Source organism: Pseudomonas sp. BP11-1-1, assembly GCF_052112105.1.
Lineage (GTDB): Bacteria > Pseudomonadota > Gammaproteobacteria > Pseudomonadales > Pseudomonadaceae > Aquipseudomonas > Aquipseudomonas alvandae.
On record NZ_JAUTYU010000001.1, the window covers coordinates 458,615 to 516,285 of the forward strand.

At 61.9% G+C, this 57,671-nt stretch carries 43 protein-coding genes and 1 other RNA gene (2 of these 44 running past the window's edge); 19 read left to right on the top strand and 25 right to left on the bottom strand.

Going from position 1 to position 57,671, the window contains the following annotated elements:
* The 8 genes from Q7C33_RS02040 to Q7C33_RS02075 form a co-directional block, all read left to right on the top strand.
* On the top strand, nucleotides 1-1,150 hold the 3' portion of the coding sequence (locus Q7C33_RS02040; protein ID WP_407682850.1) for an alginate export family protein. 335 nt of this gene lie to the left of the window's left edge; 1,150 of the gene's 1,485 nt are visible here — the last part of the coding sequence; its start codon lies off the left edge, out of view; the stop codon is at nucleotides 1,148-1,150.
* Nucleotides 1,151-1,176: 26 nt separating this feature from the next.
* Nucleotides 1,177-2,766, top strand: coding sequence for a mannuronan 5-epimerase AlgG (gene algG, locus Q7C33_RS02045; protein ID WP_198796592.1), 1,590 nt, complete (start codon nucleotides 1,177-1,179; stop codon nucleotides 2,764-2,766).
* 12 nt (nucleotides 2,767-2,778) lie between these two features.
* Nucleotides 2,779-4,230, top strand: coding sequence for an alginate O-acetyltransferase (locus Q7C33_RS02050; protein WP_030139653.1), 1,452 nt, complete (start codon nucleotides 2,779-2,781; stop codon nucleotides 4,228-4,230).
* An 11-nt stretch (nucleotides 4,231-4,241) separates the two neighbouring features.
* Nucleotides 4,242-5,378 (top strand): mannuronate-specific alginate lyase, encoded by a 1,137-nt coding sequence (locus Q7C33_RS02055; RefSeq protein WP_217861307.1) that lies wholly within the window; start codon nucleotides 4,242-4,244, stop codon nucleotides 5,376-5,378.
* 220 nt (nucleotides 5,379-5,598) lie between these two features.
* Nucleotides 5,599-7,164 (top strand): MBOAT family O-acyltransferase, encoded by a 1,566-nt coding sequence (locus Q7C33_RS02060; RefSeq protein ID WP_407682754.1) that lies wholly within the window; start codon nucleotides 5,599-5,601, stop codon nucleotides 7,162-7,164.
* Between the two features lie 11 nt (nucleotides 7,165-7,175).
* Entirely contained in the window at nucleotides 7,176-8,351 is a 1,176-nt protein-coding gene (locus tag Q7C33_RS02065; protein ID WP_030139656.1) for an alginate O-acetyltransferase, read from the top strand.
* A 14-nt stretch (nucleotides 8,352-8,365) separates the two neighbouring features.
* Complete coding sequence (locus tag Q7C33_RS02070; protein ID WP_030139657.1) at nucleotides 8,366-9,031, top strand: alginate O-acetyltransferase AlgF; 666 nt, start codon at nucleotides 8,366-8,368, stop codon at nucleotides 9,029-9,031.
* Between the two features lie 218 nt (nucleotides 9,032-9,249).
* Nucleotides 9,250-10,701 carry a mannose-1-phosphate guanylyltransferase/mannose-6-phosphate isomerase gene (locus tag Q7C33_RS02075; RefSeq protein ID WP_198796593.1) on the top strand — a complete coding sequence of 484 codons (1,452 nt, stop codon included), beginning with the start codon at nucleotides 9,250-9,252 and terminating at the stop codon, nucleotides 10,699-10,701.
* A 143-nt stretch (nucleotides 10,702-10,844) separates the two neighbouring features.
* Here Q7C33_RS02075 and Q7C33_RS02080 read toward each other — a convergent pair whose 3' ends face one another.
* The gene (locus Q7C33_RS02080; RefSeq protein WP_407682755.1) at nucleotides 10,845-13,667 is read right to left on the bottom strand and encodes an RHS repeat-associated core domain-containing protein; all 2,823 of its coding nucleotides are present in this window, start codon (nucleotides 13,665-13,667) and stop codon (nucleotides 10,845-10,847) included.
* Between the two features lie 161 nt (nucleotides 13,668-13,828).
* Here Q7C33_RS02080 and Q7C33_RS02085 point away from each other — a divergent pair, with 161 nt between their 5' ends.
* Both Q7C33_RS02085 and Q7C33_RS02090 read left to right on the top strand, forming a co-directional pair.
* Nucleotides 13,829-14,293, top strand: a complete 465-nt coding sequence (locus Q7C33_RS02085; protein WP_407682756.1) for a multidrug transporter — start codon at nucleotides 13,829-13,831, stop codon at nucleotides 14,291-14,293.
* A 34-nt stretch (nucleotides 14,294-14,327) separates the two neighbouring features.
* On the top strand, nucleotides 14,328-15,152 hold the full coding sequence (locus tag Q7C33_RS02090; RefSeq protein WP_407682757.1) for an SDR family oxidoreductase: 825 nt from the start codon (nucleotides 14,328-14,330) through the stop codon (nucleotides 15,150-15,152).
* Nucleotides 15,153-15,179: 27 nt separating this feature from the next.
* Here Q7C33_RS02090 and Q7C33_RS02095 read toward each other — a convergent pair whose 3' ends face one another.
* The 5 genes from Q7C33_RS02095 to Q7C33_RS02115 all read right to left on the bottom strand — a co-directional run bounded on the left by Q7C33_RS02095 (nucleotide 15,180) and on the right by Q7C33_RS02115 (nucleotide 25,048).
* The gene (locus Q7C33_RS02095; protein WP_407682758.1) at nucleotides 15,180-20,144 is read right to left on the bottom strand and encodes a dermonecrotic toxin domain-containing protein; all 4,965 of its coding nucleotides are present in this window, start codon (nucleotides 20,142-20,144) and stop codon (nucleotides 15,180-15,182) included.
* Nucleotides 20,145-20,227: 83 nt separating this feature from the next.
* Complete coding sequence (locus Q7C33_RS02100; RefSeq protein WP_407682759.1) at nucleotides 20,228-21,091, bottom strand: efflux RND transporter periplasmic adaptor subunit; 864 nt, start codon at nucleotides 21,089-21,091, stop codon at nucleotides 20,228-20,230.
* Nucleotides 21,092-21,101: 10 nt separating this feature from the next.
* The gene (locus tag Q7C33_RS02105) at nucleotides 21,102-21,302 is read right to left on the bottom strand and encodes a DUF1656 domain-containing protein (RefSeq protein WP_003205331.1); all 201 of its coding nucleotides are present in this window, start codon (nucleotides 21,300-21,302) and stop codon (nucleotides 21,102-21,104) included.
* Complete coding sequence (locus Q7C33_RS02110) at nucleotides 21,292-23,472, bottom strand: FUSC family protein (protein ID WP_442095321.1); 2,181 nt, start codon at nucleotides 23,470-23,472, stop codon at nucleotides 21,292-21,294. Before Q7C33_RS02110 ends, Q7C33_RS02105 begins: the two co-directional genes overlap by 11 nt.
* 10 nt (nucleotides 23,473-23,482) lie before the next feature.
* Nucleotides 23,483-25,048: an efflux transporter outer membrane subunit gene (locus tag Q7C33_RS02115; RefSeq protein WP_407682760.1), complete on the bottom strand. Its 1,566-nt coding sequence runs from the start codon at nucleotides 25,046-25,048 to the stop codon at nucleotides 23,483-23,485.
* Between the two features lie 325 nt (nucleotides 25,049-25,373).
* On the opposite strand from Q7C33_RS02115, the gene Q7C33_RS02120 reads away from it, so the two are divergent.
* Nucleotides 25,374-26,342 carry a LysR family transcriptional regulator gene (locus Q7C33_RS02120; RefSeq protein ID WP_030139667.1) on the top strand — a complete coding sequence of 323 codons (969 nt, stop codon included), beginning with the start codon at nucleotides 25,374-25,376 and terminating at the stop codon, nucleotides 26,340-26,342.
* A gap of 27 nt (nucleotides 26,343-26,369) precedes the next feature.
* Here the strand turns inward: Q7C33_RS02120 and Q7C33_RS02125 are convergent, their stop codons facing one another.
* On the bottom strand, nucleotides 26,370-26,627 hold the full coding sequence (locus tag Q7C33_RS02125) for a hypothetical protein (protein ID WP_030139668.1): 258 nt from the start codon (nucleotides 26,625-26,627) through the stop codon (nucleotides 26,370-26,372).
* 342 nt (nucleotides 26,628-26,969) lie between these two features.
* Between Q7C33_RS02125 and Q7C33_RS02130 the strand changes: the two genes are divergently transcribed.
* The 5 genes from Q7C33_RS02130 to Q7C33_RS02150 all read left to right on the top strand — a co-directional run bounded on the left by Q7C33_RS02130 (nucleotide 26,970) and on the right by Q7C33_RS02150 (nucleotide 34,914).
* On the top strand, nucleotides 26,970-28,127 hold the full coding sequence (locus tag Q7C33_RS02130; protein ID WP_407682761.1) for an efflux RND transporter periplasmic adaptor subunit: 1,158 nt from the start codon (nucleotides 26,970-26,972) through the stop codon (nucleotides 28,125-28,127).
* Entirely contained in the window at nucleotides 28,124-31,234 is a 3,111-nt protein-coding gene (locus Q7C33_RS02135; RefSeq protein WP_198796601.1) for a multidrug efflux RND transporter permease subunit, read from the top strand. Before Q7C33_RS02130 ends, Q7C33_RS02135 begins: the two co-directional genes overlap by 4 nt.
* 9 nt (nucleotides 31,235-31,243) lie before the next feature.
* Nucleotides 31,244-31,918: a heavy metal response regulator transcription factor gene (locus Q7C33_RS02140; RefSeq protein WP_030139690.1), complete on the top strand. Its 675-nt coding sequence runs from the start codon at nucleotides 31,244-31,246 to the stop codon at nucleotides 31,916-31,918.
* Nucleotides 31,905-33,272 (top strand): heavy metal sensor histidine kinase, encoded by a 1,368-nt coding sequence (locus Q7C33_RS02145; RefSeq protein WP_407682852.1) that lies wholly within the window; start codon nucleotides 31,905-31,907, stop codon nucleotides 33,270-33,272. Before Q7C33_RS02140 ends, Q7C33_RS02145 begins: the two co-directional genes overlap by 14 nt.
* 145 nt (nucleotides 33,273-33,417) lie before the next feature.
* Nucleotides 33,418-34,914 (top strand): diguanylate cyclase, encoded by a 1,497-nt coding sequence (locus Q7C33_RS02150; RefSeq protein WP_407682853.1) that lies wholly within the window; start codon nucleotides 33,418-33,420, stop codon nucleotides 34,912-34,914.
* 314 nt (nucleotides 34,915-35,228) lie between these two features.
* Here the strand turns inward: Q7C33_RS02150 and lpxC are convergent, their stop codons facing one another.
* The 18 genes from lpxC to rsmI all read right to left on the bottom strand — a co-directional run bounded on the left by lpxC (nucleotide 35,229) and on the right by rsmI (nucleotide 54,706).
* Nucleotides 35,229-36,140, bottom strand: a complete 912-nt coding sequence (gene lpxC / locus Q7C33_RS02155; RefSeq protein ID WP_030139673.1) for a UDP-3-O-acyl-N-acetylglucosamine deacetylase — start codon at nucleotides 36,138-36,140, stop codon at nucleotides 35,229-35,231.
* Between the two features lie 112 nt (nucleotides 36,141-36,252).
* Complete coding sequence (ftsZ, locus tag Q7C33_RS02160; RefSeq protein ID WP_030139674.1) at nucleotides 36,253-37,446, bottom strand: cell division protein FtsZ; 1,194 nt, start codon at nucleotides 37,444-37,446, stop codon at nucleotides 36,253-36,255.
* Nucleotides 37,447-37,543: 97 nt separating this feature from the next.
* Nucleotides 37,544-38,803 (bottom strand): cell division protein FtsA, encoded by a 1,260-nt coding sequence (gene ftsA / locus Q7C33_RS02165; protein ID WP_003205342.1) that lies wholly within the window; start codon nucleotides 38,801-38,803, stop codon nucleotides 37,544-37,546.
* Between the two features lie 15 nt (nucleotides 38,804-38,818).
* Entirely contained in the window at nucleotides 38,819-39,685 is an 867-nt protein-coding gene (locus Q7C33_RS02170; protein ID WP_030139675.1) for a cell division protein FtsQ/DivIB, read from the bottom strand.
* A gap of 3 nt (nucleotides 39,686-39,688) precedes the next feature.
* Nucleotides 39,689-40,654, bottom strand: coding sequence for a D-alanine--D-alanine ligase (locus tag Q7C33_RS02175; protein ID WP_407682762.1), 966 nt, complete (start codon nucleotides 40,652-40,654; stop codon nucleotides 39,689-39,691).
* Entirely contained in the window at nucleotides 40,651-42,111 is a 1,461-nt protein-coding gene (gene murC, locus Q7C33_RS02180) for a UDP-N-acetylmuramate--L-alanine ligase (protein ID WP_030139677.1), read from the bottom strand. Before murC ends, Q7C33_RS02175 begins: the two co-directional genes overlap by 4 nt.
* Nucleotides 42,104-43,174 (bottom strand): undecaprenyldiphospho-muramoylpentapeptide beta-N-acetylglucosaminyltransferase, encoded by a 1,071-nt coding sequence (murG, locus tag Q7C33_RS02185; RefSeq protein WP_407682763.1) that lies wholly within the window; start codon nucleotides 43,172-43,174, stop codon nucleotides 42,104-42,106. The genes murC and murG overlap by 8 nt, the downstream gene beginning before the upstream one ends.
* Nucleotides 43,164-44,381: a putative lipid II flippase FtsW gene (gene ftsW, locus Q7C33_RS02190; RefSeq protein ID WP_030139679.1), complete on the bottom strand. Its 1,218-nt coding sequence runs from the start codon at nucleotides 44,379-44,381 to the stop codon at nucleotides 43,164-43,166. The genes murG and ftsW overlap by 11 nt, the downstream gene beginning before the upstream one ends.
* A complete protein-coding gene (murD, locus tag Q7C33_RS02195) occupies nucleotides 44,378-45,724 on the bottom strand; it encodes a UDP-N-acetylmuramoyl-L-alanine--D-glutamate ligase (RefSeq protein ID WP_030139680.1) in 1,347 nt (448 codons plus the stop codon). The genes ftsW and murD overlap by 4 nt, the downstream gene beginning before the upstream one ends.
* 5 nt (nucleotides 45,725-45,729) lie before the next feature.
* Nucleotides 45,730-46,812, bottom strand: coding sequence for a phospho-N-acetylmuramoyl-pentapeptide-transferase (gene mraY, locus Q7C33_RS02200; protein ID WP_030139681.1), 1,083 nt, complete (start codon nucleotides 46,810-46,812; stop codon nucleotides 45,730-45,732).
* Nucleotides 46,812-48,179, bottom strand: a complete 1,368-nt coding sequence (locus Q7C33_RS02205) for a UDP-N-acetylmuramoyl-tripeptide--D-alanyl-D-alanine ligase (protein WP_323154176.1) — start codon at nucleotides 48,177-48,179, stop codon at nucleotides 46,812-46,814. Before Q7C33_RS02205 ends, mraY begins: the two co-directional genes overlap by 1 nt.
* A complete protein-coding gene (locus Q7C33_RS02210; protein ID WP_217861299.1) occupies nucleotides 48,172-49,635 on the bottom strand; it encodes a UDP-N-acetylmuramoyl-L-alanyl-D-glutamate--2,6-diaminopimelate ligase in 1,464 nt (487 codons plus the stop codon). The genes Q7C33_RS02205 and Q7C33_RS02210 overlap by 8 nt, the downstream gene beginning before the upstream one ends.
* On the bottom strand, nucleotides 49,635-51,374 hold the full coding sequence (locus Q7C33_RS02215) for a peptidoglycan D,D-transpeptidase FtsI family protein (RefSeq protein ID WP_181287711.1): 1,740 nt from the start codon (nucleotides 51,372-51,374) through the stop codon (nucleotides 49,635-49,637). The genes Q7C33_RS02210 and Q7C33_RS02215 overlap by 1 nt, the downstream gene beginning before the upstream one ends.
* Nucleotides 51,374-51,667: a cell division protein FtsL gene (gene ftsL, locus Q7C33_RS02220; protein WP_003178214.1), complete on the bottom strand. Its 294-nt coding sequence runs from the start codon at nucleotides 51,665-51,667 to the stop codon at nucleotides 51,374-51,376. Before ftsL ends, Q7C33_RS02215 begins: the two co-directional genes overlap by 1 nt.
* Nucleotides 51,664-52,611 carry a 16S rRNA (cytosine(1402)-N(4))-methyltransferase RsmH gene (gene rsmH / locus Q7C33_RS02225; protein ID WP_030139685.1) on the bottom strand — a complete coding sequence of 316 codons (948 nt, stop codon included), beginning with the start codon at nucleotides 52,609-52,611 and terminating at the stop codon, nucleotides 51,664-51,666. Before rsmH ends, ftsL begins: the two co-directional genes overlap by 4 nt.
* Nucleotides 52,608-53,063, bottom strand: coding sequence for a division/cell wall cluster transcriptional repressor MraZ (mraZ, locus tag Q7C33_RS02230; RefSeq protein ID WP_003205355.1), 456 nt, complete (start codon nucleotides 53,061-53,063; stop codon nucleotides 52,608-52,610). Before mraZ ends, rsmH begins: the two co-directional genes overlap by 4 nt.
* A gap of 309 nt (nucleotides 53,064-53,372) precedes the next feature.
* Nucleotides 53,373-53,726: RNase P RNA component class A (gene rnpB / locus Q7C33_RS02235), an RNA gene on the bottom strand.
* 74 nt (nucleotides 53,727-53,800) lie between these two features.
* On the bottom strand, nucleotides 53,801-54,706 hold the full coding sequence (gene rsmI / locus Q7C33_RS02240; RefSeq protein WP_407682764.1) for a 16S rRNA (cytidine(1402)-2'-O)-methyltransferase: 906 nt from the start codon (nucleotides 54,704-54,706) through the stop codon (nucleotides 53,801-53,803).
* A gap of 355 nt (nucleotides 54,707-55,061) precedes the next feature.
* Between rsmI and Q7C33_RS02245 the strand changes: the two genes are divergently transcribed.
* The 3 genes from Q7C33_RS02245 to Q7C33_RS02255 form a co-directional block, all read left to right on the top strand.
* Nucleotides 55,062-56,873 (top strand): penicillin-binding protein activator, encoded by a 1,812-nt coding sequence (locus Q7C33_RS02245; protein ID WP_198796606.1) that lies wholly within the window; start codon nucleotides 55,062-55,064, stop codon nucleotides 56,871-56,873.
* Complete coding sequence (locus tag Q7C33_RS02250) at nucleotides 56,873-57,235, top strand: YraN family protein (protein ID WP_030139688.1); 363 nt, start codon at nucleotides 56,873-56,875, stop codon at nucleotides 57,233-57,235. The genes Q7C33_RS02245 and Q7C33_RS02250 overlap by 1 nt, the downstream gene beginning before the upstream one ends.
* A gap of 99 nt (nucleotides 57,236-57,334) precedes the next feature.
* Nucleotides 57,335-57,671, top strand: the 5' portion of a protein-coding gene (locus tag Q7C33_RS02255) for a phosphoheptose isomerase (protein WP_007928463.1). The gene runs 257 nt beyond the window's last position; 337 of the gene's 594 nt are visible here — the first part of the coding sequence; the start codon lies at nucleotides 57,335-57,337; its stop codon lies beyond the right edge, outside the window.

The window sequence follows — 57,671 nt, forward strand, 5'->3', positions numbered from 1 at the left end:
CAAGAAAAGCTACCTGGCCATGCGCGAATTCTGGATTGGCTACAGCGGGCTGACCCCTTATCCGGGCGAACTCTTGAAGTTCGGCCGCCAGCGCCTGCGCAACGACGACGGCCAATGGCGCGACACCAACATCGAAGCCCTGAACTGGACCTTCGACACCACCTTGCTGCGGGCCAACCTCGGCGTGGCCGAGCGTTTCAGCGAATACCGTACCGACCTCAAGGAATTGTCTCCAAAAGACAAGGACCGCATGCACGTCTATGGCGACGTCGGCTATCAGTGGATGCCAGGCCAGTGGGCCAGTATCCGTGCCCACCACAGCCACGACAGCGGCAGCCTCGACTACCCGACCCCGGGCGAGCCCACCGACACCCTGGACAAGACCCAGAACGGTGACTTGACCTGGCTGGGCCTGGAGGCCACCAGCGACGCCTACAACTGGCGCAACACCAACACCGTCAACTATTGGGCAAGCCTCACCGGCATGACCGGCGACCGCGACACCGTCAACGCGCTGAACGCCGACGGCACGCGCCCGGCGCAAGCCAAGCGCAGTGACGACGTCGACGGCTGGGCCACCGACCTGGGTGTCCGCCTGCGCCTCGATCCGCAATGGCAAGTCGGTGCAGCGTATGCCCGGGCCAGCGAGGACTACGAACAGAACGGCTTGCAAAGCAACCGCTCGAACTTCACCGGCACCCGCTCGCGGGTCCACCGTTTCGGCGAGGCTTTCCGCGGCGAAATGGCCAACACCCAGAGCGCCAGCCTGTTCGGTTCCTGGCAATTGCGCGACGAATACGACGCCAGCCTGGTGTACCACAAGTTCTGGCGCGTGGACGGCAACAAGCCGGTGGGCAGCAACGGCATCAATGCGGTGGAAAACAACACCGACGACGTGACCGGCGCCATCCTGTCGACCTCGTCGTTGCCGCTGCGCGACGGTGACAAGGACCTGGGCCAGGAAGTCGACCTGGTCGTCACCAAATACTTCAAGCAAGGCCTGCTGCCGGCTGCGCTGAGTCAGTCCATCGATGAGCCGTCGGCGCTGGTGCGCTTTCGTGGCGGCGTGTTCAAGCCAGGCGACGCCTACGGCAAAGAGGTCGATTCGTACATGCATCGGGCCTTTGTCGACGTGATCTGGCGCTTCTGATGCAAACGACCATGGGAGTGCCCGATATGAACCGCTACCTCAGGAACAGCCAGGCGATGAAAGGTTCGATCAGCCTGTTGGCCGCAGCGATGCTGCTGGCCGGCTCGTCGGCGTTCGCCAACGTTGAACCGGTGGCCAAGCCGGGCAACGTGGTCAAGGAACTGCAACGCGCCAAGACCTACACCGTCAGCAGCGCGCCGACCGCGCCGCTGGAGCTGGCCACGCCTACCCTGCCCGACCTCAAGGGCTACACCGCCGAAGCGGCTGCAGCCAAGATCGTACGGACCAAGGCAGGCAAGGTCAGCGTTCGACGGATGATGCAAGAAGACGCCTTGAAGGACTTCATCGGCGGCGACAACAAGATGGCCGAGTGGGTGGTGCGCCAGCACGGTATCCCACAGGCCATCTTTCTTGACGACGGCTACATGAACCTCAAGGACCTGGTCAAGAAAGTGCCCAAGTACGTCATCGAGACTTCGCCAGGCGTATACCTGGCGAAGATCCCGATCGTCGTCGGTCGCAAGGGCATCCTCGAGATCGACAAACAGACCCAGGAACTGCGCCTGTCCCAGGAGGGCGGGTCGTTCCTGGTCAACGATGGCCAGATGTTCATCCGCGACACCAAGGTCACCGGCTGGCGCGAAAAGGACAATGGCCCCGCCACGTTCCGCTCGCCCAAGGAGTTCCGTCCGTTCCTGCTGTCCTGGGGCGGCACCGAGACCTACATCGTCAACACCAAGATGGCCAGCTTCGGCTATGCCAACAGTAAGTCGTACGGGGTGAGTATCTCCCAATACACGCCGAACATGGCCAAGGTCCTCAAGCGCCCGGAACCGACCGGCTGGATCATCGGTTCCGAGTTCTCGGACATGTGGTACGGCTTCTACTGCTACGAGACCCGCGACTTTGTCATCAAGGGCAACACCTACAAAGACAACATCGTCTACGGCATCGACCCCCACGACCGTTCGCACCGGCTGATCATCGCCGACAACACCGTCTACGGGACCAAGAAGAAGCACGGGATCATCGTTTCCCGTGAGGTCAACGACAGCTTCATCATCAACAACCGAAGCTACGACAACAAACTCTCGGGCCTGGTGATCGACCGTAACAGCGTGAACAACCTGATCGCCTACAACGAGATCTACAAGAACCACACCGACGGCATCACGCTCTACGAGAGTGCCGACAACCTGTTGTGGGGCAACAAGGTGATCAGCAACCAGCGCCACGGCATCCGGATTCGTAACAGCGTGAACATTCGCCTCTACGAAAACCTGTCCATGGCCAACGGCCTGACCGGTCTGTACGGCCACATCAAGGACCTGTCGGACACCGACCGGGACATCAAGCTCGACCCGTTCGACGCCGAAGTGTCGCTGATCGTGGTCGGTGGCGAACTGGCCGGCAACGGCAGTGGCCCGCTGTCCATCGACTCGCCGTTGAGCGTCGAGCTGTACCGCGTGTCCATGCTCGCGCCGACCAAATCCAGCGGCATCAGCTTCACGGGAATCCTTGGCGAACGCCAGGACGAAATTCTCGACCTGCTGGTGCGCCAGCAAAAAGCCGTGCTGATCGACCCCGTTGAACGCCAGACCGAAATGCGGGACTGAGGAATGACCTTTATGAACCCACAGATGATCAAACTTCTGGGCCTTTCCGCCCTGACTGCCGGCATTCTCGCCGCCGCAAGCGGCGCTCGCGCCGATGAAATCAAGGCACCAACGTTCACTGCCGAACCGTGCTGCAACCTGTGCCCGGCTGCCCACGACGCGAAGAACTACACCACGCGTTACCAACAAAACTTCACCACGCTGGTACAGGCCCAGGGCGACTGGCTGTTCCGTACCCAGGAAGACCTGCGCACGGAGTTCAACACCACGCCGGCCGGCTACAAGCGCATGCAGCAGCTGCACGATGCGTTCAAGAAAAAAGGCGTCGAGCTGGTGATCGTCTACCAGCCGACCCGTGGCCTGGTGAACCGCAACAAACTCAACCCCCAGGAAAAGGCTGCCTTCGACTACGAAAAGGCCCTGACCAACTACAAGTCCATGCTGGGTCGTTTCGCGCAGATGGGTTACGTCGTGCCGGACCTGTCACCGCTGACCAACGAAAACCTGCCCGACACCCTGCCGGCCCACGACTTCTACTTCCGTGGCGACCAGCACTGGACCCCGTACGGTGCCCAGCGCACGGCGAAGATCGTGGCCGAGAAGGTCAAGCAGATCCCGGCCTTCGCCGACATTCCCAAGCGTGAATTCGAAACCAAGAAGTCCGGCCGCATGGGCAAGACCGGCACCCTGCACAACATGGCCGGGCAACTGTGCGGCACCAGCTACGCGATCCAGTACATGGACCAGTTCACCACCGAGCCCAAGGGCGAGGCAGGCGATGGCGACCTGTTCGGCGATTCCGGCAACCCGCAGATCACGCTCGTGGGCACCAGTCACAGCGGCAAGAACTACAACTTCGCCGGTTTCCTGGAAGAAGCCATCGGCGCCGACATCCTCAACGTGGCCTTCCCGGGCGGCGGTTTCGAGGGCGCGATGATCCAATACCTGGGCAGCGAGGAATTCCAGAAGAATCCACCGAAGATTCTCATCTGGGAATTCTCGCCGCTGTATCGCCTGGACCAGGAAACCATCTACCGCCAGATGATGGCGCTGCTGGACAACAACGGTTGCGAAGGCAAGCCGGCATTGATGAGCAGCAAGGCCAAGCTCAAGCCGGGCAAGAACGAATTGATGGTCAACAGCAAGAACATGGATCTGCGTAACGGCAGCCACCAGGTCGACATCCAATTCGCCGACACGTCGGTGAAAACCTTGCAAGCCACCCTCTGGTACATGAATGGGCGCCACGAGGACATCAAGATCGAAAAACCGAACACCTCCGAAACCGACGGGCGTTTCGCCTTCCAATTGCGCACCGACGAGGACTGGGCTTCCCAGAACCTCTTGGCTCTAGAAGTCCAAGGGCCTGAAGCCGGCAAGGAGCCATTGCAAGTGGAAGCGAAAGTCTGCAAACGCAACGCATCTCCGCAAGCCGAGCAACAAACGGCTCAAATCGGACAATGAGGTCTCGTCTCATGACCAGAACCATGCGCACCCGAACGTTGAAAACGCTGTTGGCGCCGTCGCTGCTGACCCTGGCGATGTTCGCCGGGGCCACGCAGGCCGCGGCGCCACTGCGCCCGCCACAGGGCTACTTCGCACCGATTGAAAAGGTCAAGGAAGGCGACGGCGGCAAGGGCTGCGAAGCCGTGCCGACGCCGTACACCGGCTCGTTGCAGTTTCGCAGCAAGTACGAAGGCTCCGACAAGGCTCGCGCCACGCTGAACGTGCAATCGGAAAAAGCCTTCCGTGACAGCACCGCCGACATCACCAAGATCGAGCGCGGCATCAGCAAGCAAGTCATGCAGTTCATGCGCGACGGTCGCCCCGAGCAACTGGAATGCACCCTGAACTGGCTGACCGCCTGGGCCAAGGCCGATGCATTGATGTCCAAGGACTTCAACCACACCGGCAAGTCCATGCGCAAATGGGCGCTGGGCAGCATGGCTTCGGCCTATGTCCGCCTGAAGTTCTCCGAGTCGCGTCCGCTGGCCAATCATCAGGACCAGGCGCAACTGATCGAAGGCTGGTTCAGCAAGATGGCCGACCAGGTGGTCAGCGATTGGGACAACCTGCCGCTGGACAAGACCAACAACCACTCGTACTGGGCCGCCTGGTCGGTAATGGCCACGTCCGTGGCGACCAACCGTCGCGACCTGTTCGACTGGGCCGTCAAGGAATACAAGGTCGGCGTCAACCAGGTCGATGCCGAGGGCTACCTGCCCAACGAGCTCAAGCGCAAGCAACGCGCCCTGTCCTACCACAACTATGCCCTGCCGCCGCTGGCCATGATCGCCAGCTTCGCCCAGGTCAATGGCGTGGACCTGCGCCAGGAAAACAACGGCGCCCTCAAGCGACTGGGTGACCGGGTGCTGGCCGGGGTGAAAGACCCGGACATCTTCGAAGAGAAGAATGGCGAAGAACAGGACATGAAGGATCTGAAGATCGATTCGAAATTCGCCTGGCTCGAACCGTTCTGCAGCCTCTACACCTGCTCCGAAGACGTGCTTGAACGCAAACACGAAATGCAGCCGTTCAAGACTTTCCGCCTCGGCGGCGACTTGACCCGGGTGTACGACCCTTCGCGGGAGAAAGGCGAGAAAGGAAGCTGACACCGTTCTCCCTGCCTGAAAGGGAACCCTGTGGGAGCGAGCTTGCTCGCGATGACGGCGGCACATGCCACTGCGATGCAAGCTGATCCACTGCTATCGCGAGCAAGCTCGCTCCCACAAGGGAAAGTGGTCTGTTTCAAATGCAATGCCCCCCGGTTTTCATGGGGGGGTTTGGGGGGGCTCTGGCCCTTGACTGTTGATTCAACAAGGAGAGATCGGGATGGTATTTTCATCCAATGTGTTCCTGTTCCTGTTCTTGCCGATCTTTCTCGGCTTGTACTACCTGAGCGGGCAACGCTATCGCAACCTGCTGCTGCTGATCGCCAGCTATGTGTTCTATGCCTGGTGGCGGGTGGACTTCCTGGCCCTGTTCGCCGGCGTCACCCTGTGGAACTACTGGATCGGCCTGAAAGTCGGTGCCGCCGGCGTGCGCACCAAACCGGCCCAGCGTTGGCTGCTGCTCGGCGTGGGCGTGGACTTGGCCATCCTGGGCTATTTCAAATACGCCAACTTCGGCGTGGACAGCCTCAACGCAATCATCACCAGCTTCGGGCTCAACCCGTTCATCCTGACCCACGTGCTGCTGCCGATCGGGATCTCGTTCTACATCTTCGAGTCCATCAGCTACATCATCGACGTGTATCGCGGTGATACGCCGGCGACCCGCAACCTGATCGACTTCGCGGCGTTCGTGGCGATCTTCCCGCACCTGATCGCCGGCCCCGTGCTGCGTTTCCGCGACCTGGCCGACCAGTTCAACAACCGCACCCACACGCTGGACAAATTCTCCGAAGGCTGCACGCGCTTCATGCAGGGCTTCATCAAGAAGGTGTTCATCGCCGACACCCTGGCGGTGGTGGCCGACCATTGCTTCGCCCTGCAGAACCCGACCACCGGCGACGCCTGGCTCGGCGCCCTGGCCTATACCGCGCAGCTGTACTTCGACTTCTCCGGCTACAGCGACATGGCCATCGGCCTGGGCCTGATGATGGGTTTCCGCTTCATGGAAAACTTCAAGCAGCCCTACATCAGCCAATCGATCACCGAGTTCTGGCGCCGCTGGCACATCAGCCTGTCGACCTGGCTGCGTGACTACCTCTACATCACCCTGGGCGGTAACCGCAAAGGCACGCTGATGACTTATCGCAACCTGTTCCTGACCATGCTGCTCGGTGGTCTGTGGCACGGCGCGAACATCACCTACGTGATCTGGGGTGCGTGGCACGGCATGTGGCTGGCCATCGAAAAAGCGGTGGGCATCAACACCACGCCACGCAGCATCAACCCGATCCGCTGGGCGCTGACCTTCCTGCTGGTGGTGATGGGCTGGGTGATCTTCCGTGCCGAGAACCTGCACGTGGCCGGCCGCATGTACAGCGCAATGTTCAGCTTCGGCGACTGGTCGCTGTCGGAACTGACCCGCGCCAACCTCACCGGCCTGCAGATCGCCACGCTGGTGGTGGCCTACGTCACCCTCGCCTTCTTCGGCCTGCGCGACTTCTACACCAACCGTCCGCCAGCCAAGACCAAGCCTGAGGTGAACACCGAAGCCAACGGCCCAGCCACCGCGCAACCGGGGATGATCAAGGCAGTACCGGGCGACAACCCGTCGACCATCCACGAACCTGGCTACACCGTCGGCGTCGAGGCCCAGGTGCAACCGGCCTACTGGACCGTGGACTGGTCGCGCTACGTGATGCGCGCCCTGGTATTGCTGTTGTTCATCGCCTCGATTCTCAAACTGTCGGCGCAAAGCTTTTCGCCGTTCCTTTACTTCCAGTTCTGAGGGATCCGGACATGACCCGCTCATTACGCATCTTCTACGTCGTGCTGTTCATGCTGATTTTGACAGCACTGGGTATTTGGTCGATGCGCAGCTTCTTCGGCTTCAGCACCAATCCCGATGCGACCGTGCTCAACGGTCGCTGGGCCAAGGCCGTGGAAACGCACTACGACGACGAGTTTCCGATCAAGCGCCTGGGCACCAACATCTGGGCGGCGCTGGACTACAAGCTGTTCAACGAAGGCCGCAAAGGCGTGGTCCTGGGCCGCGACCAGTGGCTGTACAGCGACGAAGAGTTCAACCCGATCGTCAACGAAGACCAGAACCTGCAAGGCAACTACGCGCTGATCGAAGGCGTGCGCCAGAAGCTCAAGGAACAAGGCATCACCCTGGTCATGGCGATCGTGCCGGCCAAGGCGCGCCTGTATCCCGAGCACCTGGGTGAAGTGAAGCCGTCGAGCATTCACGCCAACCTGTACCAGGATTTCCATGCCCGCGTGGCCACGGACAAGATCCTTGCCCCTGACCTGCTCGGCCCGCTGCAACAGGCCAAGCAGAGCGGCCAGCAAGTGTTCCTGCGCACCGACACCCACTGGACGCCTGAAGGCGCACAAATTGCTGCGGAACATCTGGCCAAGGCCATTGCCGAACGCACACCACTGAATGGCGAACCACAGCGTTTCGTCACCGAGCCTGCGGAGAAAATCATCCACAAGGGCGACCTGCGTCAGTTCCTGCCGCTCGATCCCCTGTTCGAAAACCTGATGCCGGCCCAGGAACCATTGGTCAAGCGCAACACCCGCGAAGCCGATGACCAGCCGGCCAGCGATGACGCGCTGTTCGCCGATGCCCAGGTGCCCGTGGCCCTGATCGGTACCAGCTACAGCGCCAACCCCAACTGGAACTTCGTCGGTGCGCTCAAGCAAGCCCTGCACAGCGACGTCGTGAACTACGCCGAAGACGGCCACGGCCCGATTCTGCCAATGCTCAGCTACCTCAAGAGCGACGCCTTCAAGAACAGCCCGCCACAGGTGCTGATCTGGGAGTTTCCTGAACGTTATCTGCCCGTGAACAACGAGATCGGCGACGCCGATCCGCAGTGGGTCGCCGAGCTCAAGCAAGCCGGCGCCCGCCAACAGAACGTAGCTGCTAACACACAATCCGAGACGCCCGATCGGGCGCAAAACTGAAAGAGAGGTCCACCATGACTTTCAACACTACTCCTCGCCGTCTCGCTGCTCGCTCCTTCAAGGCCGTTGCCCTGGTCGCCAGCATGAGCGCCCTTTCCTTGTCCGCCTTCGCCGGTGACTCGGCTCTGTACGGCCCGGTCGCGCCAAAAGGTTCCAGCTTCGTGCGGATCTACAACGCCAGCAACGCCGAAGTCAGCGCCACCGTCGGCAGCACCAACATCAGCGACGTGGCCCCGTTGGCCAGCAGCGACTTCAGCTTCATGCCTGGCGGCGACTACAGCGCCAAGGTGGGCAGCCAGACCGTACCGGTTAAACTGGCCTCCGATCACTATTACACCCTGGTCAACAACGCCAGCGGCCAGCCACAACTGATCGAAGAACCACCGTTCAAGAACAAGCAGAAATCTCTGGTACGCGTACAGAACCTCACCGACAAGGCGCTGACCCTCAAGACGGCCGACGGCAAGACCGAAGTGGTACCGAACGTAGCGGCCAAGGGTCGTGGCGAGCGTGAAATCAACCCGGTGAAAGTGTCCCTGGCCCTGTTCGAAGGCGACAAGAAAGTCGGCGATCTGAAACCAGTGGCCCTGGAGCGCGGCGAAGCGGCCGTGCTGTACGTGACTGGTTCGGGCAGCAGCCTGTCGCCAGTGTGGGTCAAGCGCCCGGTTTCCACCCGCTGATGAATTCACCTGATTGACGTTGTACCCCTGTGGGAGCGGGCTTGCTCGCGAATACGGTCTCACATTCAACATTGATGTTGGCTGAACCACCGCTTTTCGCGAGCAAGCCCGCTCCCACCCTGAATCGGGGTGTCAGTCGGGTACGGAACAAAAACAAGAGAGTGAAACGACAGAACGCAGTAGCTCTAAAACCATTTCGCTTCAAAGGAGTAACAAACATGATTCCGGTGATCTTGTCAGGTGGTAGTGGCTCACGTCTTTGGCCGCTTTCGCGCAAGCAATTCCCTAAACAGTTCCTGGCCCTGACCGGTGAACACACCCTGTTCCAACAGACCCTCGAGCGCCTGGTGTTCGAAGGCATGGACACGCCGATCGTAGTCTGCAACAAAGAGCACCGCTTCATCGTCAACGAGCAGCTGTCCGCCCGGAACCTGGAAGCCCAGCGCATCCTGATGGAACCGTTCGGTCGCAACACTGCGCCGGCGGTGGCCCTGACCGCGATGATGCTCGTCAACGAAGGCCGCGACGAACTGATGCTGGTACTGCCAGCCGACCACGTCATCGAAGACCAGAAAGCCCTGCAACGCGCATTGGCCCTGGCCACCGTGGCGGCCGAGCGTGGCGAAATGGTGCTGTTCGGCGTACCGGCCACCAAGCCGGAAACCGGCTACGGCTACATCAAGTCGACCAACGACGCCCTGCTGCCTGAAGGCGTGAGCCGCGTATCGCACTTCGTCGAGAAACCCGACGTCAAGCGCGCCACCGAGTTCGTCGAAGCCGGCGGTTACTTCTGGAACAGCGGCATGTTCCTGTTCCGCGCCAGCCGCTTCCTCGAAGAGCTGAAAAAGCACGATCCGGACATCTACGACACCTGCCTGCTGACCCTGGAGCGCAGCGAGCAGACCAACGACACCATCACTTTCGACGAAGCCACTTTCGCCTGCTGCCCGGACAACTCCATCGACTACGCCGTGATGGAAAAAACCCAGCGCGCCTGCGTGGTGCCGCTGTCGGCCGGCTGGAGCGACGTCGGTTGCTGGGCATCGCTGTGGGAAGTCAACGCCAAGGACACCAACGGCAACGTCACCAAGGGCGACGTGGTGATCCAGGACAGCCGCAACTGCATGATCCACGGCAACGGCAAGCTGGTGTCGGTGATCGGCCTGGACAACATCGTCGTGGTCGAGACCAAGGACGCCATGATGATCGCCCACAAGGACAAGGTCCAAGGCGTCAAGCAACTGGTCAACACCCTCAACGCCCAAGGCCGCACCGAAACCCAGAACCACTGCGAGGTCTATCGTCCGTGGGGCTCCTATGACTCGGTGGACATGGGCGGTCGTTTCCAGGTCAAGCACATCTCGGTCAAGCCGGGCGCGTGCCTGTCGCTGCAAATGCACCACCACCGCGCCGAACACTGGATCGTGGTCAGCGGCACCGCCGAAGTGACCTGCGACGAGAACGTGTTCCTGCTCACTGAAAACCAGTCGACCTACATCCCGATCGCGTCGGTCCACCGCCTGCGCAACCCGGGCAAGATCCCGCTGGAAATCATCGAAGTGCAGTCCGGTAGCTACCTGGGCGAAGACGACATCGAGCGCTTCGAAGATATCTACGGTCGTTCCACCCCGCTCGAGCGCGGCGTGTCGGTGAAGACCATCGCCCAATAAGCGTCAGTAACGATCAGCCGTACAAGAAGCCCCCATCCAGCCCACTGCGTCCCCTATCCGCAGCGGGTTGGGTGGGGGCTTTTTTTCATGAATCCAACAGCCTTACTGATGCGTCTATACACTCGAAAATCAGCTTTCGGCTATCAACGGTTAGCCACCAGTACCTGTTTGGATTGCACTTTTCGAACGCGTGTCTTCGAATAAACACTGACTGACGCGTTCGAGCGATTAAACAAGGATGGTTTTTTATCCGGCGAATACTGATTGATCGCAGCCGTGCCCTGCGTGCTCTGTTGAAAAATGCTCCAGACGCCATCCTCTCGGTTGAATCTCATAAAAGCGAAGGCGGTAGTGACTTCCTCCTGTTGGCCTTCGGAATTCAAGATATAACCGTAATCCTTGTACTCCATTGCCGCACTGAGTCCTAGACCATGGTCGATAACAGCCAGGTCGTTGTATTCGACGTCTTCCTTTCCTCCTTGCACATGCCGGACCCGCAGAACATTGTCGTTGAGCTGATCAACAGTCAACGAACAACCACTGAATCCAGGAGTGAAGACATGATCCGCGTCCCGCCGACCGGGATTTACGGGAATGTCGACAAAGCCCCCCTGCGGCGCCCAATAGGCTAATACTGCGTTGTTTCCTTGAGGAATATCCGTGGGACTTCTCAAAACCCTCAAGGCGTTGAAAACTCCACTAGCCGCCCCGCCGTAACTAAATTTTTCCATTGTAAACAGCAGCTTACCTCCGCCTTGCAGGTTAATGAACTCGGGAGGGAGTGCACGGACATCACTTAATAGAAACGTGCTGACTTCCACTTCCTTGAGTTCAGTTTCGCTAAGCGCGCTGTGGATACTGGTCGGTTTTGCGACCGCCGGCAGATTCCGCATATATGTTCCGACATCAGCCCGCTTGGCCCCAGAAATGTTGCGTTCAGCACCTATTGCAATGACCGGTTGGTGTAATCCATTGGAACGTTTTTTCGTAGTTATGGAGCCATTATCGTCAATGAAAGACATTGGATTGTTTCTGACCATCCGGTAAATATTCAAACCATCCACCGTCCCCGCCGGGTCCGGATTCACCCAGCGCTGCAACCACGGGGCGTAATACCGAAACCCATAGTAATAAAGCCCCGTCGCATCCCGCTCCTTGCCCGAGTAGCGCACTGTCTTGTAACCCACTTCGATTACGTCATTTCCAGTCAGATAGGCCGTTTCGCCGAAGGGATAGAAATGCTCCCGGCTGATGATCCGCCCGTCCTCGGCCAGCTCCAGGCCAACCGAACCCAGATGATCGGTAACGCTGAATCGGTAAGCGTCGTTTTCTCCGGTCGGCGGCGTGCTTTCCCAATGCAATACCCGAACATCGCTGAGCCCGCCCTGGGCGACGATCACCTGCAGCGCCTCGCCCGTTCCGCTGTCGACACGCAGTTCCAGCCCCGGCAGATAACGCACCTCGGCGGTCAGGGTACGGGTGCCGGTTTGCAAGGTGCGAAGCTTGCGCGCCCGTTGCCCGCCGCCGTCGTAGATATAAACCTCGCTATCATCAAGCCCCGATGTCCGTTTGATGGGTGTGACCGAACCCATCTGGTTACGCAGGTCCCAGGCCAGGAATCGACCCGCGTCCAGCGCCAGGCAGTTACCCCGCGCGTCGAAGGCGGCAGCGATTTCCTCCTCGGTGGGCGGCACTCCGTCGCGGTAAGGCAGGCAGCGATTGCTGTAGCGCGCCGCTTGGATTTGTCGACCATGGCTTTGCGCACCGAAGTGAACCAGCTCCAACAGGTTACCGCCCTCGTCATAGCGGTAGGTCTGTCGATAATTGCCCACCGCCGCGGGATCGTTGCGCCCCACCGAATCGGGGCCTTGGCTGACCGGTCTGGCCTCCCAGCCAGTGGCTTCGATCAATTGGTAGAGGCTGTCGTAGACAAAACGACTGAGCGGATCGATGCGTTGGTTGGCGAAGTAACGGACCGGCAGGGCATGGTCCTCGATGCTCAATACGTTGCCCATCGGGTCGTAGTCGTAAAGCAAGTGGTGCAGCACGTCGCCGGCGCGCATGGCCTGGTGTTCCATCAATCGCCCGTCTTCGGGTCGGTACTTGAGCGTGGTCTGCAGGCCGTTCCCGGCTATTTCCTGTTCAATCTGCGCCTGGGCGCTATAGCGAATATCGCTCACCAGCACCTGCCAATCGTCTTGCCCCTTCAACAGCAATTGGCTGCCGGACAGCCGGCCATCGAGCGTAAGGTCTTGTCGTTGTCGATTGCCCCTGGCGTCGATCCGCTCCAGCACATCGCCTAACGGCCCAAAGCGCCACGTCGAAACGGCGCCGTCGCCCGGCTCCAGCAAGTGTTCGCGATCGGCCTCGGATTCCGGCCAATCGGGCAACGCCACATCGAAGATGAAACGGCGATCCTGCGTAAGGTTTTGTCCGGTCAAGGCAAAGGACGACAGCAACAACGTACCCGCCGTATCGTCGTGGCGGATCAATCGCCCGTACTGGTTGTGATCCTGATCGCCTTGGCCCGAATAGCCATAGGTCAAGCGCTCGGTGCACCGCCGCGACTCCCCTGCGCCCTGTTCAAAAACTGCGATGGGGCGCAGCAAGGCATCGTATAGGTGATCCCGCCGCGTCCCTCGGCCATCCCAGCCACGTATATTTTCGCCGGCGAGACTTGGCAGAATGGTTTGTGTACCCGCATCGACGCTGACCGTGTGCAGCTCAGCCCCGGACAACGAATAAATCGCCGAAAGGTTGGCGGGCGTCGATTCGTCACTTTCCTGCAAGGCCCACAACCGCGGGTCCCACTGCTTGGTCGCGCGCCCCGCCATGTCAAAGAGGCTTCGATTTGTGCGCCGCTGCGCGAGGCCATCTTCAAGGTTTCGGCAATAGTCGATCGAGCGGACCGCCAAGCTACGCGGATCAAAGGCGATCAATCCAGGAGTTCTATGGTCCATGCCCATCGGTAAGCCTTTTGCGTGGGGGTCACTTGCCTATGTAATAAGCGGAAGACGCAATTGCCTACTGTCATAGATGACAGTCACGACGGACGGTGCTGGGCGCATGAATATCCATCGCCCGCGCCCTTCGGTAGGATGTGGCAACCGGAACGGAGGTTTCGAACATGCTTATCGGCGTCGTGCTGGTCATCACCTGGCTCATCCTGCTGTTGCGCTACCCGGCCAAGGCCTTGCCGGTTTCCCTTGCGGCCTTCGTCGGGCTGGGCCTGGTGGCGGCGTGGGTGCTCTGGGAAGAAAGCCGCGAGACCCGACAACTGGCCCGCCTGGACCTGCAGATTGCCTACGCCCCCGAACATTGCCCTGCTGATCGGCCGTTGCGCCTGAAAATCCGCAATGGCAACGACGCTCCGTTGACGGAGCTGCGCTGGCGCATCGCAGCTTACGCGCCCGGCGATAGCATCAACCTGGCCGACAATCTCTACAGTTCACCGCGTTATCGCGGCCCGGGCGACTTGCAGCCCGGTGCCGACTGGCAGGACTGCTTGCCAATCCCGCCGCTGCGTCCTGGCTATCGTCCGCAAACCCTGGAGTTTCGCGCCGAGCGAATGCAAGGTAGCTTCGCCAACTGATCTTCCTCTCACCTGCTTGCACAAGGAACGCGCCATGCCCGTTGCGTTGATTACCGGATGTTCCAGCGGCATCGGCCGCGCCCTCGCCGACGCCTTCAAGGCCGCCGGCTACCAGGTCTGGGCCAGCGCACGAAAACCCGAGGACGTGGCGCAACTCAACGCCGCCGGGTTCACCGCCGTGCAACTGGACGTTAACGACGGCCCGGCGCTGGAACAGCTGGGCGAACGAATCAACCAGCAACACGGCGGCCTCGACGTGCTGGTCAACAACGCCGGTTACGGCGCCATGGGCCCGCTGCTGGATGGCGGCGTGCCGGCCATGCAGCGCCAGTTCGAAACCAACGTGTTCGCCATCGTCGGCGTGACCCGCGCACTCTTTCCTGTGCTGCGCCGGGCCAAGGGATTGGTGGTCAATATCGGCAGCGTATCCGGTGTGCTGGTCACGCCATTTGCCGGCGCCTACTGCGCCTCCAAGGCAGCCGTGCATGCCCTGAGCGACGCATTGCGCATGGAACTGGCGCCGTTCGGCATCCGCGTCATGGAGGTGCAGCCCGGCGCCATTGCCTCCAGTTTCGCCAAGAATGCCGGCCATGAAGCCGAGCAGTTGATCAGCGAACAATCGCCCTGGTGGCCCCTGCGCGATGGCATCCGAGCCCGCGCCAAGGCATCCCAGGACAACCCGACCCCTACCCGCGAGTTCGCCGCCGCGTTGCTCAAGGCCATTCAGCAACCCAAGCCACCCCGCCTGCTGCGCCTGGGCAATGGCAGTCGCGCATTGCCGTTGATGGCAACCTGGCTTCCTGCCGGTTTGCTACAGAAGGGGTTGATGAGGCGGTTTGGATTGAAGCGGCCGTTGTAGTCTGATAGCAGGCCGGCCCTCAAACGTTCAGATCAAGGGCCTGCGATCCCACCAGTTTGTCACCAACGTCTGGGTAGCCTGGGTTGAGGCCTGTATCGCTTCAATGGTCTGGATGTGTTTAATGATCAACCACGTCCGACGTACTTGTTCAGAATTGAGTTCAATGCCGTCAGTTCCCCAAGCGACCCCTTCTACCGGCTCCAGATGGGGCTGAGCCTGGGGGGGATGGGTCATTTTGTCGAGTAGTTCCTCCGGCCACTGGGATGTATTCAAAGTTCCCCTGAAAGCTATGTCATCCAGGCTTTCGGAGATCCCTTCCCATTTCCCCTCGAACGCGCGCCAAATGGGGGACATTTCGTTGAGGTAAGGCGCCCAGGAAAGCGTCTCAAACAGCGGGGCTCCCTCCGTCATGTCTTGTAATAGATACCCTGTAAAAAGCGCCTCGGTTGCGTGGGTATTTAATACCTGTCGGGTCCATCCTTCCTGAGCCCGTTGTACACGCGCCCAATTCACATAATGACGTTGAATGAATCGGGTGAAAGGAGCGTTGCTCCACAAGTCGATGCAAAAGTCAAAGAACAGGGAGATGTGCGTTTCCAATTCGGCCAATGTGAATGGCTGATGGCGCAAGCTGGCGCCCAGTCGCGAATACACACGCGACTGCAGTGCCATGAGTCGCTCGTCAAGATTAGCTATACGCGGACGCATCGCGTCCATACGCCCCTCTAGATTGAAAAGACGTCCGACGGCATCCTCGCCACTCCTCTGAAATCCGCTATTTTGCGCCTCTCCAAGTCGTGTGATTTCGTCACTGAGCCAGTCCAAAAATGCTGAAGCGGAGGGGTTTTCGCGCAGCTTTTCGAATTCCCTGCGCAACCCCGCATCCCGAGTCCAGGCATCGCGAGTATAGGCAAAACGAAAATTGGCCTCTCGCAGCCTGAATATCTGGCTCACTGGCAGCGGATTGTCATCCAGGTTGATGCCCAGCAATCTGCGGTTCCCCTCGTTTCGGGGCAACACGGACAGTATGGGATCGACATGGGTAATGGCATTGCCGAGTAACGTCAGGTAGAGCTGGCTCACGGGCGTGCGCTGGATCAATTCAATCAGTGCCGCCGGAATTTCCTTGAGTCGGGTGCGAGCCAGATTCACGAATTTCAGTCGAGGCAATCCCGACAGGCTCGTCAAACCGATCACACGATTGCCGCTCAGGTCCAGCGCGACCAGACGCTTCAGCTCCCCCAGGAACGCGCTGTTTTGCTCGTCCAATACCAACCTGCTATCACCCAGGCTCAGGTTTTCCAATTGCCTCAGGCCGCCGATTGCTTGCAGCAGTTCGGGGGCGAACGCCGGGTTGTTCTTCCATACCAAATGTTTAAGCCGCGGCAATCCGCCCAGCGCCTCGATAGCTCGGGCGCCGATTCGGCCCGGCACCAGCTCCGTGACACCCGATACGCCAGAAAGCTCCAACCACTCCAGCGTGGCATGGGGCGTGGGCCCCAGCAGGGAAGCGAATACTTCGTCATTGAACACAAGGGGGTTTTCGTCCAGGAAAAGGAACCGCAGCCGTGGCATGCCCGCAATGGCGGAGGGACAGCGCGTGAGGCGATTATGGACCAGCGACAATTCGACGAGCCTGGGAAAACGGCTCAAGAAGTCCGAAGGCACGTCACTGAGCGCCAGTCCCCGGAGCGTGAGCATTTCAATATGGCTGAAATCAGCCGTAAGAATCGGCAGTCGCCCTATCGGGCCGGCCGCCATTTCCAAACCGAGCACCGAGCTGCCCCCGGTGGTAAAGCGGGTTTCCCGACGCCAACCGCGGCGCAGCGCCCTGCCTAGCTTTCGACGAATCACCGACCTTTTCGCCGGATCGTCATACTCCACGGCATGGTGTTTGTCCGCAGCTTGCTCCCATACCTCCAAGCTTTCGTCGAGGGTTTTCCATTCGGCCTCTTTTTCATTGATCAGCAGGTCAAGGGGTCTGCCCGACCGAGCGCTGCGTTCCTGGAGTTCGGCCATCACCCGGACGCTGACGTCTGCGTGCGGATAGAGCGACTGAAGACGTGACTGTGGGGTTGCCCCGCGCCGCCAAAAGGCAACCCCTCGGCCACTCAACGGATAACCCGGCGTTTCGCCCACTCGCTCCGGAAAACGGACACTGGCAGGTTTCGATGCACGGATCCCCAATGCAGAGCGCAACTGGTCGCGACTTCCCAGGGCAATGTCCAACAGTTGTCCGCGCAGCTTGTCGTGTTCCCAAATGTCCAGGTCCAAGCGACGGCGTGCCGAGTCAGGCAAAGCCCGCAACAAGGCATCTTCCAGGTTCGTGGGTGGGCCGAGTTCGTTATTTGTCTCGTCAAAGGGCTCATAACGATCATCGCGGCGGCGAATGGTTTTCAACGGCCCGGTTCCACCCGCCTCCAGAGGACCGAAAGAACGCTCCTCAAGCAACAATTGCACCCGTACCGGCTCGTCCAGCCTCGCCAGCTCAAGGGCAAGCAGGCTCATGACCAAGCGGTCCCGATCGTTGCCCGAGACGCCAGCTTGCAAGGCTTCCAACGCCCGCGATACACGTAGCTCACGCAACGCCTCGACGGTTCTCTGCGCCAGGCTCTGCGGCACGCGGCCGGCGCGCAAGCCGCGTTGTTCTTCTATCGTCATGTCCGCCAGCAGAGCATCCGCCACGGGCTCCGGCAAGCTCGGAAAGTCTCGACACAACAGCGCCGCGTTCGGATGCTGCGCCGGGCGATTGGCGAAGTTCTCCACCAGGCGGTAGCCATTGTTCTCAAGGCTATCCGCCAACAGGTTGGCGAAACGTCGGTAGGTGACAGCAGGGCTTTCCCAGGGAGTCTCGGCGCCCAACAAAGCGCGCTGCTCTCGGGCATCGAACTGCAAGAGCAACCGCTCTTGCCATTGCCCACTGTGAAAGGCAGAAGCATCGAGGTGCAGCTCGGGGCCGACTCCCAATTCGAAGAAAGAGTTTTGTCCGTCCATGTAGCGGAACGCACGCCGGACCGGCCACCCCGGCAGCTCCGTCAGCAATTGCACCACGCCCCGGGGTACCTCCGGCAGGGGGTGATTGGCACGTAGCCGGGTCACTGCATCCGACACTTGCGCCCGAGCTGCAAGACGTCGGGCCATGTAGGGCAAGTGCACCGGCAGAGGCTCGCCATTCACGGCGAGATAGCGCAGCCGATCATCGCTGATTCCGATCAGTCGCTGGGCATCGTCAAGGCTTGTGTTCGCTAACGTTCGCAGTTGCGGGTCGATTTCCCGCAGCAGCCGTGCGCCTTGCATGCCCAAGGGATCCCGATGCACCCAACGCCACCCTGTTGAACGTTCCCATTCAAGGGCCGGTACAACACCACGGTAGTTCGGAGGCAATTTGAGGCGCAGATCGCGTCCGTCGCCGACGACCTCATAAAAAACGCCTTCCACGTCCACCCAGGCATCATCCGCAGCGCGCCAGACGCCGTATCGATCGGCGGTCGAATATTCAGGCGGCACGCGCAGGCTGGCGCTCGGCCGGGTGCGACCGTGCCAAAGCCGCTCACTGCCATCGTTCGTCACCACGGGGTTCATCTCGCCCAACAGATGATTGGCCCCGAAAGCGCCTACCGCAAACGTCGTGGCACTCATTGCGGCGCTGAACAGGTGTTGGATCGCCTCGAGCCTCTCCCCCAGGTTGAGCGCATGGACGCCTTCATAGACATCCAGAATGAATTGCCCCATTCCCAGGGCAACACCCGCCCAGGCCAGCGGCTCGACACCGGGCAGGAACATGCTGATGCCGCCAAGAAATTGCAGCCCTGCGCCCAGCCACATCCAGGTTTCTCCGATCAGTACACCGGCGTCGATATGAGCCACTGAACGGGCCTGGCTCGACGCGCTACTCAACACGACGCTACGCCATTCACGGTAGAGGCCCTGCCAGACATCTCCGCGCAGTTGATGAACCTCGACCAGCTTTTTCTCCCCTCTTTGCAGCAGTCCTACCAGCACCCGATCGCTCCAGTTTCTGTCAGGCAGCGGCAACAGTCGGGAAAAAAACGCTGCATATCGAAGGTCACCCAGGCGCATGACGAGATCAGCCTGAAAAGCTGCCGAACTGGCGTATTGCTTGAGGGGCGAGACAGGGTCGTCCGGAATATGGACCACGATCGGCACCCATTGCCCCACGATTTGCCGATCCCCCCAAAAGACCCGCACGCCAGGCAGGACGATGCGATGCTCCGCCCGCCAGCGTTCGCCCAGCTCAAGGCCGCTGGCGAACGCCGCGGGCAGCGGCTGAACCTTCACGGTGGCATCGAGCTGCACGCCAAAAGCCGCCAGGATGCGTTCACCCGTGACATCCAGCAACCCTTGCATGCGGGCTTGCAGGGCGTCGTGTCGCAGCTGCGTTTTCCGAAACTGGATGTAATCCGACGCGAAGGCAGGCAACGAGATTGCGTCATGGGAAAGCTGCGGAATCTGGCGTCGCAACTCGGCAGCGTAAGCGGCTCCGGTATCCAGGTCACGACACAAACCGGCGAAGTCGTTCATCTGCACGACAGACGCCTTGGCGCGGTCAGGATAAAGCTCGAATTGGCTGCCTCGGATGAAAGCCTGAGCCTCGGTGTCGGCACGGGGGAAATTGATCAGCGCGTGTTCCAGCAATGATCGCTCTTCAGGGAGATGTGGCTTGCACACCAGCGTAGCGGGACCGCCTCCAGGGACCGGATAAGTCGCGCAATCATCCCGAAAATGCCTGATCAGTCGAGAGCGCTCCAGGTCAATGCGCGTGCCGAAAAGGCGATCCATGTGGGCTTGTATACGAGACAGCGCAAAGTCGCGCAATGACGGGATAACCGCATTTGCCACATTGAAGCGATGCGCGGCCTCGGCCAAGTCCAAGGCGGCCTGTAGCAGCCTTGCCTGTTCGCTCTGGTTCGCATCCAGCAACCAACGGGGCAGTTGCTGGCGAATAAAGTGGTGGTGAGTCAGCTGGGTCATCGAGAGTTCCTTCAGTCGAGGACGCCAGCTTGAACGGGCCTGGGAGAGGCAAGGTGGTAAATATGTACTACATTCGAAGGGCCTCAGCGCCCAACGGGCGGCTCGACCACCACCGTACAGGTCATCCCCGCCGCCAGCAGCACGCCATCCGGCACCTCATCCAAATGAATGCGCACCGGCACCCGCTGGGCCAGGCGTACCCAGTTGAACGTCGGGTTCACGTCGGCGATCAACTCGCGGCTCTCGGGGTTGTCGCGGTCGTAGATCCCTCGGGAAATACTTTCCACATGGCCCTTGAGCACCTCACCGCTCATCAGTTGCAACTGCGCCGAATCGCCTACCCGCACCTTGGGCAACTTGGTTTCTTCGAAGAAGCCGTAGACCCAGAACGAATTCATGTCCACCACCGCCATTTTCGCCTCGCCGATGCGCGCGTAGTCGCCACGGTGCACGTTGAGGTTAGTGACGTAGCCGTCCACCGCCGCGCGAACCTCGGTGCGGGCCAGGTTCAGTTCGGCCGCCTCCAGTTGCGCCTGGGCCTGCTGGTAATCGGCCAGGGCCGAGTCGGCGATGTTGCTGGCGTCATCACGGTTTTCCCTTGAGATCACCAGGCTGTCCAGGTCGGCGCGTCGGTGGGCATTGACCTTGCGCATTTCCCAGGTGGCCTTGCGCGACGCCACCAGGGAGCGTGCCTGCTTCGCCGCGATGCGGTAATGCTCGGGGTCGATGCGCATCAGCAAGTCGCCCTTTTTCACCAACTGGTTGTCGCGCACCGGCACCTCGACCACCTCGCCGCTGACGTCGGCGGCGACATTGATGATGTCGGCCCGTATCCGGCCATCGCGGGTCCAGGGCGTGTTCATGTAATGCACCCACAGCGTACGGCCGATCCACAGTGCCAAGGCCAGCACCAGCAACGTCGCCAGCAGGCTGAAAAACTTTTTCATTGTGTCGATCTCAACGGTAGACCGTCAGCGCCAGCGCGCCGAACAGGCAGGTGAACAGACTCAGGCGCAGCAGCGCCGGGTGCCAGAAAAAACGGTACAGGTCCAACCCCGAGAGGAAACGGTCCAACGCCCAGGCCAGGCCGGCGGCGATGAAGAACATCAGGGTCATGGTGGGCATGTAGACGCCGTGGAAGGCGATTTCACGGGGCATGTTCAAGTTCCTGGGGAGGCGGCGTGGTGTAAGCCGCCAAGGGCGATTGCGGGTCAAGCAGCGAGGTGCGGATGAAGTGCAGGTAGCTTTTCACCCGACGCAGGGCCGAGGTATCGAAGTGCGGGGCGAAAGGCTCGTCAGTGGCCTGCACGCGGCCAATGGCGTGGTCCACCGCCACGAGTGCGCGCTCCAGATTGCTCTGGCTCGGTTGGCGGAACAGCCGCACCAGCGCGCGTCCCATCACTCGGATCGCCTGGCGCCATGGCTGGCTTTCGGCATAGGCCGGATGCACCGGCAGCGTCGCCTGCTCCTTGCGCAACTCGATGATCGCGTGGCCGATTTCCAGCACTACGAACATCCAGCGCAGCAAATTCCGTTGCACCCGGGGCTGCCCCGCCGCCAGCCCATAGGCCTGGTGCAGCAAGTCCCGGCTGCTGCTCTCGAAACCCGAGGCCAAGCCCTTGAGCTTGCCGCTGATGGCGAACACCACTTGTTCGCGCAGGTCCTGTTCGAGCCGGCGCCACATCCAGCGGCTGTTGGGCGGCAGGATGATCGCGCCAGCGGCGGCGCACACCAGCATGCCGAGGATCATTGCGATGTAATCGTTGATGAAGGTGTAGGGGTTGTAGACCGCCAGGTTGTCCGGCACGGAACCGGTGCTGAAAAAAATCAGCAGCCCCAACCCGACCCCGGCGTGCTGCGGTCGAGAACTGAGGAACGAACCCAGCATGATCACCGGCGCCAACATCACGCAGAGCAAGGGGAAACCGTCGATCAGGGGAAAGACGAAAAACATCTCGACGAAGCCAACCAGCGCCCCGAACAACGTGCCGCAGGCCATCTGGAACGCCATGCGCTTGGGGTTCGGCGTAGCCGCGGACAGCCCGACGGTGGCGGCGGCGATCATCGTCATGGTCGCGCCGCTCGGCCAGGCCGTGGCGACCCAATAGCTGCCCAGCACCAGCAGGATGAAGGCAGCGCGAAAACCGGAAGCGGCGGCAGCCAGGCCGTTGGTCTGCGACACGAACGGCTCATCCCAACGTTCCCGTTCATGGCGATGCTCGGCCAGGGAAGCGTGGGTCTGGGCGTAGCCATGCAGGTCTTCGACAAAGCGATACAGCAGCTCATAAGCGGTGTGGAAATCCAGTTGCTGCGCGTCACTGGGTTCCGTCATCTGGAATTGCGCACGCAAGCGGCGCACCTGGGCCGGCAAGTCGGCCTTGTAATCAGCCAACGCCGCTGCCAGCCGTGCCGCATCGGCATCGGTCAAGGCCCTTGCGCTGAAGCCATCCAGCAGTTCGGCCAGGGTCTGCAATCCGGGCTTGATGGCGCTCACCACCGAGTCCGCTGCGCCGGTGCGCAACCGTTCGAGCAATTGGTGCAAGGCATTGAAACGCGTGGTCAGGCTCATGAACTCGCTGTTCAAGCGACTGAGCCGACCGTTGCGCCGGCGCATGTGCGGGTCTTCGAACACGGTCACGCTGCGCAGGCCTTCGAGGCCCACTGCCTCGGCGATAAAACCAACATTACGCGCCTCGAACGCCTCGGGTTGGCTGCGCCCGCGCAAGCCATCGGTGACGAACAGCGCGAACACACCAAAGCGCTGGTAGAGCGCATTGCGCATGGCGGCACTGGCGGTTTGCGGCAGGATCGCGGCACTGACGGCGGTGGCACAGAGAATCCCCAGGGAAATTTCCAGCACCCGCCACACGGCCGCCATGAAGGCCCCTTCCGGATGGGCCAAGGCCGGCAGGCCGATCATCGCTGCGGTGTAGCCGGCCAGCACGAAACCATAGGCCCGGAAGTTGCGATAACGCGCCGCCCCCGCCGAGCAGATGCCGACCCAGATCGCCAGGCAGCCGAGGAACAGTTCGGTGTTCTGGGCGAACAAGGCGATCAACGCGACCATCACCGCCGAGCCGGCCAAGGTGCCGAGCAAGCGATAAAAACTCTTGGCGAAAACCTGGCCGCTCTGGGGTTGCATGACGATGAACACGGTGATCATCGCCGTGCGCGGCTGGGGCAATTCCAGGCGCATCGCCAGCCACAACGTCAGGAACGCGGCCAGCAAGACCTTGAAGATATAGACCCAGGTCACGCCATCGCTGCGGGCCCAGTCGAAGAAACCACGGCGCCATTCGAGGCGATGAAGCCAGAGTAAATAGGTCACGGGAGGATACTCAGCATCGTGGCGAGGGAGCTTGCTCCCGCTTGGGTGCGCAGCACCCACCTGAAGGGACTGCTGCGCAGTCCAGCGGGAGCAAGCTCCCTCGCCACGGGGCATGGCTCAAGTCAGCGGTATCGCTGCCCGCCTCCAGCCCGCCACCCAACGCCGTCACGAGATCGGCATGGGCACTCAGGCGCGCCGCTTCCACCTGTTGTTGCACCTGTTGTTGCTTGAACAACAGGCTCTGGGCGTTGAGCACATTGAGGTAGTCGGTGAGCCCGCGCTGGAACGCAACCATTGCTATGTCATAGGTGCGCTGGGCGGCGGCGACGGACTCGGCGGCGAAAACCTGTTGTTTGTCCATCGACTCGCGGCGGATCAACTGATCGGAAATGCTCTTGAGCGCGGTCACCAAAGTCTGGTTGTAATGGGCCACGGCGATGTCATAACCGGCGGCCGCCTCACCCAACTGTGAACGCAGGCGCCCGCCATCGAAGATCGGCAGCGAGATCGCCGGGCCGACGTTGTAGGTGAGTTTCTTGCCGGTCAGGAACTCCAGCGCCCCGCCGCCGGTGGCCATGTAGCCCAGGCTGCCCACCAGGTCGACGTTGGGATAGAAACCGGCCCGGGCGACATCGATGCCCCGGGCCTGGGCCGCCACCTGCCAACGTCCGGCCACGACATCCGGGCGCTGGCCGAGCAGTTCGGCGGGCAACGCGGACGGCAATTTCAACGGGGTTCCCAACGCCAGGGTGGGACGTTGCAGGCCCGCGCCGTCGCCCGGCCCCTTGCCCGCCAGCGCAGCCAATTGGTTGCGGCTCAAGGCAATCGCTTCATCAAGGGCGTCGAGTTGACGATGGGTTTCGGGCAGCGGCGCCTGGGCCTGGCTGACCTCGAAGTGGGTGCCGATGCCACCGTCCAGGCGCTTCTGCGCCAGTTCGAGAATCTGCTCCTGTTGACGGAGCGTCGCGGCAACGATATCGCGCTGGGCGTAGTGCAGCGAAAACTGGATATAGGCGCGCACGATGTTGTTCTGCAATTCCAGCTGCGCCTGCCGCGCCTCGGCAGCGCTGACATGGGCCAGGTCGACAGCCTGCTCGCTGGCGTTGCGCTCGCGGCCCCACAGGTCCAGGGCGTAGCTCAGGCCCAGGCCGGCGTTGTTGTCCCAGGTGGTGGTATTGGCCAACTCGCCCGGGCCGTAGAACTGATCGGTCGGCCAGTTGTGGCGCTTGAGGGTTGCCTCGCCATTGATCTGCAACGACTCGGCCGCCTCGGCGACACCGGCCATGGCCCTGGCCTGCCGCACCCGGGCAGTGGCCATGGCCAGGCTCGGGCTGTCTTGCACGGCCTGCTCGATCCAGCGATCGAGTTGCGGATCGCCATAGGCTTTCCACCACTGGCGGCTCGGCCAATGGGCGTCGCGGGCGGCCTCGCGAATCGCTTCGTCGGTTGCCAATTGGTTGGGCGACAATGCCTCGCCTTGCGGTGCAATCCCCCCCGTGCCGATGCAACCGCTGATGGTCAACGTCAAAACCCAAACACTGAGAGTCTTCAACTCTCTGCTGATGCAACGCGGCACTGGCGCTAAATTCCTGAAAAATAAAGGGCATGACGACGGTCTGCGGATGACGGCAAACCTGTGGGAGCGAGCTTGCTCGCGATGGCGTCCTGGCATTCACCTCACGTGTCGTCAGTGAAGGCCTCATCGCGAGCAAGCTCGCTCCCACAGGTCCTCTGAAGCCAGACCGATCCTGCAGTGGCAGCAATTCTAGGGACCGACCCCAACGGCGATAAGCCGACCTTTCTGCGAATCTTTGTTACCGTTAACGCGATAATCCATTAGTCGGGGTCCCGTAGCGCTGTAACTTCATGTCACAATTTGCCACCTTCCAAGAGAGCCCTCCATGGACACCTTGCAAAACATGCGCGCGTTCAGCTGTGTTGCCGAAGCCGGAAGCTTCACCGCTGCCGCCGCGCAGCTCGATACCACTACAGCCAATGTCTCGCGCGCGGTTTCCAACCTGGAAGCTCACCTGCAAACCCGCCTGCTCAACCGCACGACCCGGCGCATCGCCCTGACCGAGGCCGGCAAACGCTACCTGCTGCGTTGCGAACAGATCCTGGCGTATGTCGAAGAAGCGGAAGCCGAGGCCAGCGACGCCCACGCGCGCCCGGCCGGGCAGTTGAAGGTCCACACCATGACCGGCATCGGCCAGCACTTCGTCATCGACGCCATCGCCCGGTATCGCAAGACCCATCCGGACGTGACCTTCGACCTGACCCTGGCCAACCGCGTGCCGGACATCCTCGACGAGGGCTACGACGTTTCCATCGTGCTCGCCAGCGAATTGCCGGATTCGGGCTTCGTGTCCCAGCGCCTGGGGATCACCTACAGCATCGTCTGCGCATCGCCTGGCTATGTGAAAGCCAGCGGCTGCCCGCAGAAACCCAGCGACCTGCTCAACCACGCCTGCCTGCGCCTGGTCAGTCCGGTCATTCCGTTGGAGAAATGGGTGTTCGACGGCCCGGAAGGCCAGGAGATGGTCACCATCAACAGCTCACCGTTCCTGGTGAACTCCGCCGATGCGATGAAAACCGCGATCACCAGCGGCATGGGTGTGGGGGTGTTGCCGGTGTATGCCGCCATCGAAGGCTTGCGCAACGGCACGCTGGTGCGGGTCATGCCCAACTATCGCTCCCAGGAGCTGAACCTCTACGCCATCTACCCATCGCGCCAATACCTGGATGCGAAGATCAAGACGTGGGTCGAGTACCTGCGAGGCTCGTTGCCGGAAATCCTCGCGGCGCACCAGGCCGAACTGACGGCTTATGAATTGAGTGGAAGCCTGACCGGGGCACGGGTCGCGAACTGAATCCGCGACCGCGTACGGAGGACGATCTCAGCGCTTGCCCATCGAACGACGGGTACCGGGCGGCGCGGCACCCGGAGTCTTGGTGTGGCCGTTCTTGGCGCCGTTCTTGTACCAGGGCTGTTGCCCGGCACCTTTGGCCGCCGACAGTTCACCGGGCTTGAACGGGAACTTGAAGGCCGGGATCGCCGCCTTGCTGTCGTCGGCGTTGGCAACATCGCTGTCCGTCTGGCCAGACGATTCGCCGGGCAAGCGTTCGTCCGCGGGCGATGGTATTGGGGAAGTCATTTGAGTTATTCACTTGAGTGGGACAACAAACCGTGGCGAGGGAGCTTGCTCCCGCTGGGCTGCGAAGCGGCCCCATTTCTGTGAGCGCTTCGCACTCAAGCGGGAGCAAGCTCCCTCGCCACAATTGAGTATGCGTGGCTCGGTAACCGAGCCGCGAAACGCAGCAGTATACCTGCACGAAATCGCGGTGCCACGGAGCAGATGCAAGGGTGGAGTTCCGTCTGACGGAAAACCGGGACGAAACTGACAGCCCTGACAGCTAGCCGTCACCTTCCTGACCGCCTCGCAACGCTATATAAGACAGATAGAAATCCCACCGTCCCGAACCGGCTCTTCGCATCCATGCACATTCAGAAAAAAACGTTCCTGCTCGTCGCACTGTTGGTCGCCTTGGGGGCGCTGGTCCTGTGGTTCTCGATGAAGCCCGTCGCCACCAAACCCAGTGCTGCGAGCGCCGTACCGGTAAGAGTCGTGAGCGTGGTCGAAAAGGATGTGCCGCGCTTTGCCAGCGGCATCGGCACGGTACTGTCGCTGCACAGCGTGGTGATCCGTCCGCAGATCGACGGCATTCTCACCAAGCTGCTGGTCAAGGAAGGACAACTGGTCAAGAAGGGCGACCTGTTGGCAACCATCGACGACCGCTCCATCCGCGCCAGTCTCGACCAGGCCCGCGCCCAGCTCGGCGAGAGCCAGGCGCAGCTGGCCGTGGCCCAGGTCAATCTCAAGCGCTACAAGTTGCTGAGCGTCGATGACGGCGTATCCAAGCAGACCTACGACCAGCAACAGGCGCTGGTCAATCAGCTCAAGGCCACGGCCCAGGGCAACCAGGCGGCCATCGACTCCGCGCAGGTGCAACTTTCCTACACGCAGATCCGCTCCCCGGTGACCGGTCGCGTCGGCATTCGCAACGTGGACGAAGGCAACTTCCTGCGCGCCAGCGATGCCGAAGGCCTGTTCACCGTGACCCAGATCGACCCGATCGCGGTGGAATTCTCGTTGCCGCAACAAATGCTGCCGACGCTGCAGCGCTTGATCGCCGCCCCTGACCAGGCCCTGGTCAAGGCCTACATCGGTGCCGACGGCGCCACCGGGGAACTGTTGGGTGAAGGGCGCCTCAGTCTCATCGACAACCAGATCAACACCAACACCGGAACCCTGCGCGCCAAGGCCGAATTCAACAACGCCGCCCAACGGCTGTGGCCGGGGCAACTGGTGACGCTGAAAATCCAGACCGCGATCGACAAGGGTGCGCTGGTGGTACCGCCGACCGTGGTCCAACGCGGGTTGGAGCAACACTTCGTGTACCGGGTCCGGGGCGACAAGGTGGAAAGCGTGCCGGTGGAAATGGTGTACCAGGACAGCGGCATGCACATCATCAAAGGCGTCAACGCCGGTGACCAGTTGGTGAGCGACGGCCAGTCACGCCTCAAGCCTGGCGCCAGCATCCAGATACTTGGAGATCCGCCCGCCCTCGCCAAGACCGGGCAGGCACAGCCATGAAGGGCCGCGGTTCGATATCGGCGTGGTGCATCAATCACCCCATCGCCACGGTGCTGCTGACGTTCGCCCTGGTGCTGCTGGGGTTGATCGCCTTTCCGCGGCTGCCTGTCGCGCCGTTGCCCGAGGCGGAATTCCCGACCATCCAGGTCAATGCGCAGTTGCCCGGTGCCAGCCCCGAAACCATGGCGTCGTCGGTGGCAACCCCGCTGGAAGTCCAGTTCAGCGCCATCCCCGGCATCACCCAGATGACTTCCAGCAGTGCATTGGGCTCGACCAACCTGATCCTGCAATTCAGCCTCGACAAGAGCATCGACACCGCCGCCCAAGAAGTGCAGGCGGCCATCAACACCGCCGCCGGCAAGTTGCCCAATGACATGCCGAACCTGCCGACCTGGCGCAAGGTCAACCCGGCCGACAGCCCGGTACTGATCCTCAGCATCAGCTCCGACCTGATGCCAGGCACCGAATTGAGTGATTACGTCGAGACCCTGCTCGCCCGCCAGATCAGCCAGATCGATGGCGTCGGGCAAATCTACATCACCGGCCAGCAGCGCCCGGCGATCCGAGTCCAGGCGTCTGCCGACCGACTCGCGGCGATCGGCCTGACCCTGGCCGATATTCGTCTGTCACTCCAGCAGGCCAGCCTCAACCTCGCCAAGGGCGCGCTCTACGGTGAGTCGAGCATTTCCACGCTGTCCACCAACGACCAATTGTTCAAGCCCGAGGAGTACGGTGAGCTGATCGTGTCCTACCGGGACGGCGCTCCGGTTCATCTCAAGGACATCGCCAAGGTCGTCAACGGTTCGGAAAACGCCTACGTCCAGGCCTGGTCCGATGATCAACCCGGCGTCAACCTGGTCATCTTCCGCCAACCGGGCGCGAACATCGTCGAGACCGTCGATCGCGTCCAGGCCGCCTTGCCCACCCTCGAGGCCATGCTGCCCGCGGCGATACAAGTCAAGGTGATGATCGATCGCACCCAGACCATCCGCGCCTCGTTGCATGAAGTGGAAATCACCCTGCTGATTGCGGTGTTGCTGGTGGTGGCGGTGATGGCGCTGTTCCTGCGCCAGCTCTCGGCGACGCTGATTGTCTCGGCGGTGCTGGGCGTGTCGTTGACCGCCAGTTTCGCCCTGATGTACGTGATGGGATTCAGCCTGAACAACCTGACCCTGGTGGCGATCGTCATCTCGGTGGGGTTCGTGGTGGACGACGCCATCGTGGTGGTGGAGAACATCCACCGGCACCTGGAGGCTGGCGATGGCATGCGCGAGGCGGCCATCAAGGGCGCCGGGGAAATCGGCTTCACCGTGGTGTCCATCAGCTTCTCGCTGGTGGCGGCGTTCATTCCGCTCTTGTTCATGGGCGGCGTGGTCGGACGGTTGTTCAAGGAATTCGCGCTGACTGCCACCTCGACGATCCTGATTTCGGTGGTGGTGTCCCTGACGCTGGCGCCGACCCTGGCCGCGCTGTTCATGCGCGCACCGAAACACCATGCCCACGCTCGTCCAGGTTTCGGCGAGCGCCTGCTGGGCGGCTATGAGCGAGGCCTGCGGCGGGCCCTCGCTCACCAGAAGCTGATGATCAGCGCGTTCGGCCTGACCCTGGCGCTTGCCGTGGTGGGCTACGTGTTCATTCCCAAGGGGTTCTTCCCGGTACAGGACACCGGCCTGGTGCTGGGCACCAGCGAAGCCGCCGCCGACGTGTCGTTCCCGGACATGGTGGCCAAGCACAAGGCCCTGGCCGAGATCGTCGCCGCCGATCCGGCGGTGCAGACCTTCTCCCATTCCGTCGGCGTCTCGGGCAACAACCAGACCATCGCCAATGGCCGCTTCTGGATCGCCCTGAAGCCCCGGGGCGAGCGTGATGTATCAGCCAGCGGCTTCATCGATCGGATCCGCCCGAAATTGCAGAAGATCCCCGGTGTCGTGCTGTACCTGCGGGCCGGGCAGGATATCAACCTCAGCTCCGGCCCCAGCCGCGCCCAATACCAGTACGTGCTCAAGAGCAATGACGGGCCGACCCTCAATGCCTGGACGCAGAAACTCACCGACAAGCTGCGCAGCATCCCGGCGTTTCGTGACATTTCCAACGACCTGCAACTGGGCGGCAGCATCACCCACATCAACATCGACCGCAGCGCAGCAGCCCGCTTCGGCCTCACCGCCACCGACGTCGACCAGGCGCTGTACGACGCGTTCGGCCAGCGGCAGATCAACGAGTTCCAGACCGAGACCAACCAGTACAACGTGATTCTCGAGCTCGACACCCAACAACGTGGCAAGGCCGAAAGCCTGGCGTATTTCTACCTGCGCTCGCCGCTGAGTGGGGAAATGGTGCCCCTCTCGGCCCTGGCCCGCTTCGACGCGCCGACCAACGGCCCGCTGTCGATTGCCCATGACGGCATGTTCCCGGCCGCCAACCTGTCATTCAACCTGGCCCCAGGCGTGGCGTTGGGGGATGCGGTGCGCCTGCTCGACCAGGCCAAGAACGAAATCGGTATGCCCGCCGCCATCACCGGCAGTTTCCAGGGCGCGGCCCAGGCGTTCCAGAGTTCGCTGAAGAGCCAGCCCTGGCTGATCCTCGCCGCATTGGTGGCGGTGTACATCATCCTCGGCGTGCTCTACGAGAGTTTCGTGCACCCGCTGACCATCATTTCCACCCTGCCCTCGGCCGGCCTTGGCGCCCTGATCATGCTCTGGCTGCTGGGCCAGGATTTCTCGATCATGGCGTTGATCGGCCTGGTGCTGCTGATCGGGATCGTCAAGAAAAACGGCATCCTGATGATCGATTTCGCCATCGATGCCCAGCGCAACGGTGGCCTGGCGCCTCAGGAGGCAATATTCCAGGCCTGCCTGACCCGGTTCCGCCCGATCATCATGACCACCCTCGCCGCCCTGCTCGGCGCGCTGCCGCTGATGCTCGGCTACGGCCCCGGCGCCGAACTGCGCCAGCCGTTGGGCATCGCGGTCGTGGGCGGCCTGCTGGTCAGCCAGGCGCTGACCTTGTTCACCACACCGGTCATATACTTGTGGCTGGAGCGACTGTTCCATCGACACGCCCTTCAGCCCGGCCCCGCGCCGGCGGCGCTGGCGAATGCAGACTGAGGCCGGGCCATGCGTATCCTGATCATCGAAGACGAAGAAAAAACCGCGGACTACCTGCACCGCGGCCTCACCGAACAGGGTTACATCGTGGACGTGGCGCCCGACGGCGTCGAGGGACTGCACCTGGCCCTGGAAAATGACTACGCGGTGATCGTGCTCGACGTCATGCTGCCGGGCCTGGACGGTTTTGGCGTGCTGCGTGCGTTGCGCGCCCGCAAGCAGACGCCGGTCATCATGCTCACCGCCCGCGAACGGGTCGAAGACCGCATCAAGGGCCTGCGCGACGGTGCCGACGATTACCTGGGCAAGCCGTTTTCGTTCCTCGAGCTGGTGGCGCGCCTGCAAGCCCTGACCCGCCGCAGCAGCGGCCACGAACCGGTTCAGGTCAGCATTGCCGACCTGTGGATCGACCTGATCAGCCGCAAGGCCACCCGGGCTGGGCAGCGCCTGGACCTGACCGCCAAGGAATTCTCGCTGCTCAGCGTCCTGGCCCGCCGCCAGGGCGAAATCCTGTCGAAGACGGCCATTGCCGAAATGGTCTGGGACATCAATTTCGACAGCGACGCCAACGTCGTCGAGGTGGCGATCAAGCGCCTGCGGGCCAAGCTGGACGGGCCCTTCGAGCACAAGCTCCTGCACACCATCCGCGGGATGGGGTACGTGCTGGAGAATCGAGGTGAGTAACAGCATCGCGCTGCGCCTGAGCGGCATGTTCACCCTGGTGGCGGCGCTGGTGTTCCTGCTGATTGGCGGCGCCTTGTACCAGCAGGTCGAAAAAGGCCTGGGCCTGTTGCCGGAAGCGGAACTCGATGCCCGCTACAGCGTGCTCGAATCCACCGTGGGTCGTTATGGCACGTCCGAACACTGGGTGAAGATCAACAACAAGCTGCGGTTGCTGGGCGAAGAAGACAAGCGCATCCATTTCTGGATCGTCAGCGGCGACCCGCGCTTTGAATACGGCAACCCCGATCCGCAGGTTCGCGCCGTTGCCCAAGGCCCGTTGGGCAAGCGCGACTTGACGTTGCCTGATCGGCACTATCCGATGAAAGTCCTGGTGAGCCAGTTCCCGGCCAAGGATCAACGCCCGCCCCTGCGCTTCATCATCGGCATCGACACCGAGACCTTCTATCAGACCCAGCATCATTTATTGGTGGCGCTGGTGAGCCTGGCCTGCATCGGTGTGTTGCTGGCATCGCTGCTGGGTTATTGGGTCGCGCGCATCGGTCTCAAGCCGCTCATCAAGCTGTCCGACGAAGCCCAACGCCTGGCCCCGCCTCGCCTTTCCGGGCGCTTGCGAATCTCGCCATTGCCGCCGGAACTCAGCCAGTTCGTCAATTCGTTCAATGCGACCCTCGATCGGGTCGAACAGGCGTACTCCCGGCTCGAATCGTTCAACGCCGACGTGGCCCATGAGCTTCGCTCCCCATTGACCAACCTGATTGGCCAGACCCAGGTGGCGCTGACCCGTGGGCGCTCGGCGGAGCATTACTTCGAAGTGCTGCAATCGAACCTCGAGGAGCTGGAGCGACTGCGCTCCATCATCAACGACATGCTGTTCCTCGCCAGCGCGGACCAGGGCAGCAAGGCCACCAAGCTGACCACGACGTCCCTCGCCGACGAAGTGGCAACCACCCTCGACTACCTGGATTTCATCCTGGAGGACGCCCAGGTCGAGGTTCACGTCAGCGGCGATGCCCAAGCCACCATCGAAATCGCCCACCTGCGCCGAGCCCTGATCAACCTGCTCAGCAACGCGGTCCAGCACACCGCGCCCGGCCAGGTGATCGACGTGCGCATCGAAGCCGTTGGCGACCAGATCACCCTCGGCGTCACCAACCCCGGCGAACCGATCGCCGGCGAACACTTGCCGCGACTGTTCGAACGCTTCTATCGGGTGGATGCATCACGCAGCAACAGCGGCGCCAACCACGGATTAGGGCTCGCCATCGTCAAGGCGATCGCGTTGATGCATGGCGGCGATGTATTCGTGCGCAGCGACTGCGGCGTAAACACCTTCGGAATCCGTTTGCCGGCTTGAAATAAGCCACGATGTGGATTGCTCAATTCCAGTGTCCCGAGCACAATCTTGCAAAAGGCCAGTATTGTCTCTGCCGGTCATCGGCAGTTGTAGATGAGCAGCCTATGGGAAGGATCCCAGCCACATGACAATGCAGATCGGAACCATGAGCGCGAGCAGTGCAACACCCGGCAATATCCCGTTTTCGATACGTTCGGAACGGGTTCTCGTTCTGGCCAGCTCGCTGGTTGTCATTGCCATCCTGAGTATCGTGACGTTCCTGCTGATCCGAGAACACGCCAGCGCCGAGCAGGCTGCAACGCGTGCGGCAAGCAATATCGTGCAACTGATCGACGCCGATGTGCTGCGCAACGTAGAACTCTACGATGTTTCATTGCAGGGCCTGATTGCCGCGGCAAAACGCCAGGACCTCAAAGACGTTTCGCCAACGATCCGCCACCTCGCCCTGTTCGATCGCGCCACCGCAGCGCCCTATAAAGGCGACATCCTTCTGCTCGACAAACGCGGCGATGTGATTGCTGACTCGGCCTCTGTCGAGCCCCGCAAAGGCAACTACGCCGAACGGGAATATTTCCAGTCACATCTCCAGGATCCAAGCCCGAGCATGATGATCAGTCCCCCGTTCCGGGCTCGAAGCGAGCCGCATGACTGGCGCATCAGCTTCAGCTACCGCCTGGATGACGACCGGGGCGAGTTCATGGGCGTGGCCGAGGCCGCGATGCGCCTGAGCTATTTCAGCCAACTGTTCAAAAGCCTGAACATCGGTCGCGGCGGCACGGTCAACCTGGTCAGCGGCGACGGAACGCTGCTGGCCCAGGAGCCGCCCTTGGCTGACGACATGATCGGCAAGAATTTCAGCAATCGACCGAACTTCGTGCGCATCCTGCGCGAAGGCAACGGCAGCTTCTCCGGCGTATCCAGCGTCGATCAGACACAGCGCCTGTATACCTTTTCCCGGGTCGGTAACTTGCCGCTGATCGTCGTGGTCGCGCTCTCATCCCAAGAAGTCTTCGCATCGTGGCAACGTACGGCGCTCCTGATCAGTGGCGCCACGGTCGCGCTGTGCATCAGCCTGCTCTGGCTCACCTGGTTGCTGCGCCGTGAGCTGCGACGCCGCCACAGCGCCGAGCGGGAGCTGGCAAAATTGGCGTCCGTCGATTCCCTTACCGGCCTGGCCAATCGCCGAACGCTGGACGAAACGTTGCATCAGGAATGGCAGCGTGCCCAACGTTCGGGCCAACCGCTGTCTGTGCTGATGATCGACGCGGATCACTTCAAGGCGTTCAACGATCGCCATGGTCATCAACAGGGCGACGAAGCCCTGCGAACCTTGGCCCAGTTGATCGGCCAACATGTCCGACGCCCTGCCGACCTGGCGGCGCGCTATGGCGGGGAAGAATTCTCGGTGGTGCTGCCAGAGACCACCACCGCCGGCGCCTTCACCATGGCCCAGAACATTCGCGACGCGGTAGAGCAGTTGCTACCTGTCGTCGAGGGTGAAGCGCCCATGACGGTGAGTATCGGTATTGCCACTTGGGTAAACGGGCCGTATTGCGAGCTGCAGCAACTCTTGCTTGCTGCGGACAAGGCGCTGTACCAGGCCAAGGCCAGCGGACGTAATCGTGTCGTCTGCGCGATGTGATGCCGTTTCGGTCGCATTTCTCCTGTAGGAGCGAGCCTGCTCGCGAAGGGAGCGGCAGAATCAATATCTTCATGGGCTGTAACGCCGCTTTCGCGAGCAAGCTCGCTCCCACAGTTGGTTCTTCTGTGGCCACCGAATTGCTGTACACCACGGTCCCTTGTGGGAGCGGGCTTGCCCGCGAAGAGGCCGGCACATCCAATATCTTTGTCGACTGTGACACCGCCTTCGCGAGCAAGCCCGCTCCCACTGCACCAAAAGCGCATAAAAAAAGGCCACCCGAAGGCAGCCTTTAAAAAACTAGAGAGGTTTTTTGCTTACACGGCCGCGACAGGGCGCATGTAAGAGATTGGTGCGGTGCTGGCGTCTTCGAACGTCACGACTTCCCAAGCATCTTTCTGCTCAATCAACTTGCGCAGCAGCTGGTTGTTCAGTGCATGGCCGGACTTGAAGCCCTTGAACTCACCAATCAGGCTGTTGCCCAGCAGGTAGAGGTCGCCAATCGCATCGAGGATCTTGTGCTTGACGAATTCGTCTTCATAACGAAGGCCGTCTTCGTTCAACACGCCATCGGAATCGACCACGATCGCGTTTTCAACACTGCCGCCGAGTGCGAGGTTGTGCTTGCGCAGGTACTCGATGTCACTCATGAAGCCAAAGGTACGGGCGCGGCTGACTTCTTTTACGAACGAAGTGCTGGAAAAATCCACGCTTGCACTCTGGGTGCGGTCACGGAAAACCGGGTGATCGAAATCGATCTCGAAGCTCACCTTGAAACCTTCGAAAGGGACGAAAGTGGCGCGCTTGTCGCCGTCTTCCACTGTCACTTCCCGCAGGATGCGGATGAACTTCTTGGCCGCGTCCTGTTCTTCCAGGCCAGCCGATTGAATCAGGAATACGAAAGGTCCGGCGCTGCCATCCATGATCGGGACTTCGGACGCGGAGAGCTCGACGTAGGCGTTATCGATGCCCAGGCCAGCCATGGCCGAGAGCAGATGCTCCACCGTGTCCACTTTGGTGTCACCGTTGACCAGCGTGGTCGACATAGTGGTTTCACCAACGTTTTCCGCGCGAGCAGGAATCTGCACCACAGGGTCGAGGTCGGCACGACAAAACACGATGCCGGTATCGACAGGCGCTGGCTTGAGGGTCAGGTAGACCTTCTCGCCGGAGTGCAGGCCGACACCTGTGGCACGGATAATATTCTTCAGGGTGCGTTGTTTAATCATGGCATGGGCCGCTTCAGCGCAAATTGCGAACTGGTATCAACAAAGGCTGGCGATGATAGCAGACCAGACCTTTGCTGAACACCAATCACCCGTATACCCCTGATACATTCCATCAATCGGCCTGGCGACGCAGGAATGCCGGGATGTCCAGGTAATCCAGATCATCTTGCGGATTCATCTTCGCGGCAGTCGCAGCGCCGGCCTGGGCCTGGTTGCGCATGACGGTCGGGCGGTCCAGGTCACGGTAGTTCACCGCTGGCGCTTCCTGACGAGCGGCCGGTTGCTGTTGTGGCTGGGAGGCCATGGCAGTCTGGACGGTGTTGTCGATCACCTTCATCGGCTTCTCGATTTTCGCGCCCAGGCCAGTGGCAACCACGGTCACGTGCAACTCGTCACGCATGTCCGGATCGATCACGGTGCCGACCTTGACCATCGCGTGGTCGGAAGCGAACGCCTCGATGATGCTACCGACGTCGGAGTATTCGCCCAGGGACAAATCCGGACCGGCGGTGATGTTCACCAGGATGCCACGGGCGCCCTGCAGGTTCACATCTTCCAGCAACGGGTTGCGGATGGCCGCTTCGGTCGCTTCGCGCGCACGGTTCGGACCGCTGGCGCAGCCAGTGCCCATCATCGCCATGCCCATTTCGGACATCACGGTGCGGACGTCGGCGAAGTCAACGTTGATCATGCCTGGACGCTTGATGATGTCGGAGATACCGCGAACGGCACCGGCCAGTACATCGTCAGCCTTGGCGAAAGCCGACAGCAGGCTGGCGTCTTTGCCCAGGATGGTCAGCAGCTTCTCGTTGGGGATGGTGATCAACGAATCGACGCTTTCGCTCAGCGCGCGGATGCCTTCGTCGGCGATCTGCATGCGCTTGCGGCCTTCGAACGGGAACGGACGGGTCACCACCGCAACGGTGAGGATGCCCATTTCCTTGGCCACTTCGGCAATGATCGGTGCTGCACCGGTACCGGTACCGCCGCCCATGCCAGTGGTGATGAACACCATGTTGGTGCCGGCCAGGACTTCAGCGATGCGCTCGCGGTCTTCCAGGGCAGCCTGACGGCCGACCTCGGGATTCGCGCCGGCACCCAGGCCCTTGGTCACGCCGGTACCCAGTTGGAGGATGGTCCGCGCGCCGATGTTTTTCAGCGCTTGAGCATCGGTGTTGGCGCAGATGAACTCGACGCCTTCGATGTTGCTCTTGACCATGTGGTTGACAGCGTTGCCGCCGCCACCGCCGACACCGATTACTTTGATAACCGGGCTAGCGGGGATGTTGTCTACGAGTTCGAACATGTTCCCTCTCCTTACATTCTCTAGTTTTTTTCGCCTACTGCGTTTGTTGCCGTCTTGCACGCCGAGCCTGAAACCCGGCGCTTGAAGCTTGAATCAGTCAGAAATTGCCTTTCACCCAAGCCTGCAGCCGCTCGAACAACGGTGCCTTCGGCTCGTCGCTGCTGTAGCTGTCGCGGCTGCCTATCCCCGAGAACGAGATCCCGTCGGACTGCTTTTGCAGGCCATACATCAACAGGCCCACGCCGGTGGAATAGATCGGGTTGCGCACCACGTCATCCAGGCCCTTGACGCCATGGGGCACGCCAAGGCGCACCGGCATGTGGAAAATCTCTTCGGCCAGCTCGACCGCGCCTTCCATCTTCGACGTACCGCCGGTCAGCACGATGCCGGCCGGGATCAGGTCTTCGTAGCCGCTGCGACGCAGTTCGGCCTGGATCAGCGTGAACAGCTCGTCGTAGCGCGGCTCGACCACTTCGGCCAGGGCCTGGCGCGACAGTTCGCGCGGTGGACGGTCGCCGACGCTTGGCACCTTGATGGTTTCGCCGGCACCGGCCAGCTTCGCCAGGGCGCAGGCATAGCGGATCTTGATTTCCTCGGCGTACTGGGTCGGGGTGCGCAACGCCATGGCGATGTCGTTGGTCACCTGGTCGCCGGCAATCGGGATCACAGCCGTGTGGCGGATCGCGCCTTCGGTGAAGATCGCGATGTCGGTGGTGCCGCCGCCAATGTCCACCAGGCACACGCCCAGCTCTTTCTCGTCGTCGGTCAGCACCGAGTAGGCCGAGGCCAATTGCTCGAGGATGATGTCGTCGATTTCCAGGCCGCAGCGGCGCACGCATTTCTCGATGTTCTGCGCAGCGTTCACCGCACAGGTGACCACGTGGACCTTGGCTTCCAGGCGCACGCCGGACATGCCCAGGGGCTCGCGCACGCCTTCCTGGTTATCGATCACGTAGTCCTGCGGCAGGGTGTGCAGCACACGCTGGTCAGCCGGGATCGCCACGGCCTGGGCCGCGTCGAGCACGCGTTCGAGGTCGGCGGAGCTGACTTCGCGATCACGAATCGCCACGATGCCGTGGGAGTTCAGGCTGCGGATGTGATTGCCCGCGACGCCGACGAACGCCGAGTGGATCCGGCAACCGGCCATCAGCTGCGCCTCTTCGATGGCGCGCTGGATCGATTGCACGGTGGACTCGATGTTCACCACCACGCCCTTCTTCAAGCCGCGGGACGGGTGTGTACCGATCCCGACGATGACCAGCGTGCCGTCGTCCGCGACTTCGCCTACCAGCGCCACCACCTTGGAAGTGCCGATATCAAGACCGACGATCATTTTTCCGCTTTGCACGTTTGCCATGGGTCCAGCCTCTTCTTAATTCTTCGCGACGGCGGGTACGGCCGTCGTCGGCGCTACAGGTTCCCGCCAGCCAACAGCGAGGCCGTTGGCGTAGCGCAGGTCGATGCGCGCAATGTTCGTAATCTGTTCTTTGAGCGTCTTGTCATAGATGGCAATGAAGCGGCGCATCTTTTCCACCAGGTTGCCGCGCCCGAGCAACAGCTCGATGCCCGGCCCCGAGCTGCCCGCGCCAGTGGTCAGGAACCAACTGCCGCGCTCACGCAGTTCCAGGCGCGCGATGGAGAAGCCCAATGGCCGCAACATCTGGCTCAACACCTGGTATTGCTGCATCACTTGCTGCTGGGCCCGTTGTGGACCGAACAGTTGTGGCAAATGTTCATAATTGGCCAGTTCCCGTGGCGTAAACGCCTGGCCCTGGTTGTTCAAAAGCGACTCGTCGCCCCAACGGGCCACCGGCAATTGCTCTTCCAGGCGGATCGACACCTGGTCAGGCCACACCCGCCGGACTTCGGCATGGGCGATCCAGGGCATCTGCTCCAGCTCCGTGCGCATGCCCGCCAGGTCGATGGTGAAGAAGCTCGACGCGACGAACGGGGCGATCCGTTGCTGCACCGCCTGCTGGCTGATGTAGCTCAGGTCGCCCTGGACGTTGATCCGGGCGATCGGCCGATCGGCGTAAGGCAGCAGCCGTTGGGCGCCTTCGTAGGTACCGAACCCCAACGCCACCAGCAGCACCGGCCAGAACAGGCTCTTGAGAAAACCAAAATTGGCTTTCGGCAAGCGCGCCGACATCGGCTCCTTGGCCACCATTCGGCTGGCACCCCGCGGCACCGGCTTGCGGCCGGGTGCGGAGGGCTGATGACGAAGCGATGCGCCTTGCATGGCTTAACCTCTTGGCTCTTGTTTGCCGACACTGGCGGCGAGAATCGACAGCACCAGCTGCTGGAAATCAAGGCCGGCGGCGCGGGCCGCCATCGGCACCAGGCTGTGATCGGTCATGCCGGGGGCGGTGTTGACTTCCAGGAACCAGAACTGCCCATCGGAGTCCTGCATCACGTCTGCCCGGCCCCAACCGGCAATACCCAGCGCCTCACAGGCCTTGGCCGTGAGGTCCATCAGTTGTTTTTCCTTGGCAGCATCCAGCCCGCAGGGAATGCGGTACTGGGTGTCATTGGCGATGTACTTGGCGTCGTAGTCGTAGAACGTGTGAGGCGTGCCCAGCGCGATCGGGGGCAACACCTGGTCACGCAGGGTGGCGATGGTGAACTCGGGACCGGTGATCCATTGCTCGACCAACACTTGCGAATCGTAGGAACTGGCGTCCTTCCAGGCTGCGGTCAACTCAGGCAGCGAATTCACTTTCGCCATGCCGATACTGGAACCTTCATGGGCCGGTTTGACGATCAAAGGGAAGCCCAGTTCCGTCGCCGCCGAAATACAATCGGCCTCGGACGCCAGCACGGCGTGACGCGGCGTCGGGATGCCGAGACTGTGCCAGACCTGCTTGGTGCGCAGCTTGTCCATCGCCAGGGCCGACGCGAGGATGCCGCTGCCGGTGTAGGGAATGCCCAGGCATTCGAGCAGGCCTTGCATGCTGCCGTCTTCGCCGCCGCGACCGTGAAGAATGATGAAGGCGCGGTCGATCTTTTCGCTCAGCAGGCGCTGCAGAAAGTCATCGCCCACGTCGATCCCGAAGGCGTCGACACCAGCGCTTTGCAAGGCTTGCAGCACGGCGTTGCCGGACTTGAGGGACACCTCGCGCTCGGCGCTCTTGCCGCCGAACAGCACGGCAACGCGGCCGAAGGCTTTCGGCTCGAGGGTCGAGACCAGGTTGGCGTAGGCAGCAGTCATTTCAGTTTCCCCTCGCTGGAGGCCACGATGGCGCCGGCGAATAACGGACTATTCAACAGTTTCGGGGCCAGGCCACCGATATCGCCAGCGCCCTGGCACAGCAGGATGTCGCCGGCGCGCAGCAGCGGCTTGACCAGTGGCGCGAGGTCCACGCCGCGGTCGATGTAGATCGGGTCCAATTGGCCGCGTTGGCGAATGCTGTGGCACAGCTGGCGGCTGTCGGCGCCGGGGATCGGCTCTTCGCCGGCCGGGTAGACTTCCATCAACAGCAGCACGTTGGCGTCGGCCAGGACCTGGACGAAATCGTCATACAGGTCGCGGGTGCGGCTGTAGCGGTGCGGCTGGTAGACCATCACCAGGCGGCGCTCCGGCCAACCGCCACGCACGGCCTTGATCACCGCCGCGACTTCGGTCGGGTGGTGACCGTAATCGTCGACCAGCATCACGTTGCCGCCGTCCACCGGCAGTTCGCCGTAGACCTGGAAGCGCCGGCCCACGCCCTGGAACCCGGACAGGCCCTGGACGATCGCTTCATCACTGACGCCTTCGTCGGTGGCGATGCAGATGGTCGCCAGTGCGTTGAGCACGTTGTGGTTGCCGGGCATGTTCACCGACACGTCCAACGGCTCGCGATCAGGACGCAGCACGGTGAAGTAGGTCTGCATGCCCTGCTGGCGCACATTGATTGCGCGAACGTCGGCGTCTTCGCCAAAGCCGTAGGTCACGGTCGGACGCTTGACCAGCGGCAGGATTTCACGCACCACCGGGTCGTCCAGGCACACCACCGCCAGACCGTAGAACGGCAGGTTGTGCAGGAACTCGACGAAGGTTTTCTTCAGTTTGTTGAAGTCGCCGTCGTAGGTCGCCATGTGGTCGGCGTCGATGTTGGTAACGACGGCGACCAGCGGTTGCAGGTGCAAGAAACTCGCATCGCTCTCGTCGGCTTCGGCGATCAGGTAGCGACTGGTGCCCAGCTGGGCATTGGTGCCAGCAGCATTCAGGCGACCACCGATCACGAACGTCGGGTCCAGGCCACCGGCCGCGAACACCGAAGCGATCAGGCTGGTGGTGGTGGTCTTGCCGTGGGTACCGGCGACGGCGATGCCGTGGCGATAGCGCATCAGTTCGGCCAGCATTTCGGCACGCGGCACTACGGGAATGCGGCGTTCCAGGGCAGTGGCGACTTCCGGGTTGGAGGTGTTCACGGCGCTGGACACCACCAGCACGTCGGCGTTGGCGGCGTTCTCGGCGCGGTGGCCGATGAAAATCTGCGCGCCAAAGGACTCCAGGCGCTCAGTCACCGGGGAAGCCTTCAGGTCGGAACCCGAGACCTGGTAACCCAGGTTCAGCAACACCTCGGCGATCCCGCACATGCCCACGCCGCCGATCCCGACGAAGTGGATGCGACGGATGCGGCGCATTTCCGGTTGTGGCATGGCTTTGCGATTCTCAACCATGGGCCACCTCCAGGCAGCTATCGACCACTTGGGCGGTGGCATCGGGTTTGGCCAGGCGGCGCGCGGCGCGGGCCATGTCTTCGAGTGTTTGCGGCTGCATCAAGACCTCTGTCAGGCGCGCGGCAAGATCCGCGGCGCCAGTCGTTCTTTGTGGCATCAGGAAGGCAGCGCCTTCACGGGCCAAATAATCGGCGTTGCGAGTCTGGTGATCGTCGATGGCGTGGGGCAAAGGCACCAGCATCGAGGGCAGACCGGCGGCAGCCAGTTCACTGATGGTCAGCGCGCCTGCGCGGCAGATCACCAGGTCGGCCCAGCCATAGGCCTGGGCCATGTCTTTGATGAAAGGCTGCACTTGCGCCTCGACGCCAACGGCGCGGTAGCGCTCGGCAGTCACCTCATCGTGGTTCTTGCCGGCCTGGTGAAACACTTCCGGGCGCAGTTCGGGGGCGACCTGCGACAGGGCTTCGGGCAGCAATTTGTTCAACGGTTCTGCCCCCAGGCTTCCGCCCAGGACCAGCAAACGCGCCTTGCGTCCGGCCAGGGCCGGGCGCGGTGTATCGAGGAACAGCTCGGTGCGCACCGGATTCCCGGTGGTACGCCGGCTGCCCGACAGGGTAAAGGTGTCGGGAAAGGCTTCACAGACCCGGGCGGCCAACGGCACCAGTAACCGATTGGCGGTACCGGCCACGGCATTCTGCTCGTGGACGATCACTGGCACGCCGGCCAGTTTTGCCGCAACGCCACCCGGACCGGTCACATAACCACCGAAGCCGACGACACACACCGGCCGCAGCCGACGAATGATCGCCCGCGCCTGCCAGATCGACTTGAGCAACATCAGCGGCGCCTTGAGCAGCGACAGCTTGCCTTTGCCTCGCAGGCCGCTGGCATTGATCCGATGCAATTCCAGGCCAGCGGCCGGCACCAGTTCATTCTCGATGCCCCGTGGCGTACCCAGCCAGTGCACGGTGTAGCCGCGCGCCTGGAATTCCCGGGCACAAGCCAGCGCCGGGAACACATGTCCACCGGTACCGCCGGCCATGATCAGCACGTTAGCGCCCATGAGTCGGCTCCTCGGCGAAGTCGCTCTCCTGGAACTCCATCTCTTCGCTGCCCAAGTGGGTGCGACTCTCCCATTCGATGCGCAACAACAGGCCGAGACAGGCACAGCAGATCACCAGGGAACTGCCGCCATAACTGAGGAACGGCAGCGTCAGGCCCTTGGTCGGCAAGAGGCCGACGTTCACGCCGATGTTGATCAGGAACTGGCCGATCCACAGGAACGACAGGCCATACGCCACATAGGCGGCAAAGAACTGCTTGGCCTTCTCGGCCCACAAGCCGATGTACATGCCGCGTACGCAAACAAATACGAACAGGGCGACGGTGCACAGGGAACCCACCACGCCCAGCTCTTCGGCCAAGACCGAGAACACGAAGTCGGTATGCGCTTCCGGCAGGTAGAACTGCTTCTGCACGCTGTTGCCCAGGCCCACGCCCAGCCATTCGCCACGACCAAACGCGATCAGCGCCTGGGTCAATTGATAGCCGGAACCGAACTGGTCGGCCCACGGATCGGTAAAAGTAATCAGGCGCGCCATCCGATACGGTTGCGCCTGCACCAGCACCGTCACCGCCGCCACCGCCAGCGCCACCATCAGGATGAAGCGGAACAGCCCCACGCCACCGAGGAACAGCATGGCCGCCGCCGCGCCCATCATCACCACCGTGGCGCCGAAGTCCGGCTCCATCAGCAGCAAGCCCGCCATCGGCAGCAACACGATGAACGGCTTGAAGAAGCCCATCCAGCTCTCGCGCACTTCCTTCTGGCGACGCACCAGGTAACCGGCCAGGAAAATCACCACGAAGACCTTGGCGATTTCCGAAGGCTGAACGTTGAAGAAGCTGAAGCCGATCCAGCGCATCGAGCCGTTGACCTCGCGGCCAATGCCCGGCACCAGCACCATGACCAACAGGCCAAAGGCACCGAGCAGCATCATCCAGCCCAGGCGTTGCCAGGTGGCGATCGGCACCATCATGGTGACGACGCAGGCACCCAGGCCGATCACCAGGTAAATCAGGTGACGGATCATGTGGTAAAGCGTGTTGCCCGACTGCACGGCAGCCACTTCCGACGAGGCGGAGGTGATCATGACCAGGCCGAGGCCGAGCAAGGCCAGGCAACCGGCGAGCATCGGGAAATCCAGGTCGATGCCGCGCCCGGTGATCAACGGCGACGGATACGGCTTGATGATGTTCATCAGGCTCATGCCAAGTCCTCCGCGGCCCGGGCGAACAATTGCCCGCGCTCTTCGTAGTTCTTGAACATGTCGAAACTGGCGCAGGCCGGCGACAACAGGACAGCATCGCCGGGTTGTGCGAGGGCACGGCATTGCTGCACGGCTTCGTCCAGCGAAGCGACGCGCACCAGCGGCACGGCATCGCCGATTGCAGCGGCGATCAGCTCGCGGTCGCGGCCCATCAGCACCACGGCACGGCAGTTGGCGGCCACCGGGTCGCGCAGGTCCTTGAAGTCGGCGCCCTTGCCGTCGCCGCCGGCGATCAGCACGAGCTTGCCGTCGATGTCCGCGCCCAGGCCTTCGATGGCCGCCAGCGCGGCACCGACGTTGGTGGCCTTGGAATCGTTGTACCAGGCCACGCCATCAAGATCGCGCACCCACTGGCAGCGATGTTCGAGCCCGGCGAAGTTGCGCAGGGCCGAGAGCATGGCGTCGAACGGCAAGCCGACCGCATGCCCCAGGGCCAGCGCCGCCAGGGCGTTGGCCTGGTTGTGAGCGCCACGAACCTTCAGTTCGCGCACCGGCATCAGGTTCTGGAACTCGAAGGCGAGGTATTTTTCGCCGTTCTCTTCGCGCAGTCCGAAGCCTTTGAAATCAGGGACACCGAGGCCGAAGGTCCAGCACGGCAGGCCTTCGCCCATTAGCGGACGGGTCAACGCATCCTGGCGGTTGAACACCACTTGGCGGGCGCCGCGGAAGATCCGGTGCTTGGCCAGGTGATAAGCCGGCAGGCCGCTGTAGCGGTCCATGTGGTCTTCGCTGATGTTGAGCACGGTCGCCACTTCGGCGCCGAGATGGTCGGTGGTTTCAAGCTGGAAGCTGGACAGCTCCATGACGTACAACTCGATATCGTCATTGAGCAAGTCCAGCGCCGGCGTGCCCAGGTTGCCGCCCACGGCGACACGCTTGCCGGCGGCGGCAGCCATTTCGCCGACCAGGGTGGTCACGGTGCTCTTCGCGTTGGAGCCGGTGATGGCGATGATCGGTGCCTTGGCGTTGCGCGCAAACAGCTCGATGTCGCCGGACATCTTCACGCCACGGGCGGCCGCAGCCTGCAAGGCCGGGGTCGCCAGCGCCAGGCCGGGGCTCACGTAGAGTTCGTCGGCGCGGCACAGGAACTCGACGTCCAATTCGCCACAACGCACATCCACCTGCGGATAGTCACGGCGCAGCGTGGCCAGCTCAGGCGGATTTTCCCGCGTATCGGCCACGGCAAACGACACGCCCCGGCTCGCCAGGAAGCGAACCAGGGACATGCCGCTCTTGCCGAGGCCGACAACGATGCGGAAGTGGTCAGAAGCGATCAGGGACACTCGTTCTACCTCAGCTTCAGGGTGGCAAGGCCGATCAGCACCAGAATCACGGTGATGATCCAGAAACGGACGATCACGCGCGGCTCGGGCCAGCCCTTGAGTTCAAAGTGGTGGTGGATCGGCGCCATGCGGAATACACGGCGGCCGGTCAATTTAAAGGAGGCAACCTGAATGACGACTGACAGGGTCTCCATCACGAACACGCCGCCCATGATGAACAGGACGATTTCCTGGCGAACGATGACCGCGATGGTGCCCAGGGCCGCGCCCAGCGCCAGCGCGCCGACATCGCCCATGAAGACTTGCGCCGGGTAGGTGTTGAACCACAGGAAACCCAGGCCGGCACCGATCAGCGCACCGCAGAACACAATCAGCTCACCGGCGCCCGGCACGTAAGGGATCAGCAGGTATTCGGCGAACTTCACGTTACCCGACAGGTAGCAGAAGATCCCCAGTGCACCGCCGACCATCACCGTCGGCATGATCGCCAGGCCGTCGAGGCCATCGGTGAGGTTGACCGCGTTGCTCGAACCGACGATCACCAGGTAGGTCAGCACGATGAAGCCAGCGCCCAGCGGGATGCTGTAGTCCTTGAGCATCGGCAGGATCAGGGTGGTTTCCACCGGCGAGGCGGCGGTCATATAAAGGAAGATCGCCGCGCCGAGGCCGAACACCGACTGCCAGAAATATTTCCAGCGGCTTGGCAGACCACGGGAGTTCTTCTCAATGACCTTGCGGTAGTCGTCGACCCAGCCGATGGCGCCGAAGAACAGCGTCACCAGCAGCACGACCCAGACGTAACGGTTCGCCAGGTCGGCCCAGAGCAAGGTGCTGATGCCGATCGACGACAGGATCAGCGCGCCGCCCATGGTCGGCGTACCGGATTTGGACAGGTGCGATTGCGGGCCGTCGTTACGGACCGACTGGCCAATCTGCAGGCTCTGCAGGGTGCGGATCATCCACGGGCCCAGGAACAGCGACAACGACAACGCGGTCAGCACACCCAGGATCCCGCGCAGGGTCAGGTACTGGAAGACCGCGAAGCCTTTGTGGAACTGTTGCAGGTACTCCGCTAGCAGCAGCAGCATTAATGTTTCTCCATACGGGTGCCGCACAAAGCCGCCACGATGTTTTCCATCGCCGCACTGCGTGAGCCCTTGATCAATAAGGTGGTGTTCGGATCTTGCTCGGCGCCCAGGGCCTGGATCAGCTCGGCCTGGGTGGTGAAATGCTGTGCGTGCTCGCCAAACGCCGCCACGGCGTGGGCCATCATTGGCCCAACGGCGTACAGCGCGTCGACCTTGCCGCGCGCATACGCGCCGACATCATGGTGGCCTTGTTGCGCCCACTCGCCCAACTCGCCGATATCGCCGAGCACCAGCACGGTGCGACCGGAGAAGCCTGCAAGGATATCCACGGCCGCGCACATCGATGTCGGGTTGGCGTTGTAGGTGTCGTCGATGACGCGCATGCCGTTGCTCGCCAGTTGCGCGACGCTGCGGCCCTTGACCGGTTGCACCGCGTTCAATCCAGCGACGATGCCTGGCAGCGAAACACCCAGCGCATGGGCGGCCGCAGCGGCGGCCAGGGCATTGGCAACGTTATGGGTGCCGAGCAGGTTCAACTGCACGCGCTCGGCGCCGTCAGGGCTGTGCAGGTTGAAAGCCGGGCAGCCGCGGGCATCGCGGTCCAGGTCGCTGGCGTAGAAATTCGCCGCGAGGTTGCTCAGGGCGAAGGTCAGCACCTTGCGCTCGCCCGCCCGGGCCTTCCAGATTTCAAATGCCTTGTCGTCGAGATTGAGCACGGCGACGCCATCGGCAGCCAGCCCCTCGATGATCTCGCCCTTGGCCTCGACGATTTTCTCCGGGCCGCCGAACTCGCCGACGTGAGCGGTCCCGGCGTTGTTGAGCACCGCCACGTGGGGCTTGGTCATGCCGACGGTGTAGGCAATCTCGCCGACCCGCGAAGCACCCAGCTCGATGACGGCGGCACTATGCTCCGGCGCCAGTTCAAGCAGGGTCAACGGTACGCCGAGGTCGTTGTTCAGGTTGCCACGGGTCGCCAACACCGGACCGCGCGTGCGCAAGATACTGGCGAGCATTTCCTTGACCGTGGTCTTGCCGCTGGAGCCGGTAATGGCCGCGACCGGGTTGGCAAATGCCGCGCGATTCAACGCACCGAGCTGGCCCAGGGCCTGGCGGGTGTCGCCGACCAGCAATTGTGGCAGCGTGCTGTTGGTCACCTCGCGCTCGACCAACGCCGCGACCGCGCCTTTGCCCGCCACTTCGTTCAGATAATCGTGGCCGTCGAAACGCGGCCCGGCCAGGGCGATGAACAACTGGCCCGGGGCGATCGCCCGGCTGTCGATGCTGACGCCGTTGAACGTGGCGTCCGCTGCGATCAGGCGCGCGCCCAGGGCGTTGGTCAGTTCGCTGAGCTTCAAGGCCTTAAGCATGGGCCACCTCCCATGCGGTCAGCGCGTGATCGGCTTCCACCAGATCGGAAAACGCGTGGCGCTCACCGTTGATTTCCTGGTAGTCCTCGTGCCCTTTGCCGGCCAGGACAATGACGTCATTCGCCGACGCACTGGCGATCAATTGGGCAATGGCCTGGCCGCGTCCGGCCACGAAGGTGACGTTATCCACCGCCGAGAAACCGGCACGGATATCGTCGAAAATCCGCAACGGGTCTTCGCTGCGCGGGTTGTCGTCAGTGACGAGGACACCATCGGCCAGCCGCTCCACGACCTCAGCCATCAACGGACGCTTGCCACGGTCACGATCGCCGCCACAGCCGAACAGGCACAGCAACCGACCCTTGGCGTGAGGGCGCAACGCCGTGAGGACTTTTTCCAATGCGTCGGGGGTGTGGGCGTAATCGACCACCACCAGCGGCTGGGTGCCACCGCCCAAGCGCTGCATGCGCCCGGCCGGGCCTTCAAGCTTCGGCAAGACCTTGAGAATTTCATCCAGCGCGTAGTCCAACCCGAGCAAGGCGCCGACGGCGGCCAATACGTTGCTCAGATTGAAGCGACCCAGCAGGGTGCTGCGCAAATGGTGTTCACCCTGAGGGGTAACCAGCGTGGCGCGCACGCCTTCGTCATCGAACTGTGCCTGGCGTACATAAAGGTAGGCACTGGCGTCTTCCAGGCTGTAGGTAATCAACCGGGACTCGCGCTGCTCGGCGGCCAGTTGCCGACCGAACTCGTCATCGATATTGATGACCCGGCACTTCAGGTTGTTCCAGGCGAACAGCCGGGCCTTGGCCTCGCCGTAGGCCTGCATCGTGCCGTGGTAATCCAGGTGATCGCGGGACAGGTTGGTCAGCACCGCTACATCGAAGGCCAGCGCGGTGACCCGGCCTTGATCGAGACCGTGGGAAGAGACTTCCATCGCGACGGCCTTGGCCCCGGCCTTCTTCAGGTCTGCCAGGGTCGCTTGCACAGCGATCGGATTCGGCGTGGTGTGCAGCCCGCTTTGCAGGGCGCCGTGGAAACCATTGCCCAGGGTCCCGACGATGCCGCAATGCTGCCCGAGCAGATCCAGCGCCTGCGCCACCAGTTGGGTCACGCTGGTCTTGCCGTTGGTGCCGGTCACCCCAATCAGGTTCAGGTGACGGCTCGGCTCGCCATAAAAGCGTCCGGCAATATCCGACAACTGCGCCGCCAGCCCCTTGACCGGAATCAGCGGGACGTCGGTGATCGGCAGCACGGTTGCGCCGTTCACTTCATAGGCCACGGCGGCCGCTCCGCGTTTCAACGCGTCGGCAATGTGGTCGCGGCCATCGAAACGGGCTCCCGGCACGGCCAGGAACAGGTCACCGGCGCGCACGTCACGGCTGTCGAGGGCCAATTCGCGAATCAGCAGGTCATGACCGGCGTGGGCAAAAATCTTGTTCAGGCTCAGGGACATCAGCCACGCCCTCCGTCAGCTTTCAAGGGAACGACCGGGGCGGTACTCGCCTGCTGGGTCGGCGGCAGGTTGTCCGGGGTAACGTTCATCAGGCGCAGGGTTCCGGACATCACTTTGCTGAACACCGGAGCGGAAACCAGGCCACCGAAGTAACCGGCCTTGCTCGGTTCGTCGATGACCACCACGATGGCGTAGCGCGGGTCGCTCATCGGGCCGAAGCCGGCGAACAGCGAACGATAGGAGTTTTCGGCATAGCCCTTGGTGCCCACGGACGTCTTGCGGGCCGTACCCGACTTCCCGGCGACGTGATAGGCCGGCACCTGGGCGCGATAGACACCGCGCGGGGCCTCGATCACCTGTTGCAGCATGCCCTGCATGGTCTTGGCGACGTTTTCCGGGATGACCTGGGTCGTCTGGGGCGCCTTGTCAGTCTTGATCAGCGTCAGCGGTGCGATACGCCCGTTGTTGGCCAACGCGGAAAACGCGTGGACGAGCTGGATCGCGGTTACGGAAACACCGTAGCCGTACGACAACGTGGCGGTTTCAGCCTTGCGCCAGTCACGGTAGTTCGGCAGGTTGCCGACGCGCTCGCCCGGGAAGCCCAGGCCGGTGTCCTGGCCAAGGCCGATTTTCTGGGCCAGGCGATAGATCGTTTCGCCGCCGATATCGAAGGCGATCTTGCTCATGCCGACGTTACTGGAGTTGATCAGGATACCGGTCAGGTCAAGCACCGGCCCTTCGGTCTTGGACACGTCGCGAATGGTGTACTTGCCGATCTGCAGGGTGCCGGGGTACACCTCGACGGTGTCGCTCGGTTTCCAGCGCCCGGTTTCAAGGGCGGCGGCCATGGACACCGCCTTCATGGTCGAGCCCGGCTCGAACACGTCGATCATGGCGCGGTTGCGCATCATCGCCGGTTGCAGGTTGCGGCGGTTGTTCGGGTTGTAGGTCGGCTGGTTGACCATGGCCAGGATCTCGCCGGTCTTCACATCCATGATCACCAGGCTGCCGGCCTTGGCACCGTTCTCGACGATGGCATTGCGCAACTCGCGGTTGGCCAGGTATTGCAGGCGCAGGTCAATGGACAACGCCAAGGGCTTGCCGGCCTTGGCGTTTTTGGTGACTTGGACATCCTTGATCAACCGGCCGCGCCGGTCCTTGATGACCTGGCGCTTGCCGGCGACCCCGGCAAGCCATTCGTCATAGGCCAGTTCGACCCCTTCCCGCCCTCGATCATCGATATCGGTAAACCCGACCATATGGGCAGTGACTTCACCGGCCGGGTAGAAGCGCCGGAACTCTTCAATGCCATAAACGCCCGGCACTTTCAGATCGAGCACGCTCTGGCCCTGCTCGGGGGTCAACCCGCGCACCAGATAGATGAATTCTTTATTGGCCTGGGCTTCAAGCCGTTCAGCCAGGGCCTTTGGATCCTGGCCGAGAGCGGCAGCCAGCGCCGGCCATTTCTCCTTGGCCTGCTGCATTTCCTTGGCGTTCGCCCACAAGGTCGTCACCGGCGTACTCACGGCCAACGGTTCGCCGTTGCGGTCGGTGATCAGGCCACGGTGGGCCGGGATCGGAATGTGACGCACGCTACGGGCGTCGCCCTGGCCCTTGAGGAAATCACGGTCGACCACTTGCAAGTCGATGATGCGCCACGAAATCGCCGCGACCATGATGCCGAGCAAGCCCAGGACCAGGCGGAACCGCCACGGGAACAGTGCCCCTTCGAGCTTCATCATGGCGCCACCATCTGCACTTCGGCGGCGCCGGGGATGCGCATCTTCAATTGTTCAGTGGCCAACACTTCGATACGGCTGTGGGCAGTCCAGGTGCTTTGCTCCAGGATCAACCGACCCCACTCGGCCTGCGCCTTGTCGCGCACGCTCAGCTCGTTGTAAAGGGTATTGAGCAACTGGCGATTCCAGTGCGCGCTGTAAGACACGGCAATGGCCGACACGAGCACGCCGATAAACAGCAGCAGCATGAAAAAGCTGCCGCCCGGCAGGGGCTTGGCGAAGAGCTTGCTCACCGCAACTTCTCCGCGACGCGCATGACCGCACTACGGGCACGTGGATTGGCCTTGAGCTCGGCCTCGGAGGCGAACTGCGCTTTGCCGTGAATCTTGATTTTCGGTACGAAGGCTTCGAAACGCACCGGCAGGTTGCGCGGCAGGTTATCGGCTTCGCCTTTGGTGAGCTTGCGCATGAACAGTTTGACGATACGGTCTTCCAGGGAGTGGAAGCTGATCACCACCAGGCGACCACCCACCTCCAGCGCTTCAAGGGCGGCATCAAGGCCAGCCTCGAGATCACCCAACTCGTTGTTGACGTGAATGCGCAGGCCTTGGAAAGCTCGGGTTGCCGGATTCTTGCCTTTTTCCCAGGCCGGGTTGGCCACTTTCAATACTTCGGCCAAGTCACCGGTACGCTCGAACGGCTTGATGTCACGACGCTCGACCACGGCACGGGCCATGCGACCGGAGAAACGCTCTTCGCCGTACTCCTTGAAGACACGGGCGATTTCTTCCACCGGGGCGGTATTGACGAATTCAGCAGCGCTGATGCCGCGGGACGGGTCCATACGCATGTCCAGCGGACCGTCATTGAGGAAACTGAAGCCGCGCTCAGGATCGTCCAGCTGCGGCGAAGAGACGCCGAGATCCAGCAGCACGCCGCTGATCTTGCCGGCCAAGCCGCGCTGTTCGACTTCCGCACCCAGCTCGGCAAAGCTGCGCTGCACAACGACAAAGCGGCCGTCTTCGGCCGCCAGCGCTTGCCCGGTGGCAATCGCTTGAGGATCCTTGTCGAACCCCAGTAACCGACCGCCCGGCCCGAGCAGGCTGAGGATCAGCCGGCTGTGTCCGCCACGTCCGAACGTGCCGTCCAGATAGCAGCCATCAGGACGTACGGCGAGAGCCTCGACGGCTTCGTCAAGCAGTACGGTGATGTGGTTAAAGCCGCTATCAATAGTCACAGGATCAAATCACGCAGTTCATCAGGCATGGCGCCCGGTTGTTGAATAGCAGCAAGGTCAGCGGCGGAAACCGCATTCCAGGCATCTTCGTCCCACAGCTGGAACTTGTTCAGTTGGCCCACCAGCATCGCGCGCTTGTCCAACTTGGCATATTCGCGCAGGCGCGGCGGCACCAGGAAACGACCGCTGCCGTCGAGTTCGAGGTCGACGGCATTACCGATCAGCAAGCGTTGCAGGCGGCGGTTTTCTTCTCGCAACGAAGGCAATGCGCGCAGTTTGGTTTCGATGATTTCCCACTCATCCAGAGGGTAAACGCACAAACATGGATCAACAGCGTCGATCGTGACGATTAACTGCCCGGAACTTCGCGAAACGAGCTCGTCACGATACCGGCTGGGCATGGCGAGCCGGCCTTTTGCATCGAGACTGATTGCGTTAGCTCCGCGAAACACGTCAGCGTTTCTCCACTTTTTGGCGTTTTACCTTCAAAAAAACCCACTTCATGCCACTTTCCGCCACTTGCGCACACTATAGGAATGCGCCCACCGCACCGTCAAGGCGCGTAATGAAGGAAAAGCCTTATAGATCGGAGATTTAGGAGCGTTTCAGGAGGGGTAACAAGAATCTGACGTAGGAAAATTCGCCTCAACTCAAAGCAGCACAGGAGGCTGCGTGCACAAGTTAAAGTGATTTGTTAAGAGTAAGATTTTTTTGGTATTAGGAATGGCTTCTGCCAGTGATTCCGGCAGGGAGGGAAAAAGGTGGAGAGTCGATCTGTAAGCCGGGTTCTGTCTTGAACAGTCATTCGTCTACGATGGCCATCACTGGACATCTTTAGCAACCTACCCGGTCCCAGCGCGGGCCACGCCTTGGGACCCTATTTGGTCTTGCTCCAAGTGGGGTTTACCTAGCCACGAACTGTTGCCAGCCGTGCGGTGCGCTCTTACCGCACCTTTTCACCCTTACCGGCGCCGAAGCGCTTAGGCGGTTATTTTCTGTGGCACTTTCCGTAGGCTCACGCCTCCCAGGCATTACCTGGCACTTCGCCCTATGGAGCCCGGACTTTCCTCCCCCCCCTAATTTTCATAGAGGGCAGCGACTGTCCGATCGACTCTCCGCCGCGAAGGTTAACGGTAGAGCGGCTCAAGAACAAGCGATAAAAGCCCATGGCCAGCCCGATGCGCCGGTTTCATTGGCCCTTCTGTTTTTCCAGCGCGACCTGGTACAGCACATTCTTGCGCTCGCCGGTGATCTGCGCCGCGAGGGCGGCGGCCCGCTTGAGAGGCATTTCCTCCAATAACAGGTCGAGAATGCGCATTGCCTCGCTGCTGACCGCATCTTCACTTTCAGGCGGTGTCCAGCCCGCCACCAGCACGACACACTCACCACGCTGTTGATTGCTGTCGCTCTCGACGAACGAACGCAGCTGCGCCAACGGCAAGCCCTTGAGGGTTTCGAACGTCTTGGTCAACTCCCGGGCCAGCAGCGCCTGGCGCTCGGGACCGAACACCTGCTCCATGTCTTGCAGGCACTCCAGAATGCGGTGCGGCGCCTCATAGAAGATCAGCGTGCGCGGTTCTTCCTTTATAGCCTCCAGGCGCGCCCGCCGCCCGACCGCCTTGGCTGGCAGGAAACCTTCGAAGATGAAACGGTCCGACGGCAAGCCGGCCGCCGACAGCGCCGCGATCAATGCGCAAGCCCCGGGCACCGGCACCACATTGATACCAGCAGCACGCGCCTGGCGTACCAGGTGATAACCCGGATCGGAAATCAGCGGCGTGCCCGCATCGGAAATCAGCGCCACGTTATCGCCTGCCAGCAGGCGGGTGATGAAACGACTGCCCTCGTCCCGCTCGTTATGTTCGTGACATGCCGCCAATGGCGTGGAAATCCCGAAATGCTGCATCAGGCGCTGGGAGTGACGCGTGTCTTCAGCTGCGATCAGGGCGACTTCCCGCAGAATTTTCAGCGCCCGGGCACTGATATCGTCCAGGTTGCCGATGGGGGTCGCCACCACGTAAAGCGAGCCAGCAGCGGAATTCAAAGCACCTGGAGCAGTCAAAACGCGTACCTCATGATCGGTAAAAACCGCCATTGTAGCGTGTAGCGGCGGTCTCGGCTGTTCGCAGTACCGGGTAGCCTGGGGCAGTACTGCTTACGTGAGAATGTACGCAAGCCATTGTGGCGAGGGAGCTTGCTCCCGCTCGGCTGCGCAGCAGTCGTAAAAATCTGACAGCCAAATCTTGATGTACCGCGCTGGATGGTTTTGGGGCCGCTACGCAGCCCAGCGGGAGCAAGCTCCCTCGCCACAGGGGTCAATGCCAGTCTTTTATGCTGCGCCGCACTCTTTGAAATACCTAAATTGATCGATTCACACCACTAACATCGCGCCCCGGCCAGCGCTTGGGTACAATTCGACGCTAATTTGATCTCGTATCAGGAACATTTACATGATCGCTTGCCTGCGGCTGCTCTCCGCCCTCTGCCTCGCTGCCCTCCTGGCCGCTTGCGCCAGCTCGCCCTCGTCCAGCCTTGGCGAACTTCCACGGACCCCGGATGCCAGTATCGAGCAATTGCTCGAACAGGCCACCCAAAGCAAAAACCCGGAAAAAGCTGCCCTGCTGCGCCTGAGTGCCGCAGACCTGGCCTACCGTCAAGGCAATGCTGGCCAGTCCGCACAGATCCTGCAACAGGTGCCGATGGAGTCACTCAAGCCCGGCCAACAGATCTTCGCCAGCACGCTGTCGGCCGAACTGGCCATGACACGCAACCAGCCCAAGGCTGCCCTGGCTTCGCTGAACCATCCGAGCCTGCAACACCTGAGCGAAATGCCGGTGGAGCAGCAGGTCCGCACCGGCACCGTCCGTGCTCGCGCCCTTGAAGCCGATGGCCAGACCCTGGCCGCTGCCAAGGAGCGGATCTTTATCGCCCCACTGCTGGAAGGCGAAGCGGCGGCAAAAAACCATGAGGCGATCTGGACCCTGATCGCCTCGCTGCCTACCGATCAACTGCAGCCGACCACCACCGATGACCTCGGCGGCTGGTTGAGCCTGGCCAAGGCCGTGAAAACCGCCGGCACCCTGGAACAGCAACAGGCGGCGATCGATAGCTGGCGCGAACAGAACCCGAAACATCCGGCCGCGCTTCAATTGCCGACGCCACTGGTCAAGCTCAAGGAGCTGGCGAGCCAGCCATTGAGCAAGATCGCCTTGCTGCTGCCGCAGAACGGCCCGCTTGCCTCGGTCGCCAAGGCCTTGCGTGATGGCTTCATGGCCGCGCACTACCAGGCCCAAACGGCCGGGCAGAAGCCGCCAAGCATCCAGATCTATGACAGCGCCAGCCTGACCTCGATGGATGAGTTCTATCGCAAGGCCCAGGCTGACGGTGTGCAGCTGGTAGTCGGCCCGCTGGAAAAACCATTGGTCAAGCAGATCAGCATGCGCCCACAACTGCCGATCACCACCTTGGCGCTGAACTACAGCGAAGGCGAACAAGGCCCACCCCAACTGTTCCAGTTCGGCCTGGCGCCGGAAGACGAAGCCCGCGAAGTGTCCCGTCGCGCCCGCGCCGACGGCCTGCATCGTGCCGCCGCCATGGTGCCGAAAGGCGAATGGGGCGATCGTGTATTGAAGGCCTTCAGCCAGGATTGGCAGGCCAACGGCGGGACCATCGTTGCGATCGAGCGTGTCGACCAACCCGTGCAACTGGCCCAGCAGATCGCCGACATGTTCCAACTGCGCCAGAGTGAAGGTCGCGCCAAGAGCCTGCAGAACACGGTAGGCACCACGGTCGCCGCCCAGCCGTCTCGTCGCCAGGACATCGAGTTCATTTTCCTCGCATCGACGCCACAGCAGGCCCAGCAGATCAAGCCGACCCTGAACTTCCAGTACGCTGGCGACGTGCCAGTCTATGCAACGTCTTCGGTGTTCAGCGTCAGCGGCGACCAGAACCAGTACAACGACATGAATGGCGTGCGCTTCTGCGAAACACCATGGCTGCTCGACGCCAATGACCCACTGCGCCAACAGGTGACTGCACAATGGCCCCAGGCCGGTGGCAGCCTGGGCCGATTGTATGCGATGGGAGCCGACGCCTATCGCCTCGCTCCGCGCCTGGGCCAGCTCAAGACGCTTCCGGACAGCCGCATCGAAGGCCTTTCAGGCAGCCTGGCGATCTCGCCGACCCAGCGCGTGCAACGTCAATTGCCGTGGGCCCAGTTCGTCAATGGCCAGGTGCAGCGCCTGCCGGACACCCAGCGCTGATGCCTGATCGATCACACTTGCAAAGCGGAAAGGATGCCGAGGGCCACGCCCTCGCGCATCTGCAGCAACAAGGCCTGCGCCTGCTGGCGCAGAACTGGTTATGCAAGCGCGGCGAGCTGGATCTGGTCATGCTTGACGGCGATACAGTAGTATTCGTCGAGGTCCGCTATAGGAAAAATACCCAATGGGGTGGCGCGCTCGACAGCGTTGACGAGCGCAAACGCCGAAAGCTGGTTTTCGCCGCGCAGTATTTCCTGCAAAGCGAGTCTCGCTGGGCCGATCATCCCTGCCGCTTCGACGTGGTTGCCATCGACAGCAGCGTCGACCAGTTGAACTGGCTGCAGAATGCCTTCGACAGTTGAGCCCAGCCGAGCCGGACACCCCCACTTAACTTTTTTGCTCTTTGCTTTGCGCGCCGCACATGCCTGTGCCGATAAGTCGCGCTACTTAAGGTCACACAGATGGACATGCAATCGCGAATCCGCCAGCTTTTTCAGGCCAGCATCGACACCAAGCAACAGGCGATGGACGTACTTGCACCGCACATCGAGCAAGCCAGCCAAGTGATGGTCAACGCCCTGCTCAACGAGGGCAAGATGCTCTCATGCGGCAACGGCGGCTCCGCCGGCGATGCCCAGCACTTCTCCTCGGAGCTGCTCAACCGTTTCGAACGCGAGCGCCCGAGCCTGCCGGCCATCGCGCTGACGACCGACAGCTCGACGATCACCTCGATTGCCAATGACTACAGCTACAACGAAGTCTTCTCCAAGCAGATCCGCGCCCTCGGCCAGCCCGGCG

Excerpts from the sequence above, each read along its gene's own strand:
- algG (WP_198796592.1), top strand. The coding sequence starts at position 1,177 with ATGAACCGCTACCTCAGGAACAGCCAGGCGATGAAAGGTTCGATCAGC.
- Q7C33_RS02050 (WP_030139653.1), top strand. The coding sequence starts at position 2,779 with ATGAACCCACAGATGATCAAACTTCTGGGCCTTTCCGCCCTGACTGCC.
- Q7C33_RS02055 (WP_217861307.1), top strand. The coding sequence starts at position 4,242 with ATGACCAGAACCATGCGCACCCGAACGTTGAAAACGCTGTTGGCGCCG.
- Q7C33_RS02060 (WP_407682754.1), top strand. The coding sequence starts at position 5,599 with ATGGTATTTTCATCCAATGTGTTCCTGTTCCTGTTCTTGCCGATCTTT.
- Q7C33_RS02065 (WP_030139656.1), top strand. The coding sequence starts at position 7,176 with ATGACCCGCTCATTACGCATCTTCTACGTCGTGCTGTTCATGCTGATT.
- Q7C33_RS02070 (WP_030139657.1), top strand. The coding sequence starts at position 8,366 with ATGACTTTCAACACTACTCCTCGCCGTCTCGCTGCTCGCTCCTTCAAG.
- Q7C33_RS02075 (WP_198796593.1), top strand. The coding sequence starts at position 9,250 with ATGATTCCGGTGATCTTGTCAGGTGGTAGTGGCTCACGTCTTTGGCCG.
- Q7C33_RS02080 (WP_407682755.1), bottom strand. The coding sequence starts at position 13,667 with ATGGGCATGGACCATAGAACTCCTGGATTGATCGCCTTTGATCCGCGT.
- Q7C33_RS02085 (WP_407682756.1), top strand. The coding sequence starts at position 13,829 with ATGCTTATCGGCGTCGTGCTGGTCATCACCTGGCTCATCCTGCTGTTG.
- Q7C33_RS02090 (WP_407682757.1), top strand. The coding sequence starts at position 14,328 with ATGCCCGTTGCGTTGATTACCGGATGTTCCAGCGGCATCGGCCGCGCC.
- Q7C33_RS02095 (WP_407682758.1), bottom strand. The coding sequence starts at position 20,144 with ATGACCCAGCTGACTCACCACCACTTTATTCGCCAGCAACTGCCCCGT.
- Q7C33_RS02100 (WP_407682759.1), bottom strand. The coding sequence starts at position 21,091 with ATGAAAAAGTTTTTCAGCCTGCTGGCGACGTTGCTGGTGCTGGCCTTG.
- Q7C33_RS02105 (WP_003205331.1), bottom strand. The coding sequence starts at position 21,302 with ATGCCCCGTGAAATCGCCTTCCACGGCGTCTACATGCCCACCATGACC.
- Q7C33_RS02120 (WP_030139667.1), top strand. The coding sequence starts at position 25,374 with ATGGACACCTTGCAAAACATGCGCGCGTTCAGCTGTGTTGCCGAAGCC.
- Q7C33_RS02125 (WP_030139668.1), bottom strand. The coding sequence starts at position 26,627 with ATGACTTCCCCAATACCATCGCCCGCGGACGAACGCTTGCCCGGCGAA.
- Q7C33_RS02130 (WP_407682761.1), top strand. The coding sequence starts at position 26,970 with ATGCACATTCAGAAAAAAACGTTCCTGCTCGTCGCACTGTTGGTCGCC.
- Q7C33_RS02135 (WP_198796601.1), top strand. The coding sequence starts at position 28,124 with ATGAAGGGCCGCGGTTCGATATCGGCGTGGTGCATCAATCACCCCATC.
- Q7C33_RS02140 (WP_030139690.1), top strand. The coding sequence starts at position 31,244 with ATGCGTATCCTGATCATCGAAGACGAAGAAAAAACCGCGGACTACCTG.
- Q7C33_RS02150 (WP_407682853.1), top strand. The coding sequence starts at position 33,418 with ATGAGCGCGAGCAGTGCAACACCCGGCAATATCCCGTTTTCGATACGT.
- lpxC (WP_030139673.1), bottom strand. The coding sequence starts at position 36,140 with ATGATTAAACAACGCACCCTGAAGAATATTATCCGTGCCACAGGTGTC.
- ftsZ (WP_030139674.1), bottom strand. The coding sequence starts at position 37,446 with ATGTTCGAACTCGTAGACAACATCCCCGCTAGCCCGGTTATCAAAGTA.
- ftsA (WP_003205342.1), bottom strand. The coding sequence starts at position 38,803 with ATGGCAAACGTGCAAAGCGGAAAAATGATCGTCGGTCTTGATATCGGC.
- Q7C33_RS02170 (WP_030139675.1), bottom strand. The coding sequence starts at position 39,685 with ATGCAAGGCGCATCGCTTCGTCATCAGCCCTCCGCACCCGGCCGCAAG.
- Q7C33_RS02175 (WP_407682762.1), bottom strand. The coding sequence starts at position 40,654 with ATGACTGCTGCCTACGCCAACCTGGTCTCGACCCTCGAGCCGAAAGCC.
- murC (WP_030139677.1), bottom strand. The coding sequence starts at position 42,111 with ATGGTTGAGAATCGCAAAGCCATGCCACAACCGGAAATGCGCCGCATC.
- murG (WP_407682763.1), bottom strand. The coding sequence starts at position 43,174 with ATGGGCGCTAACGTGCTGATCATGGCCGGCGGTACCGGTGGACATGTG.
- ftsW (WP_030139679.1), bottom strand. The coding sequence starts at position 44,381 with ATGAGCCTGATGAACATCATCAAGCCGTATCCGTCGCCGTTGATCACC.
- mraY (WP_030139681.1), bottom strand. The coding sequence starts at position 46,812 with ATGCTGCTGCTGCTAGCGGAGTACCTGCAACAGTTCCACAAAGGCTTC.
- Q7C33_RS02205 (WP_323154176.1), bottom strand. The coding sequence starts at position 48,179 with ATGCTTAAGGCCTTGAAGCTCAGCGAACTGACCAACGCCCTGGGCGCG.
- Q7C33_RS02210 (WP_217861299.1), bottom strand. The coding sequence starts at position 49,635 with ATGTCCCTGAGCCTGAACAAGATTTTTGCCCACGCCGGTCATGACCTG.
- Q7C33_RS02215 (WP_181287711.1), bottom strand. The coding sequence starts at position 51,374 with ATGAAGCTCGAAGGGGCACTGTTCCCGTGGCGGTTCCGCCTGGTCCTG.
- rsmI (WP_407682764.1), bottom strand. The coding sequence starts at position 54,706 with ATGGCGGTTTTTACCGATCATGAGGTACGCGTTTTGACTGCTCCAGGT.
- Q7C33_RS02245 (WP_198796606.1), top strand. The coding sequence starts at position 55,062 with ATGATCGCTTGCCTGCGGCTGCTCTCCGCCCTCTGCCTCGCTGCCCTC.
- Q7C33_RS02250 (WP_030139688.1), top strand. The coding sequence starts at position 56,873 with ATGCCTGATCGATCACACTTGCAAAGCGGAAAGGATGCCGAGGGCCAC.